51 protein-coding genes and 1 pseudogene are annotated in these 46,793 nt (G+C 66.6%); 47 read left to right on the top strand and 5 right to left on the bottom strand.

Annotation, left to right across the window (positions count from 1 at the left end; all coding sequences use genetic code 11):
- From AC36XV_RS07490 to secG, 13 genes are all read left to right on the top strand, one after another.
- Window positions 1–494 (top strand): phosphopantothenoylcysteine decarboxylase domain-containing protein (locus AC36XV_RS07490; protein WP_492203055.1); only part of this gene is annotated, 494 nt, incomplete at its 5' end.
- Entirely contained in the window at window positions 491–1,357 is an 867-nt protein-coding gene (locus tag AC36XV_RS07485; RefSeq protein ID WP_492203054.1) for a uracil-DNA glycosylase, read from the top strand. The genes AC36XV_RS07490 and AC36XV_RS07485, both read left to right, overlap by 4 nt.
- Complete coding sequence (gene dnaB / locus AC36XV_RS07480) at window positions 1,350–2,747, top strand: replicative DNA helicase (RefSeq protein WP_492203053.1); 1,398 nt, start codon at window positions 1,350–1,352, stop codon at window positions 2,745–2,747. The genes AC36XV_RS07485 and dnaB overlap by 8 nt, the downstream gene beginning before the upstream one ends.
- Before the next feature lie 81 nt (window positions 2,748–2,828).
- Entirely contained in the window at window positions 2,829–4,190 is a 1,362-nt protein-coding gene (radA, locus tag AC36XV_RS07475; RefSeq protein WP_492203052.1) for a DNA repair protein RadA, read from the top strand.
- On the top strand, window positions 4,187–4,888 hold the full coding sequence (gene ispD / locus AC36XV_RS07470) for a 2-C-methyl-D-erythritol 4-phosphate cytidylyltransferase (protein ID WP_492203051.1): 702 nt from the start codon (window positions 4,187–4,189) through the stop codon (window positions 4,886–4,888). The genes radA and ispD overlap by 4 nt, the downstream gene beginning before the upstream one ends.
- Window positions 4,885–5,529 carry an L-threonylcarbamoyladenylate synthase gene (locus tag AC36XV_RS07465; RefSeq protein WP_492203050.1) on the top strand — a complete coding sequence of 215 codons (645 nt, stop codon included), beginning with the start codon at window positions 4,885–4,887 and terminating at the stop codon, window positions 5,527–5,529. The genes ispD and AC36XV_RS07465 overlap by 4 nt, the downstream gene beginning before the upstream one ends.
- Window positions 5,526–5,987: an arsenate reductase/protein-tyrosine-phosphatase family protein gene (locus AC36XV_RS07460; RefSeq protein ID WP_492203049.1), complete on the top strand. Its 462-nt coding sequence runs from the start codon at window positions 5,526–5,528 to the stop codon at window positions 5,985–5,987. Before AC36XV_RS07465 ends, AC36XV_RS07460 begins: the two co-directional genes overlap by 4 nt.
- Complete coding sequence (locus tag AC36XV_RS07455; protein ID WP_492203048.1) at window positions 5,984–6,880, top strand: shikimate dehydrogenase family protein; 897 nt, start codon at window positions 5,984–5,986, stop codon at window positions 6,878–6,880. The genes AC36XV_RS07460 and AC36XV_RS07455 overlap by 4 nt, the downstream gene beginning before the upstream one ends.
- A 2-nt stretch (window positions 6,881–6,882) precedes the next feature.
- Window positions 6,883–7,650 (top strand): double zinc ribbon domain-containing protein, encoded by a 768-nt coding sequence (locus AC36XV_RS07450; RefSeq protein ID WP_492203057.1) that lies wholly within the window; start codon window positions 6,883–6,885, stop codon window positions 7,648–7,650.
- Window positions 7,651–7,735: 85 nt separating this feature from the next.
- Window positions 7,736–8,746 (top strand): type I glyceraldehyde-3-phosphate dehydrogenase, encoded by a 1,011-nt coding sequence (gene gap, locus AC36XV_RS07445; RefSeq protein WP_492203047.1) that lies wholly within the window; start codon window positions 7,736–7,738, stop codon window positions 8,744–8,746.
- Between the two features lie 14 nt (window positions 8,747–8,760).
- Complete coding sequence (locus tag AC36XV_RS07440) at window positions 8,761–9,966, top strand: phosphoglycerate kinase (protein ID WP_492203046.1); 1,206 nt, start codon at window positions 8,761–8,763, stop codon at window positions 9,964–9,966.
- A gap of 16 nt (window positions 9,967–9,982) precedes the next feature.
- A complete protein-coding gene (tpiA, locus tag AC36XV_RS07435; protein ID WP_492203045.1) occupies window positions 9,983–10,729 on the top strand; it encodes a triose-phosphate isomerase in 747 nt (248 codons plus the stop codon).
- A 140-nt stretch (window positions 10,730–10,869) separates the two neighbouring features.
- Window positions 10,870–11,286: a preprotein translocase subunit SecG gene (secG, locus tag AC36XV_RS07430; protein ID WP_492203044.1), complete on the top strand. Its 417-nt coding sequence runs from the start codon at window positions 10,870–10,872 to the stop codon at window positions 11,284–11,286.
- 6 nt (window positions 11,287–11,292) lie between these two features.
- Here secG and AC36XV_RS07425 read toward each other — a convergent pair whose 3' ends face one another.
- On the bottom strand, window positions 11,293–11,955 hold the full coding sequence (locus tag AC36XV_RS07425; RefSeq protein WP_492203043.1) for a ribonuclease H family protein: 663 nt from the start codon (window positions 11,953–11,955) through the stop codon (window positions 11,293–11,295).
- Between AC36XV_RS07425 and carA the strand changes: the two genes are divergently transcribed.
- The 3 genes from carA to AC36XV_RS07410 all read left to right on the top strand — a co-directional run bounded on the left by carA (window position 11,941) and on the right by AC36XV_RS07410 (window position 14,426).
- The gene (carA, locus tag AC36XV_RS07420) at window positions 11,941–13,071 is read left to right on the top strand and encodes a glutamine-hydrolyzing carbamoyl-phosphate synthase small subunit (protein ID WP_492203042.1); all 1,131 of its coding nucleotides are present in this window, start codon (window positions 11,941–11,943) and stop codon (window positions 13,069–13,071) included. The genes AC36XV_RS07425 and carA overlap by 15 nt on opposite strands.
- 122 nt (window positions 13,072–13,193) lie before the next feature.
- Window positions 13,194–14,090, top strand: a complete 897-nt coding sequence (sppA, locus tag AC36XV_RS07415; protein WP_492203041.1) for a signal peptide peptidase SppA — start codon at window positions 13,194–13,196, stop codon at window positions 14,088–14,090.
- Between the two features lie 48 nt (window positions 14,091–14,138).
- Window positions 14,139–14,426 (top strand): HU family DNA-binding protein, encoded by a 288-nt coding sequence (locus AC36XV_RS07410; protein ID WP_492203040.1) that lies wholly within the window; start codon window positions 14,139–14,141, stop codon window positions 14,424–14,426.
- 50 nt (window positions 14,427–14,476) lie between these two features.
- On the opposite strand, the gene AC36XV_RS07405 is transcribed toward AC36XV_RS07410, so the two are convergent.
- Window positions 14,477–15,637, bottom strand: coding sequence for a pyridoxal phosphate-dependent aminotransferase (locus tag AC36XV_RS07405; RefSeq protein WP_492203039.1), 1,161 nt, complete (start codon window positions 15,635–15,637; stop codon window positions 14,477–14,479).
- Between the two features lie 156 nt (window positions 15,638–15,793).
- Between AC36XV_RS07405 and AC36XV_RS07400 the strand changes: the two genes are divergently transcribed.
- The 7 genes from AC36XV_RS07400 (at window position 15,794) to AC36XV_RS07370 (ending at window position 20,690) form a co-directional block, all read left to right on the top strand.
- Window positions 15,794–16,066 carry a hypothetical protein gene (locus tag AC36XV_RS07400; RefSeq protein WP_492203038.1) on the top strand — a complete coding sequence of 91 codons (273 nt, stop codon included), beginning with the start codon at window positions 15,794–15,796 and terminating at the stop codon, window positions 16,064–16,066.
- Window positions 16,063–16,317: a molybdopterin converting factor subunit 1 gene (moaD, locus tag AC36XV_RS07395; RefSeq protein ID WP_492203037.1), complete on the top strand. Its 255-nt coding sequence runs from the start codon at window positions 16,063–16,065 to the stop codon at window positions 16,315–16,317. Before AC36XV_RS07400 ends, moaD begins: the two co-directional genes overlap by 4 nt.
- Window positions 16,314–16,817, top strand: a complete 504-nt coding sequence (locus tag AC36XV_RS07390; protein WP_492203036.1) for a molybdenum cofactor biosynthesis protein MoaE — start codon at window positions 16,314–16,316, stop codon at window positions 16,815–16,817. The genes moaD and AC36XV_RS07390 overlap by 4 nt, the downstream gene beginning before the upstream one ends.
- Window positions 16,818–16,846: 29 nt before the next feature.
- Complete coding sequence (gene moaA / locus AC36XV_RS07385; protein WP_492203035.1) at window positions 16,847–17,827, top strand: GTP 3',8-cyclase MoaA; 981 nt, start codon at window positions 16,847–16,849, stop codon at window positions 17,825–17,827.
- A 133-nt stretch (window positions 17,828–17,960) separates the two neighbouring features.
- Window positions 17,961–18,887: a malate dehydrogenase gene (mdh, locus tag AC36XV_RS07380; RefSeq protein ID WP_492203034.1), complete on the top strand. Its 927-nt coding sequence runs from the start codon at window positions 17,961–17,963 to the stop codon at window positions 18,885–18,887.
- A gap of 100 nt (window positions 18,888–18,987) precedes the next feature.
- Window positions 18,988–19,557, top strand: a complete 570-nt coding sequence (locus tag AC36XV_RS07375) for a hypothetical protein (RefSeq protein WP_492203033.1) — start codon at window positions 18,988–18,990, stop codon at window positions 19,555–19,557.
- A gap of 86 nt (window positions 19,558–19,643) precedes the next feature.
- The gene (locus AC36XV_RS07370) at window positions 19,644–20,690 is read left to right on the top strand and encodes a hypothetical protein (RefSeq protein ID WP_492203032.1); all 1,047 of its coding nucleotides are present in this window, start codon (window positions 19,644–19,646) and stop codon (window positions 20,688–20,690) included.
- 42 nt (window positions 20,691–20,732) lie between these two features.
- Here the strand turns inward: AC36XV_RS07370 and AC36XV_RS07365 are convergent, their stop codons facing one another.
- Window positions 20,733–21,908 carry an HD-GYP domain-containing protein gene (locus tag AC36XV_RS07365; protein WP_492203031.1) on the bottom strand — a complete coding sequence of 392 codons (1,176 nt, stop codon included), beginning with the start codon at window positions 21,906–21,908 and terminating at the stop codon, window positions 20,733–20,735.
- A 91-nt stretch (window positions 21,909–21,999) separates the two neighbouring features.
- Between AC36XV_RS07365 and AC36XV_RS07360 the strand changes: the two genes are divergently transcribed.
- Complete coding sequence (locus AC36XV_RS07360; protein ID WP_492203030.1) at window positions 22,000–22,404, top strand: DUF423 domain-containing protein; 405 nt, start codon at window positions 22,000–22,002, stop codon at window positions 22,402–22,404.
- Window positions 22,405–22,416: 12 nt separating this feature from the next.
- Here AC36XV_RS07360 and dcd read toward each other — a convergent pair whose 3' ends face one another.
- Window positions 22,417–22,971, bottom strand: coding sequence for a dCTP deaminase (gene dcd / locus AC36XV_RS07355; RefSeq protein ID WP_492203056.1), 555 nt, complete (start codon window positions 22,969–22,971; stop codon window positions 22,417–22,419).
- Window positions 22,928–23,842 (bottom strand): alpha/beta fold hydrolase, encoded by a 915-nt coding sequence (locus tag AC36XV_RS07350; RefSeq protein ID WP_492203029.1) that lies wholly within the window; start codon window positions 23,840–23,842, stop codon window positions 22,928–22,930. Before AC36XV_RS07350 ends, dcd begins: the two co-directional genes overlap by 44 nt.
- A gap of 158 nt (window positions 23,843–24,000) precedes the next feature.
- On the opposite strand from AC36XV_RS07350, the gene AC36XV_RS07345 reads away from it, so the two are divergent.
- The 23 genes and pseudogenes from AC36XV_RS07345 to fabG all read left to right on the top strand — a co-directional run bounded on the left by AC36XV_RS07345 (window position 24,001) and on the right by fabG (window position 46,767).
- Complete coding sequence (locus tag AC36XV_RS07345; RefSeq protein ID WP_492203028.1) at window positions 24,001–24,357, top strand: NADH-quinone oxidoreductase subunit A; 357 nt, start codon at window positions 24,001–24,003, stop codon at window positions 24,355–24,357.
- A gap of 3 nt (window positions 24,358–24,360) precedes the next feature.
- Window positions 24,361–24,954, top strand: a pseudogene (locus AC36XV_RS07340) (NADH-quinone oxidoreductase subunit B); the annotation flags it as partial.
- A 111-nt stretch (window positions 24,955–25,065) separates the two neighbouring features.
- Window positions 25,066–26,928, top strand: a complete 1,863-nt coding sequence (gene nuoD, locus AC36XV_RS07335) for an NADH dehydrogenase (quinone) subunit D (RefSeq protein WP_492203027.1) — start codon at window positions 25,066–25,068, stop codon at window positions 26,926–26,928.
- A 17-nt stretch (window positions 26,929–26,945) separates the two neighbouring features.
- On the top strand, window positions 26,946–27,488 hold the full coding sequence (locus AC36XV_RS07330) for an NADH-quinone oxidoreductase subunit NuoE family protein (RefSeq protein ID WP_492203026.1): 543 nt from the start codon (window positions 26,946–26,948) through the stop codon (window positions 27,486–27,488).
- A gap of 13 nt (window positions 27,489–27,501) precedes the next feature.
- A complete protein-coding gene (gene nuoF, locus AC36XV_RS07325) occupies window positions 27,502–28,773 on the top strand; it encodes an NADH-quinone oxidoreductase subunit NuoF (protein WP_492203025.1) in 1,272 nt (423 codons plus the stop codon).
- 30 nt (window positions 28,774–28,803) lie between these two features.
- On the top strand, window positions 28,804–30,381 hold the full coding sequence (locus AC36XV_RS07320) for an NADH-quinone oxidoreductase subunit G (RefSeq protein ID WP_492203024.1): 1,578 nt from the start codon (window positions 28,804–28,806) through the stop codon (window positions 30,379–30,381).
- A gap of 8 nt (window positions 30,382–30,389) precedes the next feature.
- Window positions 30,390–31,667 (top strand): complex I subunit 1/NuoH family protein, encoded by a 1,278-nt coding sequence (locus tag AC36XV_RS07315; protein WP_492203023.1) that lies wholly within the window; start codon window positions 30,390–30,392, stop codon window positions 31,665–31,667.
- 1 nt (window position 31,668) lies between these two features.
- Window positions 31,669–32,166, top strand: coding sequence for a NuoI/complex I 23 kDa subunit family protein (locus tag AC36XV_RS07310; RefSeq protein ID WP_492203022.1), 498 nt, complete (start codon window positions 31,669–31,671; stop codon window positions 32,164–32,166).
- Window positions 32,163–32,690, top strand: a complete 528-nt coding sequence (locus tag AC36XV_RS07305) for an NADH-quinone oxidoreductase subunit J (RefSeq protein ID WP_492203021.1) — start codon at window positions 32,163–32,165, stop codon at window positions 32,688–32,690. Before AC36XV_RS07310 ends, AC36XV_RS07305 begins: the two co-directional genes overlap by 4 nt.
- A 6-nt stretch (window positions 32,691–32,696) precedes the next feature.
- Window positions 32,697–32,996, top strand: coding sequence for an NADH-quinone oxidoreductase subunit NuoK (gene nuoK / locus AC36XV_RS07300; protein WP_492203020.1), 300 nt, complete (start codon window positions 32,697–32,699; stop codon window positions 32,994–32,996).
- Window positions 32,990–35,023, top strand: a complete 2,034-nt coding sequence (nuoL, locus tag AC36XV_RS07295) for an NADH-quinone oxidoreductase subunit L (protein WP_492203019.1) — start codon at window positions 32,990–32,992, stop codon at window positions 35,021–35,023. Before nuoK ends, nuoL begins: the two co-directional genes overlap by 7 nt.
- A gap of 25 nt (window positions 35,024–35,048) precedes the next feature.
- Complete coding sequence (locus tag AC36XV_RS07290; protein ID WP_492203018.1) at window positions 35,049–36,620, top strand: complex I subunit 4 family protein; 1,572 nt, start codon at window positions 35,049–35,051, stop codon at window positions 36,618–36,620.
- A gap of 18 nt (window positions 36,621–36,638) precedes the next feature.
- Entirely contained in the window at window positions 36,639–38,183 is a 1,545-nt protein-coding gene (locus AC36XV_RS07285; protein WP_492203017.1) for an NADH-quinone oxidoreductase subunit N, read from the top strand.
- Between the two features lie 96 nt (window positions 38,184–38,279).
- Entirely contained in the window at window positions 38,280–39,659 is a 1,380-nt protein-coding gene (locus tag AC36XV_RS07280) for a phosphomannomutase/phosphoglucomutase (protein ID WP_492203016.1), read from the top strand.
- Window positions 39,660–39,666: 7 nt separating this feature from the next.
- Window positions 39,667–40,641, top strand: a complete 975-nt coding sequence (locus tag AC36XV_RS07275) for a carbamate kinase (RefSeq protein WP_492203015.1) — start codon at window positions 39,667–39,669, stop codon at window positions 40,639–40,641.
- A gap of 22 nt (window positions 40,642–40,663) precedes the next feature.
- Window positions 40,664–41,800: an ADP-forming succinate--CoA ligase subunit beta gene (sucC, locus tag AC36XV_RS07270; RefSeq protein WP_492203014.1), complete on the top strand. Its 1,137-nt coding sequence runs from the start codon at window positions 40,664–40,666 to the stop codon at window positions 41,798–41,800.
- A gap of 57 nt (window positions 41,801–41,857) precedes the next feature.
- Window positions 41,858–42,733, top strand: coding sequence for a succinate--CoA ligase subunit alpha (gene sucD, locus AC36XV_RS07265; protein ID WP_492203013.1), 876 nt, complete (start codon window positions 41,858–41,860; stop codon window positions 42,731–42,733).
- A 25-nt stretch (window positions 42,734–42,758) separates the two neighbouring features.
- Window positions 42,759–43,175, top strand: coding sequence for a nucleoside-diphosphate kinase (ndk, locus tag AC36XV_RS07260; RefSeq protein WP_492203012.1), 417 nt, complete (start codon window positions 42,759–42,761; stop codon window positions 43,173–43,175).
- Window positions 43,176–43,216: 41 nt separating this feature from the next.
- On the top strand, window positions 43,217–43,795 hold the full coding sequence (locus AC36XV_RS07255; RefSeq protein ID WP_492203011.1) for a YceD family protein: 579 nt from the start codon (window positions 43,217–43,219) through the stop codon (window positions 43,793–43,795).
- Window positions 43,796–43,806: 11 nt separating this feature from the next.
- Window positions 43,807–43,989 (top strand): 50S ribosomal protein L32, encoded by a 183-nt coding sequence (rpmF, locus tag AC36XV_RS07250; protein WP_492203010.1) that lies wholly within the window; start codon window positions 43,807–43,809, stop codon window positions 43,987–43,989.
- 26 nt (window positions 43,990–44,015) lie between these two features.
- Window positions 44,016–45,026, top strand: coding sequence for a phosphate acyltransferase PlsX (plsX, locus tag AC36XV_RS07245; RefSeq protein WP_492203009.1), 1,011 nt, complete (start codon window positions 44,016–44,018; stop codon window positions 45,024–45,026).
- Between the two features lie 39 nt (window positions 45,027–45,065).
- Window positions 45,066–46,040 carry an ACP S-malonyltransferase gene (gene fabD / locus AC36XV_RS07240; protein WP_492203008.1) on the top strand — a complete coding sequence of 325 codons (975 nt, stop codon included), beginning with the start codon at window positions 45,066–45,068 and terminating at the stop codon, window positions 46,038–46,040.
- Window positions 46,033–46,767 carry a 3-oxoacyl-[acyl-carrier-protein] reductase gene (gene fabG, locus AC36XV_RS07235; protein WP_492203007.1) on the top strand — a complete coding sequence of 245 codons (735 nt, stop codon included), beginning with the start codon at window positions 46,033–46,035 and terminating at the stop codon, window positions 46,765–46,767. The genes fabD and fabG overlap by 8 nt, the downstream gene beginning before the upstream one ends.
- The last annotated feature ends 26 nt before the right edge of the window (window positions 46,768–46,793 follow it).

The following is a 46,793-nucleotide window of genomic DNA, read 5'->3' as shown; positions in this document are numbered from 1 at the left end:
TCTCGGTCGATCCGCCGTTCGGGGCGCGCTGCATCAGGGTGGAGACGAGCGACGAGATGGGAGAGGCCCTGGTTCGGGAGCTGGAGGGCGCCGACGTGCTGATCATGGCCGCGGCGGTATCCGACTACCGGGTCGCCAGCCCGTCCGCCGTCAAGATCAAGCGCGCGGAAGTGCGCTCCCTGGAGCTGAGCCTCGAGGCAGGTCCCGACCTTCTGGCTTCGACCCGTGCGCTGCGGGAGGAGCTCGGTGTGTTCACCGTCGGCTTCGCCCTCGAAACGGAGGACGCGGTAGAGGCGGCGAGCCGGAAGCTGAAGGAGAAGGGCGTCGACCTGATGGCGGTGAACGAGGCGGGCCGCGAGGATCGCGGACCGGAGAGCGAAACGAATCAGCTGACCCTCATCGCTGCGGAGGGCGTGATCGAGGAGATCCCGTTGATGCCGAAGCCGGCCGTGGCCGAGAGGCTTCTCGATCGGCTGGAGAGGCGAATTCCGTGACGGAGAAGGGGAGGGCGATCCGCAGCTGGCTGCAGGGTCGGGAAGCGCTCGGGGAGCCGGAGTGGTTCGTTCCGCCCGGTCAGCGTCGACGCGCCATGGATGCCATTCGCGGTGCGACGCGGGATACTCTCCCGCCGGGTGCCGGGCCGGGGCTGGAGGAGCTCTCGCGCACGGCGACCCGCGATCAGATCCTCGCCCTCGAGGACATGGAGCGGCTCCGGTCCGTGGCGGACGGGTGCACCCGCTGCGACCTGCACAGGACCCGTACCCACGTCGTGTTCGCCGATGGGTCCGCCGACGCGAGGCTCTTGTGCGTCGGGGAGGCCCCGGGAGCGAACGAGGACCGGACCGGGCTGCCCTTCGTGGGTCGGGCCGGCAAGCTGCTGGATCGTCTCCTGCTGAGCGTGGGGTTCCCGCGCGAAGAAGTGTTCATCTGCAACGTTCTGAAATGCCGACCGCCCGGAAACCGCAACCCGCAGTCGGATGAAATCGAGACCTGCTCTCCGTTCCTGCTCCGGCAGGTCGAGCTGGTTCAGCCGACCGTCATCGTCGCGTTCGGGACCTTCGCCGCACAGACGTTGCTCGGAGTCAGGGACTCCCTCCGACACCTGCGCGGCCGGACCCACATGTATCGTGGACATCCGCTCGTGGTGACCTATCATCCTGCGGCGTTGCTCAGGAACCCGTCGTGGACTCGTCCGACGTGGCGCGATCTGCAGCTGGCGAGGAAGATCGTCGATGGCGATCGCCGGCCGGAAGCGCCGGAGCCGCCGGCGACATCGGCCCCGCCGCGCGACGTTGGGGATGCGAGCGGTGGGGAGCCCGAGGGAGGTCAGCTGATCCTGGGAGGCGACGATGGCTGAGCCATCGCTCATTTCGGTCGAAGGTTCGGTGTCGGGCCGGCAGGTCCCATGGTCGGAGGAGGCCGAGATCTCGGTCCTGTCGGCCATGCTCATCGATGCCGACGCGGTCGCCCGGGCCATCGAGATGGTCGGGGACGGCTCGTTCTATCGGGAGGCGAACCGGCGAATCTTCCGTGCCATGGTGAGGTTGTATTCGCGGGGCGAAGTGATCGACGTGGTGACTCTCTCCGACGAGCTGAAGTCGGCCGGAGAGCTCGAGGGCGCGGGTGGAATGGCCTACCTGGCGCGTCTCGTCGATGCGGTGCCGACGGCGGCGAACATCGAGTACCACTGCCGGATCCTGAGGGACAAGTCGGTCCTCAGGCAGCTGATCGAGTCCGCGACGGACATCGTTCGAGAGGCGTACGACGCGCCGGCCGGAGAGGTCGACGACACGCTGGACCGGGCGGAACAGAAAATCTTCCAGATCGCTCAGGCCTCGCAGCGTCAGGGCTTCGTTTGGATCAAGGAGATCCTGTGGCCGACCTTCGAGCGTATCGAGGAGCTGCAGAGCAGCCCCGGGGCGGTCACCGGCGTCGCGAGCGGCTTCGCCGACCTCGACAACCTGACGGCGGGCTTTCAGAAGGGAGACCTGATCATCGTGGCGGGCAGGCCGTCGATGGGGAAGACGGCGCTCGCCATGAACTTCGCGCAGCACGCGGCGATCGACAAGGAAGTCCCGGTGGCCGTCTTCTCTCTCGAGATGTCCAAGGAATCGCTCGTTCAGCGCCTGTTGTGTTCCGAGGGGCGGGTGGACTCGGGGCGCCTTCGCCGCGGGCGCCTTCAGGACGACGAGTATGCTCGCCTCGCGACCGCAGCCGGGCACCTGAACACGGCCCCGATCTGGATCGACGACACGCCGGCGATCACGGCGCTCGAGCTTCGGGCCAAGGCGCGCCGGCTCGCCTCGGAGGTGGACCTGGGCCTGATCATCGTCGACTACCTGCAGCTGATGACCGGTCCCCTGAACGCGGACAACCGGCAGCAGGAGATCAGCGCCATATCGAGAGCCCTGAAGGCCGTGTCCAAGGAGCTGAACGTCCCCGTGGTGGCTCTGTCTCAGCTGTCCCGTGCGCCGGAACAGCGCACCGACAAGCGTCCGGTGCTCGCGGACCTCCGGGAATCCGGAGCGATCGAGCAGGATGCCGATCTCGTGCTCTTCGTCTACCGGGAGGAAGTGTACCGTCGCCCGGACGACTTGATCGACGACTCGGGGGAATCCCTCGAGGGGCAGGCCGAGCTGATCGTCGGCAAGCAGCGAAACGGGCCGACCGGCTCCATCAATCTGTACTTCCACAAGAACTACACGCTGTTCGAATCGCGCACCCGTGATACCGACCTGCACCACTGATTTCCGGCGGCTTGAGCCGATGTTGAGAGTCGAGGGCTACGCTGGGATCGGCCGGGGCACGGACGTGAGAGGGTGTGGACGATGAGTCGAGCGAAGACGGCCTTCGTGTGCCGGGAATGCGGAGCGGAAACGGTGCGCTGGGAGGGCCGGTGCCCGACCTGTGCGGCCTGGAACTCCCTGACCGAGAGCCAGCGGGGGTCGGGCCGGGGCCATGCCGCCGGCGCGCCCCTCCCACGCGTGGAACCCCTGGGTCGCGTCGGGGGTGCGAGGGTCGAGCGGATTCGCACCGGCTTCGGCGACGTGGACCGGGTTCTCGGAGGGGGTATCGTTCCGGGAACGGTCATCCTGCTGGGTGGAGCGCCCGGAATCGGAAAGTCCACCCTGCTCCTGCAGCTCGCGGGCCGACTCGCCGCCGCCGGAGACTCCGTCCTCTACGCTTCCGGCGAGGAGTCGACCGAGCAGGTGGCGATGCGGGCAGAGCGCCTCGGCACGGGCGCCGAAGTCGACTTCCTCTCCACCCACGTAGTGGAAGAGGTGGTCGAAGCCCTGCGGAGATCCCGACCCTCGCTGCTTTGCGTGGACTCGATACAGACGATCGCGTCGGGACAGAGCGCGACCGCGCCGGGCGGCGTGGCTCAGGTTCGCGAGGCGGCAGCCATCCTGCACAGGGAGGCCAAGGAAGCCGGTGCGGCTTGTCTGCTCGTCGGACACGTGACGAAGGGGGGCGTGCTCGCGGGTCCGCGAACCCTCGAGCACCTCGTGGACGTGGTTCTCCACTTCGAAGGCCAGCGCTCGGGCGAGCACCGGATTCTCCGCGGCTCCAAGAACCGGTTCGGTAGCGTCGACGAGCTCGCGGCGTTCCGTATGAGCCGCGCCGGTCTCGTGCCCGTCGCCGATCCCTCGACCTTCTTCCTTACCCCCGGCGGTGCGGAGACGAGCGGAGCGGCCATCACCGTCCCGCTGCAAGGGAGTCGTCCGATCCTGGCCGAGGTCCAGGCTCTCGTGGCCCGGGCGAGGTTTTCATCTCCTCAGCGGGTGTGCACGGGACTGTCCTCTCGAAGGCTCTCCATCCTGCTCGCCGTCCTCGAGAAGCGGGCAGGCCAGGCGCTGGGTGAGCAGGACGTCTTCGTGAACGTCGTCGGAGGGCTTCGGATGGGGGATCCGGCCTCCGACCTGGCGGTGATCGCGGCCCTGATGTCCGCGGGCGTCGACCGTCCCTTCGGCCCCGGCACCGGGTTCTTCGGCGAGGTAGGACTCGGCGGAGAGGTTCGCGCCGTCTCCCATTCCGAGGCGAGGCTGCGCGCGGCTCTCGACGCGGGCTTGCAGCGCGTCGTGGTGCCGGCAGGCATGGAGGTGGATCCGGGAGACGGGGCCGATCGGATACGCGTCGCGCGTCACGTGACGGATGTCGCCGAGCTGCTCCGTTCGGAGGCGGCCGGATGATTCGCGTGACGGCCGTCGTCGTAGCCGCGGGCCGGGGCCGGCGCTTCGGGTCGCCGAAGCAGTTCATGCCGCTGGCCGGGCGCCCCGTGGTCCGGTGGAGTCTCGATACCTTCTGCGCCCACCCGCAGATCGCGGAAGTGGTCCTCGTGCTTCCGCCCGATCATGCGGATGCCATGGAGCATCTGGGGCCAGGCACTCCGATCCGGACATGCCGGGGCGGGGAGACGCGTCGGGCGAGCGCGGCAGCCGGCACGGCCGCAGCCGGTCGGGAGGCCGAGTGCATCCTGATCCACGACGCAGCCCGCCCGTTCGTGTCTCCCGATTTGATCACCCGGGTGATTTCGGCTGCTGCCGCGACCGGAGCCGCCGTTCCGGTGGCTTCCGTGGTCGACACGATCAAGCGGGTGCGGGACGGTCGTGTCGTCGAGACCGTCGACCGCGTCGAGCTGAAGCGGGCCCAGACCCCGCAGGGCTTCGCGGCCGATCTGATTCGGGAGCTCCACGCCGGGACGGCTTTCGACCCGGCCCCCGCATCGGACGACGCGACCCTCTGCGAGCGAGCCGGCCGCCCGGTGGCCGTCGTGGAGGGCGATCCGTGGAACCTGAAGATCACGACGCCGGATGACCTGGCTCTCGCCGAGTGGCTGATAGCATCCGGTCGAGTGCCGTTCGTCGCTCCGGGCGGAGGGACGGCGTGACGGTCTTCGAGACCTGCGAGGCACCTGCCGGAGAAGGCGAGGGCGGGACGGCCGTCAGCCTCGCGGTCGAGGTGCTGCGGGCCGGCGGGGTGCTGGCGCATCCGACGGAGACCGTCTACGGGATCGGGGGGGAGGCCACCGGGGACGTCGATGCAGATCTGGCTCGTCTCAAGGGACGAGGTGGGGCCCCGGTGCTGCGAATCGCGGGTTCGACGTCGGCGCTGACGGCGAATTTGCCAGAGGCAGAATGGAGTCCGGTCGCGGGTCGGCTGGCCGCGTTCTTCTGGCCCGGCCCCCTGACTCTCGTTCTTCCTCTCCGAAGCGGCGGAAGCGTGGCGGTGCGAGTAGAGGGCCATCCGGCGACGCGACAGGTCCTTCACGCCTGGGGTGGAATCATCGGCTCGACCAGCCTCAACCTGTCCGGAGAGGCCCCGGCCCGGACGACCGCGGAGGCGCGCCGGGTCCTGTCTGCGATGCCGCGAATCGGGCGCCGGGTGCTGCTCATGGAAGCGGGGACGCTTCCGGGACCTCCTCCCTCCACCCTCGTCGCTCTGACCGAGGAGGTACCGGTCATTTTGCGAGCCGGCGCCGTTTCCCCCGAGGCCATCGAAGCCTGTCTCGCTTCGGGGGAGACGACGTGACGTCCGTACTTTTCGTCTGTTCGGGAAACACCTGCCGCAGCCCGCTCGCGGAGGTTCTGACCCGGCAGGAAGCCGAGCGGCGCGGGCTCGACCTGAAGGTGGCTTCGGCCGGGACGTTCGCGGTCGAGGGAGCGCCTGCCTCAGCGGGCGCGGTGGCAGCGGCAAGGCGGAGGGGCGCGGACCTGGCCTTCCATCAGTCTCGGCCGCTCGCCCGGGACGCCGTGGAGGAAGCGGATCTTCTGATCGCCATGAGCCGCGCGCACCTGCGGGTACTGCTGGATCAGCCGGGCACGGAGCGGAGGGCTCACCTGCTGACCGACTTTCTGCCCACCGGACACCCGCAGCGCGGAACCGGTGTCGCGGATCCCTTTGGTGGTGATGCCTCGGAGTACGAGGATGCCGCCCGGACCATCGAGATCTGTATCTCGCACCTGCTGGACGGACTGGAGGGCTCGTGACCGGGGCGCAGCGGCGCTTCGCCCTGCTCGGAGATCCGGTCTCCCATTCCGTGTCTCCGTCGCTCTACGCGGCGGCGTTTCGTGTTCTCGGAATCCCGGCCCGATATGACGCCGTTCGAGTCCCGGCAACAGATCGAGCCGCCGTCCCTCGCGTGATGCGCGATCTGGCTTCCTCGGGAGGAGGGAACGTGACGCTGCCGCACAAGGGTGTGGCCGCCGCCGCGCTCGACTTCCGGCTGCCCGCGGTGGAAGCGACCGGAGCCTGCAACTGCTTCTGGCTCGACGACGGTCGTCTGATCGGCGACAACACGGACGTGCGCGGTTTCCTTGCCGCGAGCGCCGGGTTCGAAGGAGGACGCCTCGAGGGCGCCGAAGTTCTGCTTCTCGGAGCCGGTGGTGCCGCGCGGGCGGTCGCGGTCGCGTGTGCCGAAGCCGGGGTCGCCTCCCTGGAGATCCGCAACCGGAGCGCGAGCCGGGCGAAGCGCCTCCTCGAGGAACTCGAGCTGGGGGAGTGGGCCCGGGTACAGCCCATGTCGCGGCAGCTGGACCGATCCTTCGATCTCGTGGTGAACGCCACCCGTCTCGGTCTGAGCCGGGCGGACCCGCTCCCGGTGGACCTCGAGCAGGCCCGGTGCGGGGCCGCCCTGGACCTCGTGTACGGCCCGGAAGGGACTCCGTGGACTCGGCGGGCTAGTGAGCTCGGGATCCCGGCGGAGGACGGTCGGGCCATGCTCGTTCACCAGGCAGCGTACAGCCTCGAACGGTGGGGCATGGATCCGGGTGATCGTCCCCGCCTGATCCCGATCCTGCACGAGGCGGTTCGACGTGCGCTCGAGGACCCCGGCTCCGGCGAGAAGGAAGCGGCGGAGGGAGACCGACGGGCAGTTCCTTGAGGGTGCGCACGGCGGGTTGGCGGGCGGCCGTTGCCTCCTTCTTCGACGCGCTTCTGCCTGGCGCATGTGCGGCATGCGGCGTGGCCGTCCCTTCACCCGAAGAGCCCATCTGCCCGGTCTGTGCAGCGAGGATTCACCCGGTGCCCGGTCCATGGTGTCCGCGCTGCGGACTCACCCGGATCATCCCGGGGCCGACACCGGAGGGTTGCTCGGCATGCCACCCCTGGCCGCAGGCGCTTCCGAGAGCCGGGTCCGCCTGCCTGCATGCGGGAACGGCGGCGGACGTGGTGCGGGGGCTCAAGTACCGGGGATGGACCGCACTGGCCGGTCCGATGGCCGAACGGATGCTTCCCGCCGCGCGCAGGGTAGCCGGCCGCGGTGCCCCGGTCCTGGTGCCCGTTCCGATCACGAAAGCCAAACGGCGAGAGCGAGGCTTCAACCAGGCGGAGCTTCTCGCTCTCGGCCTCTCCCGTCTGTCGGGCTGGCCGACCGAGCCCCTCCTGATCCGGACGGGCGGTGGGCCTCCCCTGGCACGTCTCGGTCGCGCGCGGCGCGCCGAGACGGTGCGACGGGCGTTCGCCGTCCGAGCGTCGTTGCCCGGGGATCGACTCGGTGGGGCCGCGGCCCGGTCCGGGGCTCTGCTGGTCGACGACGTGATCACGACGGGGGCCACCGCCGCTGCTTGTGCGGAGGCACTGGCCAACGCCGGTGTCCGCTGCCGCGGGGTGGTCAGCTTCTCCCGCACGGATCCTCTGGACGAGATCGGCTGAGCGGTCCCCGGGGCCTTGTGTGCGGCGGCGGCCCCATGCAAGCTTCACTTCCTCGAAATCGCCACCTGTAGACGGGAGAATTCATATGTCGGTCAAGATCGCGATCAACGGCTTCGGTCGGATCGGAAGAAACATCCTCCGGGCGGCTCTCAAGCAGGGCATGGGAGAGCTCGATCTCGTCGCCATCAACGACCTCACCGACGCGGGCACGCTCGGGCACCTGTTCAAGTACGACTCCGTTCACGGCGTGTACGACGGCGAGGTCGACGTGGACGGGAATTCTCTGGTGATCGACGGAGAGCGGTTCGATGTCCTCTCCGTTCGGGACCCTGCCGGGCTCCCATGGCAGGACCTCGGGGTGGACGTCGTGTTCGAGGCGACGGGCCTGTTCCGCAAGCGGGCCGAAGCCTCGAAGCACCTCGAGGCCGGAGCGAAGAAGGTCGTGATCACGGCTCCGGCTCCCGATCCCGACGTGACCGTGGTGCTCGGAGTGAACGACGCCGATTACGATCCCGCTGAGCACCACATCATCTCGAACGCCAGCTGCACGACCAACTGCGTCGCGCCCGCGGTGAAAGTCCTGGTGGACGAGTTCGGGTTCGAGAGCGGCCTGATGACGACCGTCCACAGTTACACGAACGACCAGCGCATCCTGGATCTGCCGCACAAGGATCTCCGAAGGGCCAGGGCCGCCGCCGTGTCCATCATTCCCACGACCACGGGAGCCGCGAAGGCCACCGGCCTGGTGATCCCCGAGGTCGCCGGGAGGATCGACGGCATGGCAATGCGCGTTCCGACGCCCGACGTCTCGATCGTCGATCTCGTAGCGAACGTGAGCCGTGACACCTCCGTGGAGGAGGTCAACGACGCCTATCGCAGGGCGGCGGAAGGAGGCCTCAACGGGATTCTCGCGTACGAGGAGCGGCCGCTGGTGTCGATCGACTACGTCGGGAACCCGCACAGCTCGATCATCGACGCGCTGTCCACGTCGGTCATCGGCGGGCGGCTGGTCAAGGTGATCTCGTGGTACGACAACGAATGGGGATACTCCGTGCGTTGCGTCGATCTCGTCCGGCACCTCGGCAAGAGTCTCTGATCGGGGAGGTCCAGGTGCGCAGGAGGAGCCTCAGGGATCTCTCCCGGTCGGAGCTCGACGGGCGTCGAGTTCTGTTCCGAGTCGACTACAACGTTCCGCTGGCTGACGATGGGTCGGTGGCGGACCCGACGCGGGTGCGCGCCACCCTGCCGTCGCTGCAGTACGTGCTCGAGAAGGGAGGACGTCCGGTTCTCCTTTCTCACCTCGGTCGGCCGAAGGGCGAGGTCGTTCCATCGATGTCCCTGGCCCCGGTGGCAGCCGTCCTCGCGGCGGAGATCGGGCGGCCCGTCCGATTCGTGGCCGCGACCGATACGACGGAGGCGGTCGAGGCCAGCGAAGCGCTGGCTCCGGGAGAGATCCTCCTGCTGGAGAACACCCGGTTTCTGCCGGGCGAGACGAAGAACGATCCGGATCTCGCGGTCCGGCTGGCGCGTCTCGGAGACCTGTTCGTGAACGATGCATTCGGAAGCACTCACCGGGCGCACGCGTCCGTGGTGGGTGTGGCCGATCATCTCCGACCGGCCGTGGCGGGGCTGCTGGTGCGGAAGGAACTGGAGTGCCTGTCGGAACTGAGAAGCGCACGACGCCGGCCGTTCATCGTGATCCTGGGTGGGGCGAAGATCGGCGACAAGATAGGATTGCTCGAGGCTTTCCTCGACGAAGCGGACGCGATCCTGATTGGGGGCGCCATGGCGAACACCTTCCTGCGGGCCTCCGGGGCAGGCACGGGCAGCTCGCTCGTCGAGGAGAGCGCTCTCGACCAGGCGACGCGCTTCCTCGAGGCCGGAGGAGAGACGCTGCGTCTGCCGACGGACCTGGTCGTCGCCGATCCCGCGGCGCCGGATGCGGACGGGGCCCGCGTCGTGCGCTCCGATGCGATTCCCGAAGGCATGGCCGCTCTGGATATCGGACCGGAGACCCGGGACGAGTACGCGCAGGCGGTGCGCGGGGCGGGTACCGTGTTCTGGAACGGTCCCATGGGACTGTTCGAGAAGCCGGGCTTCGACGCCGGCACGGTCGCGGTCGCCCGGGCCACGGCCGAGTGCACGGCCGCGGGAGGCTTCACCGTGGTGGGTGGAGGCGATTCGGCAGCGGCGATCCGGCAGGCGGGTCTGGCCGACGCGGTATCGCACGTCTCCACGGGCGGTGGAGCATCCCTCGAGTACCTGGCCGAGGGGTCGCTGCCCGGGATCGAGGCGCTCGACCCGACCACGGAATGAGGGAAGGCAGACAACCGTGAAACCGTTCTTCGCCGCAAACTGGAAGATGCACCTCGGTCCGGTCGACACGAGGTCGTTCGTCGAGCGATTCGTGGCTCTCCACGTTCCCCGCCCGGACGCGCGGGTCGTTTTCTTCCCGCCGTCGCTCAGCGTCGCCGCCTTCCGGGAAGCTTCCGCCGACCGCCCGGACCTCGAGATCGGGGTGCAGGACGTGCACCAGGAGGAAGCCGGAGCCCACACGGGTGCGATCTCTGCGGCCATGGCCCGCCAGGCGGGCGCCCGCTGGGCACTCGCGGGTCACTCCGAGCGCAGGCGGGAGTTCGGGGACGATGACGCGCGGGTGCTGAGCAAACTCAGGAGGATCCTCGATCAGGACCTTCATCCGGTCCTCTGCGTGGGGGAGACGCTGGAGGAGAGAGAGGCCGGACGTCTCGAGGAAGTTCTCTCCCGGCAGCTGGGCACCGTTCTCGCGGGACTCGCTCCCGATGCCCGGGCGCAACTCGTCTACGCCTACGAGCCCGTCTGGGCCATCGGAACCGGTCGGACGGCGTCGCCCGGCGACGCGGCGGAGGCCCACGGAATCGCCCGGCGGGTGATCGAGTCCGGAGGAGGCTCGCCGGACGCGATCGTGCTGTATGGCGGAAGCGTGAAGCCCGCCAACATCGAGGAGCTCCTCGCCGCGACCGGCGTCGATGGCGTTCTCGTCGGAGGAGCGAGCCTCGATCCGGAGAGCTTCGCCGCCATCTGCGCGGCGGGCGGCTGAGGGGCAGGAAGGGCGGAGCCTGGGCCGATGAGCGCCGGACGACGGACCGTTGACGTCGCCGTTCAACCGCTCTAACTTCGCGGAGGTGCGGGCCGAGTCGTGAGGCCCGCATCTTTTTTGTCACGCATGGAAGGGGTGGAATGTATACGCTACTGATCGTGGTCGTCAGCATCATCGCGCTGCTGCTGATCCTCATCATCCTGCTTCAGTCGGGGAAGGGTGGTGGACTGGCCGCGGAATTCGGCGGGGCATCGTCCTCGACGGATTCATTCATGGGAGGCAGGCAGGCAGCCAACTTCCTGACGAGGGCGACCTGGATCGGCGGTGGAGCCTACCTCGCGATCGCCATGCTCCTGGCGGTCCTGGCGGCGCGCAGCTCGGCGCCGCCCGAGTCGATCCTGAGAGAGGAATTCGGGCAGCCGGCGGCTCCTCCCGCATCCATCCTCGACACGGAGGAAGGCAATCCGTCCGCGGCGCCGCCGGTTCCCATGGAAGCGCCGCAAGGCGAGGCGCAGCCGGGCGCAGCCGGTGGAGGCGACGAGCCCGAGGGAGGCTGACCGGGGTCAGGTCCCCGTCGTGACGGCGGGGTCCGGCTTAAAGTCCGATTCCGGTGGCAGGTCGAGGTAGTCGAGGAAACGGCCGCGGTCCACCTGATCCGCCAGCCATGCCTCGAAGCCCGACTCGGTCAACGTGCGGCTCGCCGACCGGCTCCTCGCGGTTCGGACGGCGAGGTCGTTCGCATACTCGTTCTTCGGGTGATCGGCGTGGCCCCGCACCCAGCGCCACTCGACCCGATGCCGCGACGCGGCTTCGACCAGGCGGCGCCAGAGGTCGAGGTTCTCGATCGCTCCCCCCTTACGCCGCCAGCCCTTTCTCGCCCACCCGTGAACCCACTCCTTCATGCCTCGTACGAGATACTGGCTGTCGGAGGTGAACACGACGTCGCACGGCCGGCGGAGCACCGAGAGGCCGACGATCCCCGAGGTCAGCGCCATCCGGTTGTTGGTGGTGTCCGGGTCGAAATGGGCGAAGTCTCTTCGATACCAGCCCTTCCGGGAGTCAAAGCGCTCCAGGAGACCGGCGGCGGCGCCGGGCCGGGCGCGATCTTGCCTCTGGTTGCCCAGACAGGATTCGTCGGCGTAGATATAGATGAGTTCGGGTGACGCGGTGGATTCGCGATCTCTGGTCATGAACAGGAAATGGATGGCGGAGTGGTGCTGACGCAAGATCCCGACGGTTACCTCCTGCTCGAAGACGGAAGACGCTGGAGCGGTCGCCTCGCGGGGGCCCGGGAGACGGTCGCCGGCGAACTGGTGTTCACCACCAATCTGTCGGGCTACCAGGAAGTCCTCACCGACCCGTCCTTCGCCGGCCAGGTCGTGGTGATGACCGCGCCGATGATCGGGAATTACGGCGTGACGCCGGCCGACGAGCAGGCGCCGAGACCGTGGGTATCGGGATTCGTGGTTCGTGAACTGTCGCGAAGGTCAAGCGGGTGGCGAGCGACGGAAGACCTGAGCGCGTACTTCGCGAAGCACGGAATCACCGTGCTCACGGGAGCCGATACCCGGGCGATCACGAGGCATGTGCGTGAGCGCGGTGCCATGCGATGCCTGATCGCGCCAGCATCCCTGTCCACCGGGGAAGCGGAGGCCCTGCTGAACGCGCATCCGCGGATGCAGGGCTGCGACCTCGCCAGCGAGGTATCGACCACGGAGCCCTACACGGTGGCCGCCGAAGGTCGAGAGAAGGGAGTGGTGATCTGCCTGGACTACGGGGTGAAGCGTCGCAGTCTCGACCTCATTGCCGCCGAGGGCTACCGGGTCGAAGTCCTACCGGCCTCCAGCCGCGTCGATGAGCTGCTGGAGCGGGGGCCGATCGGCGTGTTCGTGTCGAACGGGCCGGGGGATCCGGCCGCCGTTCCCGGAGCGGCCGAGATGATTCTGGCTCTCAGCGATGCCGGGTTGCCCGTGTTCGGCATCTGTCTCGGCTGTCAGCTGATTGCGCGCGCCTTCGGCGGCCAGACCTTCAAGCTTCCCTACGGCCACCGGGGCGGAAACCACCCGGTTCGGAATCTGGATACCGGATCGGTCGAGATCACCTCGCAGAATCACGGGTTTGCGGTCGCGGAGACGGACGGGTTCGCCGCCGGCGCGCCGGACCTCAGGGTCACGCACCGGAACCTCAACGACGGCACGGTGGAAGGCCTTTCCCATACGTCCCGGCCGGTGTTCGCAGTGCAATACCACCCCGAGGGAGCCCCGGGCCCGCACGACAGTCGGTACCTGTTTCGACAGTTCGTCGATTCGATGGGTGCAACTGCCGCTGCTGCAACCGGTTGACAGTGTTTCCTCCTCCACGATAGTTTACACGCGTTCGGGAGGTGTCGCCGCCGGCTTCTCACCCGGACGGCGACGACCTTCCACGCCCGGAGGCTCATCTCCGCACGCGGGAGCCCGGCAACGTGCAGCGTCGCACGACGGTTCTCAGCATTGTGCTCATCTTCGCGTTCTTCGCGATCGGGGCCGCGATCGTTCTGGGGCTCATGTTCGGTGGCCGCGTACCCCTCGTGTCTCCCGACCGGGTCGCCGTGATCCCGGTCCACGGAGTGATCGATTCCGACACCGAGTTCATGAGGAGTCTCGAGCGGTTCCGCGAGGACGAATCGGTACGAGCGGTCGTCGTGGAGATACGATCTCCGGGAGGTGCGGCCGGTACCTCGCAGAGCATGTACTCCGAGCTCGCCCGCTTCCGCGACGAGGACCCGAGGCCGGTGGTTGCCTGGATCGGTGACGTGGGGGCGTCCGGCGGATATTACCTCGCGCTGGCCGCGGACAGCATCCTCGCCCTTCCGAGCTCGATCACCGGTTCGATCGGGGTCATCATGGAATTTCCCGACGCGGGGGAGTTGCTCCGAAAGGCCGGGGTGGGAGTGGAAGTCGTCAAGAGCGGTGCCCTGAAGGACCTCGGGTCCCCCGTCCGAGGGCTCTCGGAGGAGGAGCGAGACGTGCTGCAGACGCTGGTCGACGATGTGTACCAGCAGTTCGTTGCCGCCGTGGAGGACAACCGCGGTCTTTCCCGCGAACGAGTCCTCGAGCTGGCGGACGGCCGCGTCCTGTCCGGGGCCCGGGCGGTGGAAGACGGCCTCGTCGACCGGACGGGCACGTTCAGCGAGGCCGTGAACGTGGCGGGTCGAATGGCGGGGCTGGGCGAGGATCCGAAGATCGTGCGTCCGGTGGAGACCGGAACGCGTTTCTGGGACCTCGTGCGGGGAGTCGAGGAATCTCTGTGGAGCGGGTTCGCGCGGGATCTGGCCGACGGGTCCCTGTTCGGACCGCGCTTGCGGTTTCAATGGCGTTGAATGTTGCAGTCTGGCCGGATTCACAATCCACCGGCGAAGGAGATCCACATGACGAAGGCTGATCTGGTTGAACAGGTACACGAGGCCATCGGTCCTGGCGTGACGAAGAAGGATTGCGCGGCCGTCGTCGACGCCTTCCTGAACGCGGTCAAGAAGGCGATCGCCGATGGGGAGCACATCGAAATTCGCGGCTTCGGGACCTTCAAGGTGCGCCACCGCAAGCCGAGAGTCGCCAGGAACCCGAGAACGGGGGACTCGGTGATGGTCCCGGCCCGGGCCGTGCCGATCTTCAAGCCGTCCCGATTGTTCAAGAAGGAGGTCGAAGAGTCGTTCTAGCGCTGCGCGGGCTCGCGGCCGCCCCGCTCACCGGGACGGCCGCCCGCTCTTCAGGAAAAGAAGGCCCGAACCCGTGCGAGTCCTTCCGCGAGCTCTTCATCGGCCACGGCGTAGTTCATCCTCAGAAACCCCGGAGTTCCGAACGGTTCCCCCGGGATCGTGGCCACACCTGCATCGACGAGTAGCCTCTCCGCGACCGCCATCGAGTCGCGCGTTTCGGCAAGACGGGCATACAGGTATATGGCGCCGGACGGCGGCCTGAGCTGCAGCGACGGGATATCGGACAGCGCCTCGAGCGCCGCGTCTCGCCGCCGCCGCAGGGCCTCGCGGAAGCTCCGCACCACCTCCTCACGTTCCGAGGATGTGAGCAGGGCCGCGGCCGCATGCTGGGATGGGGCGGCCGCCCCCGAGGTCGTCTGACTCTGCAGCGCGGACAACTTGCCGATCAGCGGGTCGGGGCCGGCGGCGTATCCGATTCTCCAGCCGGGCATCGAGAAGGTCTTGGAGATTCCATCCAGGTGCACGACGAGCTCGGGATCGTGTGGTACGTCGTAGATCGAGGTCGCCGAGTCCCCCGTATAGCATAGCCGACGGTAGATCTCGTCCGAAATGATCCAGATGCCGTGCTTCGCGGCCCACGAGGCGATGGCCTCGAGTGCGGAACGCTCGTACACGTCCCCGCTCGGGTTCGACGGCGAGTTCAGGAACAGCGCCCTCGTTGCCGGCGTCCTGTGTCGCTCCAGCTCCTCGACATGGAGCTGGAAACCGTCTTCCCACCGCGTGGGCACGATCCGGGGGGCCGCTCCCGCGAGCTCGACGATGGTCAGATAGGTCGGCCAGTACGGCGCCGGCACCAGAACCTCGTCCCCCTGCTGAAAGAGGCAGAAAGACAGGTTGAAGAGGGCCTGTTTGACACCGGCGGAGACGATGACCTGGTCACGCTCCAGGGCCGACCGTTCCGTGGTCTCGTTGATGTAGTCGGCGATCGCGGAACGGAGTGCCGGAATGCCGGGCGTCGGAGGATAGCCGGAGCTCCCGGACCGGATGAACTCCACGGCCCCTTCGATGCCGGCGTCGGGCGTAGGGAACGAGGGCTCTCCCGCCGAGAGGTCGATGACGGACTCTCCGGCGGCACGAAGCTGCTTCGCCCGCGCGCTGATCGCGAGAGTGGCCGAGGGAACGAGAGAGGCGATATTGCTGGAGAACCGCATGGGGCGCTTTCCGATCGGGTGATTGTTGGAGATCCGGCCGCGCGATAATTTCGGCGCGGAGCGCCGCGGAGGGGCGAAGTGAGCGTCACCCCGCGGGAGCGGATGTTATGAGAAGCGTCGAGACGGCGTCAAGGTCCGTGAGAGCCAGGAAAGACCATGATCACAGAAACCACGTCACGCCTCGCGCCGGAGCAGGTGCTCGAGGAGGCCAGGAACTTCTTCGCGGATGGCGATTCGGTGTCCTCCGCCAACATCGTGGACGAGAGCGATCGCCACATCACCATGGCCACCTTCAGAAGTCGCCTCGCGATTTCCGCCTGGGAAGATGAGGAGCTGGGGCGGACGCGTGTTCGGGTGAGCACGCTGCGAAGGAACGACGCGGTCGGGAAGTTCCTGACCCGGGTTCGGTCGGCGGAGCCGCACGGGTGACGGACCCGTTCCGGCTCTCGGTTCTTCTTTTCGGAAGACATCGCGAGATCGTCGGGCGCGCCGAGCTCGAGGTCGATCTCCCGGCCGGCGCCACGGTGGGCGATCTGCGCGCCGCACTCTCTCGGGACCCCGTGCTCGGCGCCAGCGTCGGGGTCGCGGCGGTGGCGGTGAATCAGCGGTATCAGCCCGATGGGGTTCCCCTGCGTGCAGGGGACGAAGTGGCCCTGATCCCTCCCGTGGCGGGCGGATGAGCGGGAGGGGTTCGGGAGACGCGGTTCCGGCCGGCGTCGTCGTCGCGGAGGTGACGGAGGAACCGCTGGAAGCGGCAGAGCTCCTCAAACGGCTCGGCGGGCCCGGCGACGGGGCCGTCGTGGCCTTCGAGGGCCGCGTACGGGACCACAATGAGGGCCGCTCGGTCGCCCGCCTTCACTACGACACGTACCGTGCGATGGCGAACGGGATTCTTCACGAGATCGCGGCCGAGTCCATGCGTGACACGGAAGTCTCGGCGATCGCGATCCGTCACCGTGTCGGCAGCCTCGCTCCTTCGGTGGTCAGTCTGGTCGTGGTGGCCGCGGCACCGCACCGGAAAGACGCTTTCGAGGCCTGTTCCCGGGTCATTCAGCAGCTGAAGCACAGGCTCCCGCTCTGGAAGCGTGAAGAATACGCGGACGGAACGAGTCGCTGGCTGGAGGGTCAGACTCCACCCGCGGGGCCGGGGCCGAACGCGAGCCGCCGGTCCGAGCCGTGAACCATGGACCCCGGGCAGAACGAGGTGTGATGGAGGACCAGTTCGGCCGCCGGATCGACTATCTCCGCATCTCCGTCACGGACAAGTGCAACCTTCGCTGCACGTACTGCATGCCCGTGCACGGACTGGAGTGGACGGACCGTGAAGAGTTTCTGACGTACGAGGAGATCGCCTCGGTCGTGCGACAGATGGCGGGGGTCGGGCTCCGCCGGGTTCGAATCACGGGGGGCGAACCTCTGGTCCGCAGGGACCTTCCGGACCTCGTGAGGCGGCTGTCGACGATTCCCGGAATCGAGGATGTCGCCCTTTCGACGAATGCCGTACTGCTGCCCCAGTTCGGTCGAGAACTCAGGGATGCGGGGGTACGGCGCCTGAACATCAGCCTCGATACCCTGAGGCGTGAGCGTTTCCGAGAGCTCGCGAGACGCTCGGAGCGATTCTTCGACGCGACCCTCGAGGGGATCGACGCTGCCGAGAGACTCGGGTTCTCTCCTCTAAAGATCAACACGGTGCTGCTCCGGGGACTGAACGACGACGAGGTCGAGGACTTCGCGGAGATCACGCGCGACCGACCATGGCACGTCCGGTTCATCGAGCTCATGCCGACCGGAGACAACCTTCACCTCTCCGACCGCTTCATCTCGGCCGACCGGGTGCTGGCGAGGCTGCGAAATCTGGGTGATCTGAGGCCGGTGGAAGGCCCCCGGGGCAATGGTCCGGCGACCTACTTCCAGTTCGACGGGGCTCGAGGGAGCGTTGGCGTGATTACGCCTCTCTCGCACAACTACTGCGACCGATGCAATCGAATGCGCCTCACGGCGGAGGGTCAGCTCCGCACCTGCCTGTTCGGCTCCCACGAGGTAGACCTGAAGGCCCCCCTGCGCGAGCACGGGGACGTGCTTCCAACCGTCCGCGAGGCGCTGAACGGAAAGCCGGAACGACACTTCCTCCAGCTTGGAACCGCCCGCGGAAGCGGGGGGCTCCGGGCCCTCAGCCAGGTCGGAGGTTAGCCGGTCATCCCGCGGTTGCGGATCGCCGTGCACAGGGTAGGTTGAGACGTTGAAGGGTGCGATCCTCCCCCCCTGAGGCGCGGCCTTCGAAAGCACATATCCAGTCCAAGTCTTCCACTCAAGGACGGTCACCGTGGAGAAGATAACCGTAGTCGGGGCGGGGCACGTCGGTGCCACCGCGGCGCAGAGGATCGCCGAGCGCGAACTGGCGCGTGAGGTCGTGCTGGTGGATATCCTTGAAGGCGTTCCCCAGGGTAAGGCGCTCGACCAGTGGGAGTCGGCCCCGGTGGAGGGGTTCGACACCATGGTCATCGGCAGCCAGACGTACGACGCGACGGCCGGGTCCGGCATCTACGTGGTCACGGCGGGCCTCGCCCGGAAGCCCGGTATGAGTCGCGATGACCTGGTGCAGAAGAACACCGAGATCATCCGGAGCGTGTCGGAGCAAATCGCGAAGTACAGTCCCGACGCGATCATCGTGATGGTCACGAACCCCCTGGATGTGATGGCGTACGTGGCGAAGGAAGTGACCGGCTTCCCCCGCCAGCGCGTGATCGGAATGGCCGGAATCCTCGACACGGCCAGGTTCCGGAGCTTCATCGCCATGGAGCTCGACGTGAGCGTCGAGGACATCCAGGCGCTCGTCCTCGGCGGTCACGGGGACAGCATGGTCCCCATCGTCAGCACGGTGAGCGTGGGCGGGATCCCACTCACGCAGCTGCTTTCCGCCGACCGGATCGAGGCGCTGGTGGAGCGCACCCGGAAGGGCGGGGGAGAGATCGTGAAACTGCTCGGAACGGGCTCGGCGTATTACGCGCCCTCGGCCGGCGCGGTCCAGATGGTCGAGGCGATCGCCCGGGACAAGAAGCGAGTCCTTCCGTGTGCCGCCTGGCTGGAGGGCGAATACGACCTCGAGGGTCTGTTCCTCGGCGTCCCCTGCAAGCTGGGCGCTTCGGGTCTCGAAGAGGTGATCGAGGTCGAGCTCTCGGCCTCCGAGCGGGAAGCTCTGGGCGTATCCGCGAACGCCGTGCGCAGCACGATGGAGCTGGTGCAGCTCTGATTCCGGGAGCCGGACTTCGCCGCGGACGATCGCCGTCCGCCGGAGGCATCGGTGGGGGATGGGGTCGCGCCCGGGGCGGGCGCGACCCCGACTCTTCGACATGACGTACCTCGAGTTTCTCGCCCGGTGGTACAACCTGGTCTTTCTCGGGCTGGGCGTCGCCGGGCTCGCCGTTCTCGCATGGTCGCGCTTCGGCGGAGCGGACCGCTTTCGGGAGGTCCTGGCTCTCCTCGTCGTCGCGATCGCCGGCCTCACCTGGAACGGAGCGATTCACGACCTCGGTCTCGGATCCCCGGCACCCCGCTTTCCTCTGGTGCTCGGTGGATCGGCGCTGATCGGTTGGCTCGTCGCCGGCGCCGTGTCCCGTTTCCGAAACCGCCACCTCCGTCCCATCTCGGGGGTACGGTTCAACCGGGCCGGCCACGAGGGGGAGGAGGCCCGGCTCGTGAGCCGCCTGACCGGGTCGTCCCCCGGCTCGGGCCGGGCCCAGTGGCAGGACGAGGAAGGCACTCTCCACATCGTTCACGTCCACACCGGGGGAGAGGAGCTCGGCTTCGGGCGTAGGGTGATCCTCGGCGAGTTCGATGCGGTGTCCGAATCCTATCGGGTGCGGCCGGTTCCGAAACGCAGGAGGAGGGATCGACGCAGGAGGCGAGCCTCGGACGGGTGACCGATCTCGCTCCGCCGTCGTCTATCGGGTGAGCCAGGTAGTCGCGTATGGCCGCAGGCAGCGGCCGCTCACCAGGAGAACCCGACATGATTCCACGACGACGCCTCTTCCCGATCGCCATTCTGTTCGCGGCCACCGTGGTCGCGTGCGATGACAGTCCGACCGATCCGGCCCTTTCCCCATCCGACGATCTCGCCGTTACGGCCGATCTGGAGCTTCAGGTCGTGGGTGACCTGGAGATCTCCGAGGCCCTGATGGACGACGTCTCCCTCGAGATGGGACAGTCCCCCGGCGGTCCTCCGTTCGACGAGGGTCGGGAGTGCTTCCGGGAAGCCCGCCGTCTCCTCGTGCGTGGAGATGCGAATGCCTCCCGATTCCGGGCCCGCGAATGCCGCCTGGCCCTCGTTCAGGCCATGTTGCAGCGCCACGGAGAGGAGGCCGTCGACGAACGGCTCGGAAGGGTCGAACGGTTGCACGAGAGGTTGGGCGAAGCCGCCGATGAGTTCGCCCGGCTCGGAGACCTCCAGGCCCGGATCCGGGGGCTGTTGGAGGAGGCGTACGCGCTGCGGGCCGAAGGGGACCTCGCGGGCGCGGGGGAGCGCCTGATGCTGGCTCTCCAGATGGCGGACCGGATGCGCCACCGGCATCCCGATTTCGATGTGAACCCTCCCGCCGCCGCTCGGCTGTCCCTGGCTCGCGCCGGCGAGGCGATTCGACTGGCCGACCGCCTGATCGAGGACCCGACTACGGTCCAGGCGCGTTTCCTGTTTCGGGCCGGAGAGCTTCGCAGGCGTGCGGCCTTCTCCTTCGACCAGGGGTGGTATCGTCGGGCCGTGGCGCAGGCGCACCGTTCACAGCAGCTCTCCCTCCTGGCCGTACTCGACGGTGAGCGTCCCACCGTGGAGGAGGCGGGCAGACTGCTCACCCTGACCGACGAGGTCATCGCTCAGGCGCGAGCCACGGTCGGTGACGATCCGGGAGAAGTGCAGACGCGGTTGCTGGCGCTGGCGATCCGGCTGCGGGAACGGGGCGCAGAGGCGATCAACCAATGGCAGTGGCGGGGCGTCGGTCTGCTGTGGCGTGCCACGATCACGGCAGCCGTGCTCTTGCCGGACGCGGACCCATCGCTCTGAGAAGCCCTCGAACTCCGGGCCCTCCCGGGTGGCGGGATTCCCTCAGGTGATGGGAAGCTCGGAGTCCAGGAGGGCTCGCGCGACGGTGAGGTCCGGCCGGTCCGCCAGGTCCAGGGTCGGGGGGTCGTCGAAGCGGTTCCAGTCCCGGTCCCAGACGAGTTGCAGGCGCGGACGGAGCATGTTCCCCGGATCCGTCGCCACTACCCGGCCGATCTCCCCCGAGCTGATCTGCACGTAACTGTCGAGCGGAAAGGCCGAGATCTCGTTCACGAGCGCGGCTACTACCTGTGCCGAGAAATATTCCTCCTGCATGCCCACGACGCGCTCGAGCGCCTGAAGCGCCGTGAACGGCGATCGATAGGTTCTCGGATGAGAAAGCGCCTCGAACACGTCGGCGACTCCCAGGATTCGGGCGATCGGGTCGATGGCCGGGTCCCGGAGGCCGAAGGGATATCCCTGTCCCCGGGCTCTCTCGTGCTCCTGCAGCACGGCGCGCCGCAGGGATTCCTCGCGAGGTACGACACGCTCCAGGATCTCCGCCCCGAGAACCGGGTGTTGACGCAGAGCCTCACGCTCTCGATCCGACCAAGCGCCCGGGTTGCGCAGCATCTCGAGTGGCAGCCTCGCCATGCCGATGTCGTGCACGAGACCAGCGTGAACGACTTCCACCGCGTCTTCGATGCCGGACACCATCCCGAGGGCGATCTTGCCGGCCAGGATGGCGACGTTCACACAGTGGCTCGCGAGATCGTAGGTCCCGTGCGGCTCCAGGCTCCGATTGATGAGGGTGTTGTCACGCAACAGGTCCGTGTGGATCCTCTCCGCCAGCGGACGGCCGCGGACGATGTCGGGGTCCGAATCCTCACGGACGGAGGCGAGAACCTCCTCGACGTACGCGCGAGCCTCCTCGTAGAGCGGATTGGGCGCGAACGGAACGGGCGAGCGAGCCCGTACCGCGCGCGTCACGAAGTGTCCGGAGCGGTCGGCCGACGCATCGGGAACCACGGTCAGGAGCAGATCGGCAGGATCTGCGTCTTCCAGATCGGCCCCCGGCTCCACGAACTCCACTCGACACGGGAGACCGCTCAGGGCAGTCCGCAGCTCCACATCCAGGTCGTCCTCACCGAGCAGAACAAGCAGCCTTCGGCCTTCGGCATCTCCCATCGGGTCGTCGGTCCTTTCTTCCGGCAGCAGGTCTCCTGGCGAACGCGTTTCCATCCCGACGCTGCCCGCGTCGGATGCACGCGCCCGACGTCCGAACCGCAATATTCGGGCTCGCGCCTCGGCCGTCCGAGGTGCATCTTCCGGCATGAGCCGAAAATACATGCTATTCGGTGCGATTTCAGCGTTCATCGGGGTGGCCGCCGGCGCGTTCGGTGCGCACGGTCTCGCTACGCGGCTGCCCGGGAATCTGCTTGCGGTTTACGAGACGGGCGTGCGTTACGAACTGGTTCACGCCCTGGCACTCCTGTTCGTCGGGTTGGCCGCCGATCGTTGGCCGTCCCGAGCCTGGGTGAGCGCCGGGTGGATGTTCGTCGCGGGCACCGTGCTGTTCTCGGGCAGCCTGTACGCGCTCGCTCTCAGCGGCGTGCGGGCCCTCGGTGCGATCACGCCGGTCGGCGGGCTCTGCTTCCTTCTCGGATGGGTCTTCGTGGGGTGGGCCGCATGGCGGGCCGCACCCGACGCATCGAACACCCGTGAGGGGTCGCGCTGACTGGAGGACGGCTCACAGTCGGGGCGGCGTGACCCCCGTCTGTCCCTGATACTTGCCCTTCTTGTCCGCGTAGCTGGTCTCACATTCCTCGTCCGACTCGAAGAACAGGACCTGAGCGATGCCCTCGTTCGCGTAGATCCGTGCAGGGAGCGGGGTCGTGTTGCTGATCTCGAGGGTCACGTGACCCTCCCATTCCGGCTCGAAGGGCGTGACGTTCGTGATGATCCCGCACCGCGCATAGGTGCTCTTGCCGACGCAGATCGTCAGCACGTTTCGGGGAATGCGGAAGTATTCCACCGAGCGCGCGAGAGCGAACGAGTTCGGGGGGACGATACACACGTCCCCCTTGTGCTCGATGAAGGACCGCTCGTCGAAGTGCTTCGGGTCGACGACGGGAGAAAGGGCATTGTGAAAGATGCGGAACTCGTCCGACACGCGCATGTCGTAGCCATAGCTCGACAGGCCGTACGAGATGACGCCTTTCCGGATCTGGCCATCGGTAAAAGGCTCGATCATCCCCCATTCACGGGCGGCCCGGCGGATCCAGCGATCGCTCTTGATCATGATGTGTCGGCTCTCCGTTTTGCGGTCCTGCGACCCCCAGCATCGTCTCCAGCACGGAGGCTACGGCCTCCGCGCGCTCCTCGGGCGCGGCATGTCCGCAACCCGCTTCGAGGTGGAACGTGCCCCCCAAGTGGTCCGCCCACCTGCGCACCGCGCGTACCGGAATGCGCCGGTCTCGCGATCCGGCGATCACGTGTACCTGGACGCCCGGTGCCTCCCACCGGTCCAGCTCGGCCGGATTCCAATCGGAGAGAATCCGGGTGAGTCCACGCGCCCGCCCCGAGTCCCTCCAAGGCTCGGAATACCGATCGATGGTCCCGGGGAGCATCGCACCGGGGTCCTCGAACACGCGTCGCTCGAGGATATAGCGTGTGAGCGGTCGACGAAACAGCCGCAGGAGGGGTGCGGCGAGGATCCGCACCGCCGGCGGGCGCAGCAGGCCCAGCGCCACGGGGCGCTCGAGATCGGGCGTGACCGGGTTGACGAGGAGGAGCGCGCTGGCGTCCACCCTGCGCGAGGCGGCCACGGCGATGGCGGCCCCGTGCGAGTGTCCGGCGAGGAGCGGTCGGCGCACACCGAGCTCCTCGATGATCACCCCCAGCCGCCGGACCTCGGATTCGAGATCGTACCGGGCATGGGGCGCCGCATCGGATTCCCCCCGTCCGAGCAGGTCGACCAGGATGCAGCGGGCGAGGCCCCCCAGCCTTCGGGCCACGGGATGCCAGCTGCTTCGATTGGCACTGAGACCGTGCAGGAATACGACGGGCGGAAGTCCGCCTGCAGGGCCGGTGTCTTCGATCGCGATCGTCCCGTCCGGGGTTCGAATCCGCCGGACCACTTGTCCCGGGAGGCCCACCATGCTCTCTTGTTTCACGCAGTCTCGCGCTGACCTCGCCGAAGGGTCGAAAACGCCTGTAATCACAGCAGAATAGCGCGTTTTCGGAGGAAGCGCCCGTCCGCTTGACGCTTCGCGGCGAGCTTCGCTATTTTCGGCGCGGTTCGTGAACAATTTCACAAACGGCCTGGCAGGCGATGATACAGGAATACCTGGGCGTCGCAATCCTCTTCGCGGTCGGCCTGCTCGCATCGGGCATGTTCCTCCTGCTGTCCCACTTGGCGAGCGCATATCGGCCGACTTCGGTCAAGGCGATGCCGTACGAGTCGGGGATCGACCCCCTCGGGGACACGAGAGAACGATACTCCGTCAAGTTCTATATCGTCGCGATGCTCTTCATCGTGTTCGACATCGAGACCATCTTCTTCCTGCCCTGGGCCGTCGTGTTCCGGGATCTGGGTCTCTTCGGCCTGATCGAGATGTTCATCTTCATCTTCGTCCTTGCCGTGGGCCTCGCCTACGCGTGGAAGAAGGGTGCGTTGGAGTGGGACTGACGAATGACGGATGACAGGAAGCGCCTACCGACCGTGGACTCGCCCGCTCCCGACCTCGATACGGGAGCACCGACCTCGTGGATCACCACGAAGGTGGACGCCATCGTGAACTGGTCCCGGCGGAACTCGCTGTGGCCGATGCCGCTGGGGACCGCGTGCTGCGCCATCGAGATGATGGCTTCGGCGGGTTCCAAGTACGACATCGCGCGGTTTGGAGCGGAGCGCTTCTCGTTCAGTCCCCGGCAGGCCGATCTGATGATCGTGGCGGGTCGGGTCACCTACAAGATGGCGCCCATCCTGCGACGGATCTGGGATCAGATGCCGCAGCCCAAGTGGTGCATCTCCATGGGGGCGTGCGCGAGCTCGGGCGGGATGTTCGACAACTACACGATCGTTCAGGGTATCGACCAGATCGTGCCTGTCGACGTCTACGTCCCCGGCTGTCCTCCGCGACCCGAGGGCCTGCTGTACGGCGTCCTCATGATCCAGGAGAAGATCAAGGGCGAGTCGCTCGCCAATCCGGTGCACCGGGAAGAGAGCTCGGAGGCCGTGGGCCAGCCCAATCTTCCGCCGGAGGCGATCGAGCTGGTCGCGCAGCCGTTCGGGAACTCCACCCGCCAGAATCGCATCAGCGGGGTCGAGGGGTCTTCCGCGGTGTCGCGGCCCCGCGATCGCCGCGAACGACTCATGGAGCACCAGGACTGAGCCATGGCCTCCACCGTGACACCCTCCGTGCCCGACCTGGTGATCGGCGCTGCGCCCTCGGCGAAGCCGGAAGAGAACCCGTCCGTGCGGGCGGTACGGGGTCGGTTCCCGGATGCGGTCCGGGACATCTATTCCGACGCCGCGGGCACGCCGGTCGTCAGCATAGAGCCGGCCCGACTACACGACGTGGTCGGCTATCTGAAGAGCGAGCCGGAACAGGCGTTCGACCTGCTGCTCGACGTGATGGGCGTGGATCCCGGCGGTGGCTCGGCGCTCCATGTCTGGTACCAGCTCTGGTCCACCGGGACCGGCCGGATGATCCGGCTGCTCGTCGTCCTGCCGCGGTCGGCGCTCTCCGTACGGAGCGTCGCGGACCTGCACGGCGCCGCGGACTGGCTGGAACGGGAAGTCTACGACATGTACGGGGTCGACTTCGAGGGACACCCCGACCTGCGACGAATCCTGATGCCGGAGAACTACGACGAGGGTTTTCCGCTTCGTAAGGATTTTCCGCTTCGTGGCCGCTTCACGCGCTCCGAGCAGGTCAGACGCGCACTCAACCGCTCGACCGAGGACGTCTACGCCCGGGAGGAGCTGGCGCTGGCCGGGGCCTTCGAGCTGCTGACGGAGGGCCCGGTCGACGGGGCCGGCTCGCCCGAGAACGGGGGTGGCGAATCGGCAGCCGAGTCCGATCACCTGGCCGGGGAGAAGATGGTGATCAACATGGGCCCGCAGCATCCGGCGACCCATGGAGTGCTGCGGCTCGTGCTTCAGCTCGATGGCGAGACGGTGGTGCGGTGTATTCCGCACATCGGCTACCTGCACACCGGGTTCGAGAAGACGTGTGAGTACCGCGAGTGGAACCAGGTCGTTCCGTACACCGATCGGATGGACTATCTGGCGCCGATGCTCTACAACATCGGGTACGCGCTCGCGGTGGAGAGCCTGCTCGGCGTCGAGATCACGCCCCGCTGTCGGGTGGTACGAGTGATTCTCAGCGAGCTGAACCGCATTCTCGGCCACCTCCTGTGGCTGGGCACCAATGCCATGGACATCGGTGCCACGACCGTGTTCCTGTATACCTTCCAGGAGCGCGAGCGCATCTACAACCTCCACGAGGCGTACTGCGGGGCCAGGATCACGACCTCGGTGACGAGGGTCGGCGGCATGCTCGCGGACCTTCCGACCGGGTGGCTCGAAGCGTGCCGCCAGTTCGTGGAGCAGCTGCCGGCGACGCTGGACGAGACCGAACGCCTGTTGACCCGGAACGCGATCTGGCAGTCCCGCCTGATCGACATCGGCGTGATCGATGCCGAGACGGCGCTGGATCTCGGGGTGACCGGGCCCAGCCTCCGCGGAAGCGGGATCGCCTACGACGTTCGGAAGGCTCGGCCGTATCTGGGCTACGAGGAATACGACTTCGATGTTCCGGTCGGCGTGGTGGGTGACTCGTACGATCGCTACCTCGTGCGGTTGGAAGAGATGCGTCAGAGCATCCGGATCCTGCGTCAGGCGCTGGATCGCGTCCCGGACGGTCCGATCAACGTCGAGGATCCCGCGGTGATTCTGCCGGACAAGAGCGATGCGATGTCATCCATCGATGCGATGATCGCGCATTTCAAGCTGGTCATGGAGGGCTTGCAGGTTCCGCCGGGCGAGGTCTGGTACTCGATCGAGGCCTCCAAGGGAGAGCTGGGATTCGGGCTCGTCTCGGATGGGGGCTCCAAGCCGGTCCGGTGTCGGTTCCGCGGACCCTCGTTCGTGAATTTGGCCTCCCTGCCGCACCTGGTGGAGGGGGGACTCGTTTCCGATGTGATCACCTGCAACGCCTCGATCGATATCGTGCTCGGTGAGATCGACCGATGAGTGAAGAGGGAGATCGTGTGAAGAAGCCGATACACCCCGCAGCGGCGAGTGCGCAGCCGTTCCAGGTTTCAGACCTGAGGCCGGTCGAGCCGCTGTTCGCCGACGAGGAGGGTAAGGACCGCCTCGAGAAGGCGTTGAGTCGGTATCCTGAGAAGCGTGCGGCGCTCCTCCCGATGCTCGGCTACGCCCAGGAGAGGAACGGTTGGGTCTCGGACCGGGACATGGTGGAGATCGCCGAAGCGCTGGATCTGACGCCCGCATACGTCCGGTCCGTGGCCACCTTCTACACCATGTACAACAAGCACCCGGTGGGCCGACACCTGATTCAGGTGTGCACCTGCATCTCCTGCCATCTGCTGGAGGCCGATGAGGTGTTCGAGCGCTTCCTGTCGGAGACCGGAACGCGGGCCGGAGAGGTCTCCGATGACGGTCGGTTCACCGTGATCGAGGCCGAGTGTCTCGGCGCTTGCGGCTTCGCGACGGCCGTGCAGGTGAACGACCGCTACTACGAGAACGTGACGCCGGACAAGGTGCCGGCGATCCTGGACGAACTGGACTAGGCGGCCAACACCGATGGGGTACCCTTACAGCCACGACCTGGAAGTGGGAACGCTGCTCTCCCGCCACCTCGGCGACGAGCGGGCGCGCTCCCTCGAGGGCTGGAAAGAACTCGGCGGCTACGCGAGCCTGCCCCGCGCGCTCGAGATGGAGCCCGACGCGATCACCGAGGTGGTGAAGGAGTCCGGGCTGCGGGGGCGAGGCGGCGCCGGATTCCCGACCGGCGTGAAGTGGAGCTTCATGCCGAAGGAGCCCAACGGGCCCCACTACCTGTGCTGCAACGCGGACGAGAGTGAACCCGGGGCGTTCAAGGACCGGGAGGTCATCCGGTGGGTGCCCCACCTGCTGATCGAAGGTTGCCTGATCGCGGCAAGGGCCATCCGGGCCGAGCACGTCTACATCTACGTCCGGGGAGAGTTCTTTCCGTTCAGCGCCATCCTGCGCGATGCCGTGGTGGAGGCGTACGAGGGTGGGTACGCGGGTGAGGACATTCTCGGCAGCGGCTGGAGCTGCGACGTCACCGTGCATCTGGGAGCGGGAGCGTACATCGCGGGAGAGGAAACGGGCCTCATGAGCTCCCTGATGGGCGGTCGGGCGGAGCCCTGGATCAAGCCGCCATTTCCGGCCCAGTCCGGCGCGTTCGGCCGACCCACTACGGTCAACAACGTGGAGACGCTGGCAGCCGTCCCGATGATTCTCTCCGAAGGGGCGGAATGGTACCGTCAGTGGGGCACGGAGAAGAGCCCCGGCACGAAGCTGTGGTGCTGCTCGGGTCACCTGGAGCGGCCGGGCACGTACGAGCTGCCCATGGGCATCAACCTCAAGGATGTGATCTACGAGGTCTGCGGAGGACCGCCGAATGGAAAGAAGGTCAAGGCGGTCATCCCCGGCGGATCGTCGACGGCGATGCTCACGGCGGAGGAGCTCGATTGTGAGGGCACCTACGAGGGCATGGCCGAGGCGGGAACCGCTCTCGGAACGGCCTCCCCCATCGTGATGGACGAAGACACGAACATCGTCCGGGCGATGCGGCGAATCGCCGAGTTCTACGCACACGAATCCTGCGGGCAGTGCGTGCAGTGCCGCGAGGGCACCTCGTGGACGGCCAAGATCCTCCACCGGATCGAGGATGGGGACGGTACCTCGCAGGATATCGATACGCTGTACCACCTGTGCGAGCAGATGACGGGTCGGACGATCTGCCCGCTCGCGGACAGCGTCGTGTTCCCGCTCCGATCGTCCCTCGACAAGTTCAAACACGAGTACGAAGCGCTGATCCGGCGCTGAGAAGAGACCCCAGCGAGAGACCGCCGACGGATGAGCGACGCAGCGAATCGAATCACCCTGACCATAGACGGCGTGGACGTATCGGTCGACGCCGGTACGACGGTGCTCCAGGCGGCCGAGCGTGCGGGCATCGTGGTGCCGCACTACTGCTACCACCCCGGCATCCCGAGCCGGCCGGCCCAGTGCCGCATGTGCCTGGTCGAGATCGATGGCCAGCCCAAGCTGCAGCCGTCCTGCGTGTTTCCCGCGGCCGACGGGATGGTGGTCCACACGACGAGCGACGCGGCCCGGACCGCTCGCAAGTCGGTGATCGAGTTCCTGTTGCTGAACCATCCCCTGGACTGCCCGATCTGCGATGCGGCGGGGCAGTGCATGCTGCAGGACTATGCCTTCGAGACCGGTCAGCTCAGCAGCCGGTACGCGGAGGCGAAGATGGTCCTCGGCCGAGACCGGGTGGCCGAGGACATCCTCTACTTCGGAGACCGCTGCATCATCTGCACGCGCTGTGTCCGTTTCATGGAAGACATCGCGGGCGACAACGCGCTGATCGTGGCCCAGCGAGGGCACAAGGCCTACATCGATACCTTCCCGGGCAAGGATCTCGACCACGCCTTCCGTGGCAACATCGTCGACGTGTGTCCGGTTGGAGCCCTCGTGCACGAGGACTTCGTGTTCAAGGCCCGTGCGTGGGACATGGACACGGCGGCGGGGATCTGTCCGGGGTGCTCGACGGGCTGCAACATCGAAATCAACGCGAAGGAGAACCAGATCGTTCGCACCAAGCCGCGGCTGAATCCGGACGTGAACTCCTACTGGATGTGTGATCACGGCCGGAGAGTCCTGGTGATGTCCAACCGTGGCGTCCGGGCGGAGGTTCCGTTGATTCCGGGCGAAGATGGACTCGAGCCCGCGAGCTGGAACGAAGCGCTGACCTGGGTGGCCGAGCGCCTCACCGACTCCGGTGGGACGGCCGTGGTGTCGGCCGGCGCTTCCACCGAGAGCCTGTTCTACACCCGGCTGCTTCTCGGTCGAATGGGCATCGACGGGGGGACGTTCGCGGTCGACACGGGCGACGAGGTCACGCTGAAGGGCTTTCCGAAGCTGAAGCTGCGAGCCGAGCGGGAGCCGAACGTTCGGGGCGCGGAGCTGCAGGGCTTTTCGGTCGCCGATCAGCTTCCGTCGGTGTCCGACGGCTCGACACTCGTCGTGCTCGGAGACGGCCTTGCCGATGCGCCGGCCGACTTCGGGGCGAATGCGGGGTTCTTCCTCTACATCGGATCCCACATGCATCCGGCGGCGCGCAACGCGACCGCCGTCCTGCCCGCGGCGACGGTCCCCGAAATGGCCGGGACGTTCGTCAATTTCGAGGGACGCGTGCAGCGGTTCCACCAGGCGCTTCGGCCACCGGGAGTGGCGCGTCCGCCGTGGATGTTCCTGAGCCGACTGCTCGGGCAGCTCGGGGAATCCGAGGCCGTTCGCGACATCGAGAGTGCTTTCGCCGCGATGGCGGCCGCGACACCCGGCATGGAGTCCCTGACCTGGAAGGGTCTCGGCCTCAGAGGTGAACTTCTGAGCGCGACCGGCACGCCGGTCGGCGCGGCGGAATAGGGGGCAGAATGGAGGCGGTCAGCGGCACGGCCTTCGTCGTCGCCACGATCCTCAAGGTCCTGGTGTTCTTCGTGATCCTTCTGCTCGGCGTCGCGCTGTCGACGTACGTGGAGCGCAAGGTCGCCGGGTTCATGCAGGATCGGAGCGGCCCGAATCGTGTGGGCCCGCTCGGGCTGCTCCAGGTGATGGCGGATGGGCTGAAGTTCATTCTCAAGGAAGAGGTCACGCCTGCGGCCGCGCACCGGAACTTCTTTCTGCTCGCGCCGGTGCTCGCTCTGTTTCCGGCTACGGTCCTGTTCGGGGTCATACCGCTCGGATCGCCGCTGCCGACACCGTGGGGAAGGGTGGACATGATCGTGGCCGATGTTCCCATTGGCTTCCTCTACGTCCTCGCCATCGCCTCGCTGGGCGTGTACGGGCTCGTCATGGCCGGCTGGGCGTCGAACAGCAAGTACTCCTTCCTCGGTGGCCTTCGCGGGTCCGCCCAGATGATCTCCTACGAGATCGGACTCGCCATGAGCCTGGTGCCGGTGCTCATGCTGGCCGGAAACGTCGAGATGCCGGTGCTGGTGGCGATGCAGCAGTCCTTCACGGCGGGACCGGCCACCTACGGCATGTGGTTCGTGCTTCCCCTCATGCTCGCCAGCTTTTTCCTGGTCGTGTCGGGACTGGCCGAGACGAACCGGGTGCCGTTCGATCTACCCGAGGCGGAGGCGGAGATCGTAGGGGGGTATCACACCGAGTACTCGGCCATGAAGTTCGGCATGTTCTTCCTGGGTGAATACGCCCACCTGATCACCACGGCCGCCCTGATCTCGGTGTTCTTCCTCGGGGGCTGGGACATTCCTTTCTGGCAGGGCGACAACATCCGGGTGCTGGCGGATGGCACGGTCATCGGGGACCCGACCTGGTGGAAGACCCTGCTCACGTTCGGGGCCTTTGCGGCGAAGACGACCCTTCTGGTCATCTTCTTCATGTTCATCCGCTGGACGATTCCGAGGTTCCGGTACGACCAGCTGATGGATCTCGGGTGGAAGGTGTTTCTGCCGGCGCTCATGGGCTACATCATGTTGACGGCGATCGTGGTGTATCTGCTGGACTCCGCCGGCGTGACGCCGGGAGTGCGGTTCTCGGGCGCGCTCCTGGCCTTCAACCTGCTGCTCATGGTGATCTTCCTCTTCGTGCTGGATCGCGGCAGGCTAATTCGGGGTGCGACGATGAGAAGCCGGAAGGCACGGGGGTCGCGAAGGGCGGTTGCGGCGACGAGCGGAAGCGAGGGGGACTGACATGCCCGGCGAAGTGCGCATCGTAGAAAGGCCGGAGGCGGAGAGTTCGTACGTCCGGGCGATCACCAAGGGGCTCGGAATCACGATCGGACACTTCTTCCGACCGGACAAGCCGACCCAGCAGTACCCGGACGAGAAGTGGGAGCTCGGCCCCCGGTGGAGAGGCACGCACCGGATGGCGGTCCACGAGGACGGACGGGCGAAGTGCGTCGGCTGCGGTCTGTGCCCTACCGTCTGTCCCGTCAACTGTATCAAGCTGATTCCGGCCGAGGATGAGAACGGGGAACGGTACGCGGCGGTGTACGAGATCGACGAGTTCCGCTGCATCTTCTGCGGGTTCTGTCAGGAGGTGTGTCCCGTCGAGGCCATTCATCTAGGGGTCCATTACGAGAACGCCGAGTACAGTCGGGAGCGATGGGTATACGACCTGGCCCGCCTGTGCGACAACGACCATCCGGTCACGGCTCTCTGGGATCCCGCCGACCCGGCGTCCGAATGATGGTAGACTTCTTCTTCGCGCTCTTCGCCGTCGTGGCGATCGGTGGGGCCCTTGCCATGGTCCTGGCGAAGAATCCGGTGGCCAGCCTTCTGTACCTGGTGGCGGCCTTCTTCGCGATGTCGGGCATCTTCGTGATTCTGGATGCCCACTTCATCGCCGCGGTGAACGTCATCGTGTATGCCGGGGCGATCCTCGTGCTCTTCCTGTTCGTGATCATGCTCCTGAATCTGGGGCGCACGGAGAGGGGGGATCTGCGAGGGCCGTTCTACCGGCTGATCGGGATCGTGATGGGGGGCGCCCTCCTGGGCCTGTTCTTCGTCATGCTGCGGGAAGGGCAGGCGACGGGCATGGCAGGCGGCATGGGCCAGGCGACCATGGACGCGCTGCTCGAGTCGCGGGGCGCCATCGGCGTCATCGCCGAGCCCATGTTCCAGAGCTATCTGGTTCCGTTCGAGATCACCTCGCTGCTCCTGCTGGTGGCCATCGTGGGGGCCATCGTGCTGGCGCGACGAAAGGCACCGTGAGTCGGAATGGAAATCGAGACCTATTCGCTTCTCCTGAGTGCGCTCCTGTTCGCGATCGGCACGGCCGGCGTGCTGATTCGGCGGAACGCGATCATCATGTTCATGTGCATCGAGCTGATGCTGAATGCCGTGAACCTGACGCTCGTCGTGTTCTCGAGGTCTCTCGGGATCGAAGCCCAGGTGTTCGTGTTCTTCGTCATGGCTGTCGCCGCGGCTGAAGCCGCCGTCGGTCTGGCCATCATCATCGCCATCTTCCGGCACTACGAGCTCGTGGATGTCGATCGGATCAATCTCCTGAAATGGTGAACTTCCTAGAGACGGTTCTGCGGGTGGTGCAGCACGCCGAGGGCGGTTATCAGCCGATCCTTCCGGGACTGATTCTCCTGTTCCCCCTGGCGGGGTTCGTGATCAACGGTCTCGGGGCGTTCCTCTGGCGAGACAACAAGCGCGTGCCGGGCCTGGTCGGGCCCCTGGCGATCATCGCGGCGTTCGCGGTCGTGGTGGCGAACTTCCTCGCGATGCGGGGGGCGGCGCTCCACGAGCCGGCCATCGTGTCGCTGTGGACCTGGATGGCGGCAGGGGGGCTGTCGATCGGGGTCGACCTGCAGTTCGATCAGCTGTCGATCCTGATGATGCTGGTCGTGACGGGCGTTTCCTCGGTCATCCACGTCTACAGCATCGGCTACATGCGGGCGGATCCGGGGTACTCCCGGTACTTCGCCTACCTGAACCTGTTCGTCTTCTTCATGCTCATCCTCGTGATGGGTGCGAACTTCCCGATCATGTTCGTGGGCTGGGAGGGGGTCGGCCTCTGCTCGTACCTGCTGATCGGCTTCTGGTACGAGAACCGCGACTTCGCCTCCGCGGGCAAGAAGGCGTTCATCGTGAACCGCATCGGGGACTTCGGCTTCCTGGTCGCGATGTTCCTCATCTTCGCTCACTTCGGCACGCTGAACTTCACGGAGGTCTTCGCGGCCGCACCGGAGACGCTGGTGTTCTCCGGAGGAGTGGCGACGCTCATCACGCTCATGCTCTTCCTGGGCGCCACCGGAAAGTCGGCCCAGATCCCGCTCTACGTCTGGCTGCCCGACGCCATGGCCGGTCCGACCCCGGTCTCGGCGCTCATTCACGCCGCGACGATGGTCACGGCGGGCGTCTACCTGGTCGCCAGAGCCGGGGTGCTGTTCGCCATGGCCCCGGTGTCCCAGGCAGTGGTGGCAGCGGTGGGGGCCGGAACGGCGCTGTTCGCGGCGACCATCGCGACGCAGCAGTACGACATCAAGAAGGTCCTCGCGTACAGCACGGTGTCCCAGCTCGGCTACATGTTCCTGGCCGTCGGTATCGGCGCGTTCACGGCCGGGATCTTCCACCTGATGACGCACGCCTTCTTCAAGGCGCTGCTGTTCCTGGGGTCGGGTGCGGTCATCCATGCCATGCACGAGGCGCTGCACAAGGTGCACCGGCACGATGACCCGAACGACATGCGCAACCACGGCGGGTTGAAGAACTTCATGCCGATCACCTGGGCGACGATGTGGATCGGCACGGTCGCCATCGCCGGGATCTTTCCGTTCGCCGGCTTCTTCTCGAAGGACGAGATCATCTGGAGCGCCGGGGCCTACGGCTACTCTGTCCTCTGGGTGGTGGCGCTGGCGGCGGCCGTCCTCACGGCGGGGTACATGACGCGCCTCATGGTCCTCACCTTTCACGGTCAGAACCGGACCGGAGAGGATGCGAAGCCTCACCTTCGGGAGGTGCCGGCCGTCATGTGGGTTCCGCTCGCGATCCTCGCCGTGCTCTCCATCGTCGGGGGCTGGGTGCAGATTCCGGAGGCCCTGCCGGGTCTGCCCACGGTGGATGCGCTGCACCACTGGCTGGAACCGGTCATGGAGCCGGCCCGCGAGGTGATGGCCGAGCATGGCTTCCACAAGGCGCACGAGTCGCCGATCGGAGGGGGAGAGGCCCTGTGGGCCATCCTGTCGACCGGCCTCGCGCTCATCGTCGTGATCCTGACCTTCCGGGCGCTGGTGCAGCGCCGGTACGCAAGGGCGGCGGACTCGCCCGAGCCGGAAGGGCTGGCCGGGATCCTGTACAACAAGTGGTACGTGGACGAGCTGTACGATCGTCTGATCATCCGACCGCTCCTCGCCCTGTGGCGGGGATGCTGGCGGATCGTCGACGCCGGTCTGATTGACGGTACGCTGAACACCCTCGCCTCCGGCACCCGGATGGTCGGGTGGGTGGGGAGCCTCTTCCAGACGGGCCGCGTCGCCGGGTACATGTTCTGGTTCGTGACGGGTGTGGTGCTGATCCTCGCCCTGTTGATGCTGTAGCGAACCCAGCAAGCGAAATAGAGCTTTGAGCAATTTCTTCGAGAGCCACTGGGTCCTGAGCCTGCTGCTGATCCTGCCCCTCGCGGGTGCGATCGGCTGCCTGGTCGTGAAGGAAGAGGCGTCCCGGCACGTGGCGCTGGTGACGAGCGTCGCCTCATTCTTCGTCTCGCTGCCGTTGTTCTGGACCTTCCGCTCCGGAACGGCGGCGCTGCAGAACTACGTCTCGGTCCCCTGGATCGGCGCGTGGGGAATCGGCTATACCGTCGGCATTGACGGGATTTCCATCCTCATGGTCCTGCTGACGACGTTCGTGACGCCGCTCGCCGTGCTCGGTTCCTACTCGTACATCCAGCAGAGGCAGCGCGCGTACTACGCCATGCTCATGCTGCTCCTCGCGGCCATGATCGGCGTGTTCATCGCCCTCGATCTCTTCCTGTTCTTCCTGTTCTGGGAGATCATGCTGATCCCGATGTACTTCATCATCGGGGTATGGGGAGGGAAGCGGCGGATCTACGCGGCGGTGAAGTTCTTCCTGTTCACCGCGATCGGATCTCTCCTGATGCTGGTCGCGATCGTCGTCATCGTGTACCTGTACTATCAGCAGTTCGGAGTGGTCACGTTCGCGTACAACGACCTCGTTCAGCTTCCGATCGCGAGGAACCTGCAGTTCGCGCTCTTTTCGGCGTTCGCCCTGGCCTTCGCGATCAAGGTGCCTCTGTTCCCGGTGCACACGTGGCTTCCGGACGCCCACGTGGAAGCTCCCACCGCAGGCTCGGTGATCCTGGCCGGGGTGCTGCTGAAGATGGGCACCTACGGGTTCCTCCGTTTCGCCATGCCCTTCTTCTCGCATGCCGCGACCAGCCCGGCGGTGGTGGGGACGATCATCGTGTTGAGCCTGATCGGGATCACGTATGGCGCGTGGGTCGCGGCCGTCCAGCCGGACGCCAAGAAGCTGGTGGCGTACACTTCGATCGCCCACCTCGGCTTCGTGATGCTGGGGCTGTTCGCCCTCACCACGCAGGGCATTCAGGGCGGGATCCTCCAGATGGTGAACCACGGGATCTCCACCGGGGCGCTCTTTCTTCTGATCGGGATGATCTACGAAAGGCGCCACACGCGAATGATCGAGGACTTCGGGGGGATCGCGAAGGTCATGCCGGTCTTCGCCGCATGCTTCCTCCTGGTGGCCCTGAGCTCCATCGGGCTGCCCGGTACGAACGGCTTCGTGGGCGAGTTCCTGATTCTCATCGGAACGTTCCAGCGGTACCCGGTGGCGGCGTTCATCGCGGCGACCGGGGTGATCTTCGCCGCTGCCTACATGCTTCCGATGGTGCAGCGGCTCCTGTACGGCGAGATCGACAGGGAAGAGAACCGCACGCTCCGCGACATTGGAGCTCGCGAGAGGCTGGTTCTCGCTCCTGCGCTCATCATGATCGTGCTCATCGGCGTCTTCCCGCAGCCATTCCTCGAGCGAACGTCGGCGTCGGTGGATGCTCTGATCGACCAGATCGAGACACGGGCCGCCCTGGCTCCCGGCGTCATGGAGTCGTCGGAGGTGCGCTTCGACCGAATGCCGATCCTCGGGATCGACGAGTAGACCGAGAGGACTAGACAGGTGATCCTGGATTTCATATCCCCGGCCGATTACTTCTGGGCTCTCCTGCCCGAGGTGCTGTTGGCGGCCACGGGTCTCGTGGTTCTCACGCTGGACGTATTCCAGCGCGGATCGGGAACGGGACCGAGCCGGTCGTGGGTCCGCTGGACGGCCGTAGCGGGTGTCGTGGTGGCACTGATCGCCAATGGCTACCTGGCCCGCTTCGAAGTGTCCGAGCCGATCGGAATGATCGCGGTGGACGGGTTCCGACTGGCGACCAACTTCCTGGTCCTCGGGGCGACCCTGCTCGCCCTGCTGCTGTCCTTCGACTACGTGCGCCGCAGGGGCATCGACATCGGGGAGTTCTACTTCCTGGTCCTGATGGCCGCGGTCGGCATGATGCTGCTCGCCGCGGCGCGGGACCTGATCGTGGTATTCGTGTCGATCGAGCTCATGTCGCTGGCGGTCTACGTCCTGACCGGCTTCGATCGACAGGATCCGCGGTCATCGGAGGGTGCGCTCAAGTACTTCCTCATGGGTGCCTTCGCGTCCGGCTTCCTGCTGTACGGCATCGCTCTCCTGTTCGGAGCCACCGGGAGCACCAATCTGGCGCTGGTCACTTCGGAAGTGGCGCGAGGCGCGGCAGAGAACAACGTCCTCCTGTACGCCGGAGTGGCGCTCGTGGTCGTCGGCTTCGGTTTCAAGGTGTCGGCGGTGCCCTTCCACATGTGGACCCCGGATGCGTACGAAGGCGCTCCGACCCCGGTGACCGGCTTCATGGCTGCTGGCGTGAAGGCGGCCGGGTTTGCCGCCCTGCTGCGAATCGTGACCGTTGAACTCGCTCCCGCCGCCTCGATCTGGATGGCGATCCTCTGGTGGCTGGCCGTCCTGACGATGATCGTGCCCAATCTCATCGCCCTGGCGGAGGACAACGTCAAGCGGATGCTTGCATATTCCTCCATCGCGCATGCCGGGTATCTCCTCGTGGGCGTGGTCTCGGGCTCTGCGGCAGGTCGTGCGGCGGCGCTCCTGTACCTCTCGATCTACGCCGTCATGACGCTGGGGGCGTTCGCCATGGTCGGAGTCGTCGAGGGGGCGTCAGGCTCCCGGGGGCGGCTCTCGGACTATCGTGGTCTCGGGTGGCGCCGGCCGCTCCTCGGCGCGCTGCTGGTGGTATTTCTGCTGTCCCTCGCGGGTTTTCCGCCGACCGGCGGTTTCATCGGGAAGCTGTACCTGTTGATCGCGGCCGTTGAAGCGGGGCAGATCGCGCTCGCGGTGATTCTCGTCCTCACGAGCTTCGTCTCCTACTACTATTATCTCCGGGTGATCTGGAAGATGTATTTCGAGGAGGCGCCCGAGGACGCAGCTCTTCCCGCGACTCCAGGTGTCCCGTTCCGATTCGCTGCGGTGGTGGCGGCGATCGTCATCCTCGTCTCGGGTCTGTTTCCGGGTGAAGCGATCCGGACGGCCGAGCGAGCCGGAGCGGATCTGGCACCGCGCCAGACGTCGCCGTTGCTGCGACCGGCGGTGCCTCCCGTCGGAGTCACGGAGACGAGCGCCGACTGACTCCCGGCCCCCTGACGGCCGGGGGATTCCTTTCCGACCGCGGGCCGCGACCAGAACTCCGACCGCCCGGGCAGGTTCCTCTTACGCACAGGTTTCATGAACGTATCGAGCACCATTTTCCGGGAGTACGACATTCGCGGGATCGTGGGAGATGATCTCACGATCGCGATCGCCGGGGCCGTTGGACGGGCGTATGCGAGCCGCCTGAGAGAGACGGTGGAGGCACCGACCGTGGTGGTCGGGCACGACAACCGACCGAGCTCTCCGGAGCTCGCCGAGGCTCTCGTCGCGGGGCTCAACGCCTCGGGTGCCCACACCATCACCGTAGGTACCGTCCCGACCCCGACCCTCTACTACGCCGCGACGATCTGGAACACCGACGGTGGAATCCAGATCACCGGTTCTCACAATCCGCCCGAGTACAACGGGATCAAGATGATCGTGGGAGACCGGTCGCTCTACGGAGAAGCCATTCAGGAGCTCCGACGCCGGGTGGAGTCCGATGACTTCACCTCGGGGACAGGGCACCATGAGAAGCGGGAGATCCTCGAACGGTACGCCGCCGAGATCGGGGAGCGGGCGCGAGTCGACGGGCCCGTTCGAATGGTACTGGATTGCGGGAACGGAACGGGCTCCGTGGTCGCTCCCCAGGCCCTGAGAGCGGCGGGCATCGAGGTGGACTGCCTGTATTGCGAGTCGGACGGCACCTTTCCCAACCACCACCCGGATCCCACCGTCGACGAGAACGTCGTGGACCTCATCGATCGCGTCACCGAAACGGGTGCCGATCTGGGCGTCGGTCTCGACGGCGACGCCGACCGGATCGGAGCGGTGACCGGCGACGGCCGAATCGTACGCGGCGATCACCTCCTCCTGCTGTACGCCCTGGATGCTCTGCCCGGGCACCCCGGGGCCGAGATCGTCTTCGACGTCAAGTGCTCGAAGGCCCTGCCGGAGCTCATCGGCCGGGCCGGGGGCGTGCCCGTGATGTGGAAGACGGGGCACTCGCTGATCAAGGAGCGCATGAAGGCGTCCGGGTCTCCTATAGCGGGTGAGATGAGTGGACATATCTGTTTTGCGGACAACTATTTCGGGTTTGACGATGCGATCTATGCTGCAGCGCGTCTGGCCGGACTCGTACAGCGAAGCGGCCGGTCGCTCTCGGAACTCGCGGCGCGGATCCCGGCGTATCCGTCGACACCCGAGTTGCGTGTGGACTGCCCGGAGGACCGGAAGTTCAAGGTCGTCATGCGCGCGGTCGAGCACTTCCGAAGCCACCACCCGGTCAACGACATCGACGGAGCCCGAATCGACTTCGAGGATGGCTGGGCACTCATCCGGGCGAGCAACACCCAACCCGTGATCGTCGTTCGATTCGAGTCGGAGACTTCGGAAGGCCTGCGCCGGATCCGGGATGAGGTCGCGGAGTATCTCGCCGGCGAGGGAGTCAGCGTACCCGAGCTCCCCGCACGGTAGGAGTCCATTGATCTCACGCGGCCGTTCCGTCGTGGTGGCGATCGGGGGAAACGCGCTTTCACCCTCGGGGGAGTCTGCGTCGGTTTCCAACCAGTTTCGTCATACGAGGGAGAGCCTCGAGTCGATCGTCGGGTTGGCGCTCGAAGGTTGGAACGTCGCGGTCGTCCACGGGAACGGACCCCAGGTCGGAGACGAGCTGCAGAGAAACGAAACGGCTCGGGCCCGGGTCGAGCAGTTGCCTCTCGGCGTGCTGGTCGCCTCCACGGCCGGCTGGATCGGCTACATGATCCAGCAATCGCTTCAGAACGCGCTCCGGAAGGCGGGCAGCGATCGACGGGTCGTAACCTTGATCACTCAGGCCCTCGTCGATCCCGAGGATCCGTCGTTGCGCGAGCCGACCAAGTTCATCGGTCGCGGCATCCGGCCCGGCGTGGCGGAAGAGCTGCGATCGGAGGGAATACGGATCGAGACCGATTCGAAGGGGCAGTTGCGGCGCAGGGTGCCGAGCCCGGCGCCTGCAGCCATCGTGGAATCGGCCATGGTGGCGGAGCTCGTGAGGCGAGGAGACATCGTCATCGCCGCGGGTGGCGGTGGCATTCCCGTGTACGACGACCCGCAGCTCGGCCTCGAGGGAATCGACGCGGTCGTCGACAAGGACAGGGCCGCCGCTCTTCTGGCCAACGAGATCGAGGCGTCGGTGCTCCTGATCCTCACCGACGTCGACGGAGTATACGAGAACTGGGGGACCGACTCGGCGAGACTGGTTCCACGAATGACCGCTTCGGAGGCCCGCGCGATGCTGGCTTCGGGGGAGTTCGGGGCCGGGAGCATGGGACCGAAGGTGGAGGCGGCCATTCAGTTCGTGGAGGGCGGAGGAGAGCGGGCGATCATCGCGGATCTGCACGAAGGACCGGCCGGGTTGGCCGGTCAGGCGGGCACGACCATAACGCCGGGGCTTCCGGCATCCGGCGGTTTCGAATGAACACGACACGGCAAGGGCAGTCATGAACATCCACGAGTATCAGGCCAAGGAGATCCTCCGGGAGCACGGCATTCCGGTACCACCCGGTGAAGTGGCGACCACTCCCGAGGAGGCGGAGCAGATCGCCGGAGCATTCAGCGGCGCGGTCGTGGTCAAGGCACAGGTACATGCAGGCGGGCGCGGGAAGGCCGGAGGGGTGAAGCTGGCCGACGACGCGGCGGACGCGAAGAAGAAGGCCGCGGCGATCCTCGGCATGGAGATCAAGGGCTTGACCGTCGAGAAGGTGCTCGTGACCCCGGCCGAGGACATCGAAACCGAGGCGTACCTGGGCATCGTGATGGACAGGGGATCGCAGAGCGATGTGATCATGGTGTCCTCGGAAGGGGGGATCGACATCGAGGAGGTGGCCGCCACGAAGCCGGAGGCGATTCACCGTCTTTCGGTGGACCCCCGGTACGGACTGCTGCAGCACCAGGCCGCCGGGCTGGGTTACGCCCTGTACGACGATCCGAAGCTCGCTCGTCAGGCGGCGCGCATCATCCAGCAGCTCTACGAGGCCTACCGGGCGGCCGGGTGCACGCTGGCGGAAATCAACCCGCTGATTTCGACTCCCAACGGGGAAGTCAAGGCGATCGACGCGAAGATGAACATCGACGACAACGCGCTCTTCCGACTGCCGGAGGTCTCGGCGATGCGGGACGAATCGGCAGAAGATCCGTCCGAGCGGAAAGCGCGAGAGGCCGGTCTCAGCTACATCCAGCTGGACGGGAACGTCGGCTGCTGCGTGAACGGTGCCGGGCTGGCCATGGCTACGATGGACCTGGTGAAGCACTATGGCGGCGAACCCGCCAACTTCCTGGACATCGGAGGCTCGTCGAATCCCGACAAGGTGGTCACGGCTTTCGAGATCATCACCTCCGATCCGAATGTGAAGAGCATCCTGTTCAACATCTTCGGCGGGATCACTCGGTGCGACGATGTGGCGAACGGGATCGTGGAGGCGACGACGAGGATCGAGGTGGGGCTGCCGATCGCCATCCGGCTGACCGGCACGAACGAGGACCTGGCGGTCGAGATCCTGAAGGAGAACGGGTTCGAGGCGATGACCGACATGGATGAGGTGGTCAAGCGCGCCGTGGCCCTGGCGGCCGACGCGTAGAGCGGACCGAATCGAAGCGAATCGCAGATGGCGCAGACCGTGAGAGGATTCTGAAGCATGAGCATATTCATCGATGGCGACACTCGAGTGGTCGTCCAGGGCATCACCGGGCGGGACGGGTCGTTCCACGCGCGGCAGATGATCGAATACGGAACCCGGGTGGTGGCCGGGGTCACTCCGGGCAAGGGAGGACAGACCTTCGACGATTCCGTGCCTGTCTACGACACGGTGGCGCGAGCGGTAGAGCAGGAGGGTGCGAACGCGAGCGTGATCTACGTGCCTGCCGCATTCGCCGCGAGCGCCATCTTCGAGGCGGCGGACGCCGGGGTGGACCTGATCGTCTGCATCACGGAGGGCGTACCGGTGGCCGACGTGATGAGGGCCCTCCCGTACGTCCGGGAGAAGGGGGCGAGGCTCATCGGGCCCAACTGTCCGGGCCTCATCGCCCCCGGAGTGGGGAAGATCGGCATCCTTCCCGGTCAGATCGTGGTGCCGGGGCCGGTCGGAATCGTCAGTCGGTCCGGGACGTTGACGTACGAAGTGATCTTCCAGCTGACGCGTCACGGGATTGGCCAGTCGACCTGCGTCGGGATCGGTGGCGACCCGCTCATCGGAACCGACTTCGTGGACTGCCTTCGCGCCTTCGAGAACGATCCATCGACACGGGCCGTCGCGATGATCGGGGAGATCGGAGGCACGGATGAACAGGTGGCCGCGGCCTTCGTCCGGGATCACATGACGAAGCCGGTCGTCGGTTTCATAGCGGGCCAGACGGCCCCTCCGGGGCGGCGAATGGGTCACGCGGGTGCGATCATTTCGGGCTCCGAAGGTACGGCCTCGGAGAAGATGGCCGCCTTCCGCGAGTGCGGCATCGAGGTGGCCGAACGGCCCGCCGATGTCGTCGGCCTGATTCGGCGCGGGCTCGAGGCGTAGAGGAACATCCACGAACGGAACTGCCATGCAGACGTTGACCATCATCAAGCCCGATGCGTTCGGGTCCGGAAAAGCGGGTCAGATCATCGCACACCTCGAGGCGGCGGGTTTCGGGATCGTCGCCGCTGCCGTGAAACGGCTGACGCGCAGCGAGGCAGAGAGGTTCTACGGCGTGCACCGGGACCGGCCGTTCTTCTCCTCGCTGGTGGAGTTCATGACGTCCGGTCCGTGCATGCCGATGGTCCTCGAGCGAGAGGACGCGGTCGCGGAGCTTCGCAGGGTGATCGGGGCCACCGACCCGACAGAGGCCGATGAGGGGACGGTTCGGGCCCTCTACGCTGAGAGCAAGGAGCGCAACGCGATTCACGCGTCGGACTCGCCCGAGAACGCGGAATGGGAGTCTTCGTTCTTCTTTGCCGGGGTCGACCGGCTGACGAGGTGACGGAGGCGGTCGGTCAATTGACAGGACGGGTAGAAACGGCTATGAATAGCGGCTTCCCGGCTGGCCGGATCCCGCTCGACAGCCTACGTAGCGGGCCGGTCGAGGGGTCCGGCGGTCTGCCGGACTCGGGTGGGTCCTGGGGCACGCTGGACGTCGAATTCGTCGAGCAGCCGGGGCTCGAATACCGCGCCGAGGCGGCGGGCCACGGTGGGGTTCGGGTGACGGGCAGGTTGAGCGCCGAGCTGCAGCTGACCTGCAGGAGGTGTCTCGAGCCCACCCGGTGGCCGCTGGAGATCGAGTTCGATTATCGATTCGATCCTTCGGTGGAAGAGTCGGAAGAGGAAGAAGGCGTCTATGCGCTGGATGCGGAGTCCGGTGTGGTGGATCTGGCCCGCCCCCTGAGGGAGGAGTTGATCCTGGCCGTGCCGGAGTTCCCGGTGTGCAGCGACACATGCCGCGGATTGTGTCCCGCGTGCGGGGCCAACTGGAACGAGACGGAATGTGATTGTCGCCCGGAGGGCGGAGACCCTCGCTGGAACGTGCTGAAGTCGCTGGTTTCGGACGGGCAGCCGATGGGTGCTGCCGACCCCGGTGAAGACAACGAAGTCAACGAGGCATAGGGAGTCGAATCATGGCGGTACCCAAGAGGCGTACCTCAAAGCAGCGGAAGCGCAAGCGGCGCACACACCACGCGGCGGCGTCCGTCGCCCATCAGGCCTGTCCGCGCTGCGGCGACCCGCGGCGGCCTCACCGTGTGTGCCCGACGTGCGGACACTACGGAGATCGCGAGGTCGTCAGAACCGAAGAGTTCTGATCGGCCTGCGGCCGAGCGCGTAGTCCATGCATAGCGTCGCGCTGGACGCGATGGGAGGAGACGGCGCGCCCCGAGTCATCGTCGAGGGCGCGCTGTCTGCCATCCGGGAGTGGCCGGGCCGCTTCGAGCTCCTGCTGGTCGGCGATCCGGAGCGGATCGAGCCTCTGCTGGGTGAAGGAAGCCCCGAGGGGCTTGGCATCGTCCCTGCCCGAGAGGTGATCGGTGGTCACGAGTCTCCGGTCAGGGCCGTGCGCCGAAAGCCCGACAGCTCGATCGTGGTCGGTCTGGAGCTCCTCAGCAGCGGCGGCGCCGATGCGTTCATCAGCGCCGGATCTACCGGAGCGGTCATGGCGGCTTCCCGCCTCCTTCTCGGACTCGTGCCGGGGGTCGAGCGACCGACGGTGGGCACGATGTTTCCGACCACGGCCTCGCCGGTTCTCGTCGTCGATTCAGGAGCGAACGTCGACACGCGGCCGTGGCACCTGCTGCAGTTCGCACATCTCGGAGCGGTCTACGTGCGGGATCTGCTCGGAATCGAGGAACCGCGGGTCGGACTTCTCAACGTCGGGGAAGAAGCGTCCAAGGGGGATTCGAGATCCCGGGCGACCTACCGGCTCCTGGAGGAAGCCGATGACCTGCACTTCGTGGGTAACGTCGAGGGAGATGGGATCATCGGCGGCGCCTGCGACGTGCTGCTGTGCGATGGCTTCGTGGGCAACGTACTTCTCAAGTTCTACGAATCCGTGGCGTCGTTCATGTCCGGGGTGCTGAACCGGCACCTGGATGCCGCGAAGGGAGGAGAAGGGCTTCAGGAGGTGTACCGGAAGCTGGACTACGCCGAGTATGGAGGCGCCCCCCTGCTGGGGGTCAACGGCGTTTCGGTCATCTGCCACGGGGCCTCATCCGAACGGGCGATCAAGAACGCGATCCGGGTCGCGGGTGCCTGCCTGGACTCGGGCATGGTGGCCGATCTGGCCTCGGAGCTCGACCCTCTGACCCGCCGGGCGAAAGTCTGGCGGCGCATCCGACATCGCTGACCCGTACATCCGATACACGCCTCCGTTCGATCGGTGGGGGTGGCAAAGGGGGTAATCAAGGTGACCAGGGGCCAGATCGCGCTGCTGCTTCCCGGACAGGGCTCGCAGTTCGTCGGCATGGGGAAGGATCTCGCCGAGCATCGATCCGAGGCCGCGGAGGCGTACGAAGCGGCCAACGACATTCTCGGAACGGATCTCTCCGGCATCTGCTGGCATGGACCGGAAGAGGAGCTCACGCGCACGGAGAACGCGCAGCCCGCCATTCTGCTTCACAGTTATGCGACCTGGATCTGTCTTCCCGAGGAGATTCGCGACCGGGTGGCCGTGGCTGCGGGGCATTCCCTCGGGGAGTTTTCCGCATACCTGACCGCGGGTGCGCTCGGCTTCGAGGACGCCTTGAGGCTGGTGAGGCGCCGGGGCGAGCTCATGGGAAGGGCGGGAACGGTGCGTCCCGGAACGATGGCCGCCATCATCGGCCTGGAGGACGACCTCGTCGTGGAGGTCTGCGCCTCGGTCCAGACCGGTACCGTGGTACCCGCGAACTTCAACGCTCCGGGACAGGTGGTGATCAGCGGCGATGTGGAGGCGGTGCGAGACGCTCGAGAGAGTGCTCTCGCGGCCGGTGCGAAGCGGGCTCTTCCGCTCAACGTGAGCGGTGCGTTTCACTCTCCTCTCATGATGGATGCGCGCGAGGGCCTCGCCCTGGCGCTCGAAGGCGTACGGGTGGCCGATCCCTCGTTTCCGGTGGTGGCCAATGCGTCGGCGGACTCCGTGACGGACCCCGGTCGTGCGCGCGAGCTGCTCGTGGAGCAGTTGACGTCGCCGGTCCGCTGGGTAGAATGCGTCCAGACCATGTCCCGGATGACGCCGGATCTCTGGCTGGAGCTCGGTCCCGGGCGGGTTTTGGGCGGCTTGATCCGCCGCATCGACCGGGCGCTCGAGGTCCACTCGGTCGGCACGGCCGCTGACGTGGAAAACGTGGTTTCGATCCTGGAGGGGAACGGGGATGCGTGAGCTTGAAGGTCGGGTAGCCGTCGTCACCGGAGGTTCGCGAGGCATTGGACGGGCCGTCGCGATCGAGCTCTCCCGGGCCGGCGCGAACGTCGCTGCGGTCGCCCGCTCCGCCGCCGGCGCGGCCGAGGCTGCAGCTGCCTGCGAGGGTCAGGCCGCAGGGTATGCGTGCGACGTATCGGATCCGGAGGCATGTGCGGCGTTGATCCGACAGGTGGAAGAGGATCTCGGGCCGGTCGACATCCTCGTGAACAACGCGGGCATCACCCGGGACAACATCCTGCTTCGCCTGAAGGATGAGGATTGGGAGGCAGTGCTTCAGACCAATCTCACGGGGGCCTTTCTGACCACGCGTGCGGTCGCGCGCGGCATGATGAAGAGACGGGAAGGGCGCATCATCAATATCGCCAGCGTGGTAGGGTTGACGGGAAACCGGGGACAGGCCAACTATGCGGCGTCCAAGGCGGGTCTGGTCGGGTTCACGAAGTCCGTGGCCCAGGAGCTCGCCGCCCGGGGAGTACTGGCCAACGTGGTGGCGCCCGGCTTCATCGACACTGACATGACGGCGGAACTGCCGGAGGAGGCACGAGCGGCGCTCTTCGACCGCATACCCCTCGGCAGGTTCGGGACTCCGGAAGACGTGGCGGGTACCGTGCGCTTCCTCGCAGGCCCCGCGTCATCCTACATTACCGGTCAGGTGGTGGTGGTGGATGGCGGTATGGTGATGTGACCGGCGACTCGTCGAGACGCCGGGGC

Source organism: Candidatus Benthicola sp., from assembly GCF_058719085.1.
The sequence above is the reverse complement of the archived record's forward strand: the minus strand, read 5'-3'. Positions and strand labels throughout refer to the sequence as shown.

Excerpts from the sequence above, each read along its gene's own strand:
- AC36XV_RS07310 (WP_492203022.1), top strand. The coding sequence starts at position 31,669 with ATGCCCGGCGAAGTGCGCATCGTAGAAAGGCCGGAGGCGGAGAGTTCG.
- rpmF (WP_492203010.1), top strand. The coding sequence starts at position 43,807 with ATGGCGGTACCCAAGAGGCGTACCTCAAAGCAGCGGAAGCGCAAGCGG.
- AC36XV_RS07410 (WP_492203040.1), top strand. The coding sequence starts at position 14,139 with ATGACGAAGGCTGATCTGGTTGAACAGGTACACGAGGCCATCGGTCCT.
- nuoK (WP_492203020.1), top strand. The coding sequence starts at position 32,697 with ATGGAAATCGAGACCTATTCGCTTCTCCTGAGTGCGCTCCTGTTCGCG.
- secG (WP_492203044.1), top strand. The coding sequence starts at position 10,870 with ATGTATACGCTACTGATCGTGGTCGTCAGCATCATCGCGCTGCTGCTG.
- AC36XV_RS07280 (WP_492203016.1), top strand. The coding sequence starts at position 38,280 with ATGAACGTATCGAGCACCATTTTCCGGGAGTACGACATTCGCGGGATC.
- AC36XV_RS07345 (WP_492203028.1), top strand. The coding sequence starts at position 24,001 with ATGATACAGGAATACCTGGGCGTCGCAATCCTCTTCGCGGTCGGCCTG.
- dnaB (WP_492203053.1), top strand. The coding sequence starts at position 1,350 with ATGGCTGAGCCATCGCTCATTTCGGTCGAAGGTTCGGTGTCGGGCCGG.
- plsX (WP_492203009.1), top strand. The coding sequence starts at position 44,016 with ATGCATAGCGTCGCGCTGGACGCGATGGGAGGAGACGGCGCGCCCCGA.
- nuoL (WP_492203019.1), top strand. The coding sequence starts at position 32,990 with ATGGTGAACTTCCTAGAGACGGTTCTGCGGGTGGTGCAGCACGCCGAG.
- sucD (WP_492203013.1), top strand. The coding sequence starts at position 41,858 with ATGAGCATATTCATCGATGGCGACACTCGAGTGGTCGTCCAGGGCATC.
- AC36XV_RS07320 (WP_492203024.1), top strand. The coding sequence starts at position 28,804 with ATGAGCGACGCAGCGAATCGAATCACCCTGACCATAGACGGCGTGGAC.
- AC36XV_RS07390 (WP_492203036.1), top strand. The coding sequence starts at position 16,314 with ATGAGCGGGAGGGGTTCGGGAGACGCGGTTCCGGCCGGCGTCGTCGTC.
- radA (WP_492203052.1), top strand. The coding sequence starts at position 2,829 with ATGAGTCGAGCGAAGACGGCCTTCGTGTGCCGGGAATGCGGAGCGGAA.
- AC36XV_RS07375 (WP_492203033.1), top strand. The coding sequence starts at position 18,988 with ATGACGTACCTCGAGTTTCTCGCCCGGTGGTACAACCTGGTCTTTCTC.
- AC36XV_RS07305 (WP_492203021.1), top strand. The coding sequence starts at position 32,163 with ATGATGGTAGACTTCTTCTTCGCGCTCTTCGCCGTCGTGGCGATCGGT.
- AC36XV_RS07365 (WP_492203031.1), bottom strand. The coding sequence starts at position 21,908 with ATGGAAACGCGTTCGCCAGGAGACCTGCTGCCGGAAGAAAGGACCGAC.
- AC36XV_RS07400 (WP_492203038.1), top strand. The coding sequence starts at position 15,794 with ATGATCACAGAAACCACGTCACGCCTCGCGCCGGAGCAGGTGCTCGAG.
- nuoD (WP_492203027.1), top strand. The coding sequence starts at position 25,066 with ATGGCCTCCACCGTGACACCCTCCGTGCCCGACCTGGTGATCGGCGCT.
- ndk (WP_492203012.1), top strand. The coding sequence starts at position 42,759 with ATGCAGACGTTGACCATCATCAAGCCCGATGCGTTCGGGTCCGGAAAA.
- moaA (WP_492203035.1), top strand. The coding sequence starts at position 16,847 with ATGGAGGACCAGTTCGGCCGCCGGATCGACTATCTCCGCATCTCCGTC.
- AC36XV_RS07360 (WP_492203030.1), top strand. The coding sequence starts at position 22,000 with ATGAGCCGAAAATACATGCTATTCGGTGCGATTTCAGCGTTCATCGGG.
- AC36XV_RS07405 (WP_492203039.1), bottom strand. The coding sequence starts at position 15,637 with ATGCGGTTCTCCAGCAATATCGCCTCTCTCGTTCCCTCGGCCACTCTC.
- AC36XV_RS07370 (WP_492203032.1), top strand. The coding sequence starts at position 19,644 with ATGATTCCACGACGACGCCTCTTCCCGATCGCCATTCTGTTCGCGGCC.
- nuoF (WP_492203025.1), top strand. The coding sequence starts at position 27,502 with ATGGGGTACCCTTACAGCCACGACCTGGAAGTGGGAACGCTGCTCTCC.
- AC36XV_RS07255 (WP_492203011.1), top strand. The coding sequence starts at position 43,217 with ATGAATAGCGGCTTCCCGGCTGGCCGGATCCCGCTCGACAGCCTACGT.
- sucC (WP_492203014.1), top strand. The coding sequence starts at position 40,664 with ATGAACATCCACGAGTATCAGGCCAAGGAGATCCTCCGGGAGCACGGC.
- AC36XV_RS07315 (WP_492203023.1), top strand. The coding sequence starts at position 30,390 with ATGGAGGCGGTCAGCGGCACGGCCTTCGTCGTCGCCACGATCCTCAAG.
- ispD (WP_492203051.1), top strand. The coding sequence starts at position 4,187 with ATGATTCGCGTGACGGCCGTCGTCGTAGCCGCGGGCCGGGGCCGGCGC.
- fabG (WP_492203007.1), top strand. The coding sequence starts at position 46,033 with ATGCGTGAGCTTGAAGGTCGGGTAGCCGTCGTCACCGGAGGTTCGCGA.
- gap (WP_492203047.1), top strand. The coding sequence starts at position 7,736 with ATGTCGGTCAAGATCGCGATCAACGGCTTCGGTCGGATCGGAAGAAAC.